We start from the raw sequence: 43,871 nt of genomic DNA on the forward strand, positions 1-43,871 counted from the left end.
GGCCCGGCAGCGGCTTGCCGTCGTCGATGTAGTGCGTGGCGCCCAGCAGCGCCGCGCGGCCCAGGTTGAGCACGCCGCCCAGGGCGTGATGCCAGGGCAGCCAGTCGAGGAACACGGGCGGCTCGTCGCCCTCGGCCAGTCGCCCGAACATGCTCTGGAGGTTGGCCGCGCAGGCTTGCAGGTTGCTGTAGCTGACGGGCACGCCCTTGGGAACGCCCGTCGAGCCGGATGTGAAGAGGATCCTGGCCACGTCTTCGGGCCGGATCGCCGCATGGGCCGCGGCGACCTGGTCGCGCCGTTGCGCTGTGAGATCGGCGTCCGCCAGCGTCTTCCATGCATGCTGATTTCCTGAGGCGCCGTTTACTGCGATCAAGGGCACGCCGGCGCAACCTAGCGCGGCGATGGCGGGCTGGAAGGTCGCGGCGTCCTGCACGAACAAGGCTGCGGGCGGCACCAGTTCGCAAACGCCCTTGAGGCGCGCGAAGTCCTTGCTCAGCAGGGAATAGGCCGGTGACACCGGCGCCACCGGCACGCCGACATACTCCGCCGCCATCAGCAGCACGAGCAGTTCGAGCGAGTTGGGCGACAGCACCACCAGCGGCTTGCCCTGGCCGAGCCCCATGTCGAGCAGGGCCGCGCCCACCGTCTGCACCTGCTGCCACAGCCGACGCCAGGTCAGGCGCTTCCATTCGCCGCTTTGCGCGTCGCGCTCGCAGAAGGCGGGCGCATCACCGCGACGGCTCGCCCAGTGCGGGATGAAGCCGGCGAAGCCGGTGCGGCCTGTCGGCGTCGGCGTGAGCGGCGAACGCAGGATCAGCGAGCCATCCGCGCGCCGTTCGCAGACGGCCTTGCGGATCTCGTACGGCACCGGCCTGTAGCGCACGGGGGCGGGTGCTAGGGCTTCGGGGGCGAGGGCTTCGGTGGCGAAGGTAGTCATGTGTCTTGTCTCCGGAATCTTCTTGATCGACTGGGGCAGCGAGGTCAATCCATGCCCCCGCTGCCATCCCCATCGCGGGACACGCTGGACAAGTCGCGGCGGCAAGCGCGTGCTCGCCGGACTCGCCCAGATTTCGCTGGCGCAGTTACTGCGGCGAGCCGGCCACCGCCACGACCTGGCCGGTGATGTAGTTCGACTCGGGCGTGCAGAACAGGTACACCGCGCCGGCCGCTTCCTCCGGTGTGCCGCCACGGCCCAGCGGGTTGCGCGCCGCATGCGACTTCAGCAACTCGGGGTTCAGGCCCACGCGGATTTCCTTGCCTTCGATATTTACCGTGGCGCCGGCCTTGGCGTCGGCGTTGGTCATGCGGGTGTGGATCAGGCCGAAGGCCACCGCGTTGACGTTGACCCGGAAGCGGCCCCATTCGCGGCTCAGCGCGCGCGTCATGCCGATCACGCCGGCCTTGGCCGACGAGTAGTTCATCTGGCCGGCGTTGCCGTTGAGTGCCGAGGTCGACGAGATGTTGACCACCTTGCGGTAGTTCTCGACGCCCTTTTCCTGGTCGGCCATGGCCTGCGCCTTGATCACCGGGTAGGCCGCGCGCAGGATGCGAAAGGGCGCGGTCAGGTGGCAGTCGAGGATGCCGTACCACTGTTCGTCCGTCATGCGCTGGACCACGTCGTCCCAGGTGAAGCCGGCGTTGTTGACGATGATGTCGATGCCCTTGTAGTTGTCGACCGCGGTCTTGATGAAGCGCTCTGAGAAGTCCGGTGCGCTGACGTTGCCGACGCAGGCCACGGCGTCGGTGCCGTTCTTGCGCAGCAGTTCGACCGTTTCGTTCGCCGGATCGGCGTCGAGGTCATTGATGACGAGGCGCGCGCCCTGGCTGGCGAGCTTCAGTGCGATGGCCTGGCCGATGCCGCGGCCCGAACCGGTGACGAGGGCTACCTTGCCGTCGAGTGTTCCCATGTTGTGTATCTCCGAGTGAAAAATGATTGAGGGGGTTTAGAGCGCGATCACGGCATCGCCAACGATCCTGGTGTCGCCATACTGGTTGCGCGTTTCGATCTCGAGCTTCACGCGCTGCTCGCCTTCGGCTTCGAACTTTTCGACCACGCGGCCGCTGCAGGTGATCTTGTGGCCCAGGTGCGTGATGCCGGTGAAGCGCACGCCGAAGCTGCGGATCTGGCGCTGGTCGACCCACTGCGTCAGCAGCCTGCCGAGGTACGCCATCGACAACATGCCGTGCGCGAACACGTCGACCATGCCGGCCTTGCGGGCGTAGTCGGTGTCGATGTGGATCTGGTTGTGGTCGCCCGAGGCGCCGGCGAACAGGGCCAGCGTGGTGCGGGTGATGGGCGGCAGTTCCAGCACTGGCAGGGTGTCGCCGACGTTGATGGCGTTCGGCGTGTCGAAGGGGGCTTGTCTCTGGTTCATGGCGTATGTGCTCCCGTCGTTCATGCGTTCTTGTGGACCAGCACGCTGCGCAGGTCCGCGACGTGTTCGCCATGCTGGTTGCTGACTTTCGACTCGCGCACCACGAAGCTCAGGGCGCCGCCCTTCTTGTCGTAGATGTCTGCGATGCGCGTATCGAACTGCAGCGTGTCGCCGGCGTAGGCCATGCGGTGGTACTTGAAGGTTTCCTCGCCGTGCAGGATGCGCGAGGTGACGATGCCCAGCTCGTCACGCCAAGCGTTCGAGGGGATCTGGAACTCCAGCGAGAACAGGAAGGTCGGCGGCAACGGGAGGCCGGGATGGCCCGCGTCGCGCGCTGCCGATTCGTCGATGTAGATCGGGTCCGTCTCGCCGATGGACTTGGCGAAGAAGCGAAGCTGGCCCGTCTCGGCCTTGGCCGTGTAGACCGGCAGCTTCATGCCGATGTGCTTCTTGTCGATCATGCTCAGGCCCTCTTGTAGATGGTCACGACGCCCGCGCCGCCGAGGCCGAGGTTGTGTTGCAGGGCGACCTTCGCGTTCGCGACCTGGCGTTGATCGGCCGTGCCGCGCAACTGGTGCGTCAGCTCGTAGCACTGCGCCAGACCCGTGGCGCCGAGCGGGTGGCCCTTGGAGAGCAGGCCGCCCGAGGGGTTGGTGACCCAGCGGCCGCCATAGGTGTTGTCGCCGTCGTTCACCAGCTTCTCGCCTTCGCCTTCACCGCACAGGCCCAGACCTTCGTAGGTGATGAGTTCGTTCTGCGCGAAGCAGTCGTGCAGCTCGATCACGTCGATGTCCTTGGGCCCGACGCCCGCTTGCTCGTAGGCCTGCCTGGCGGCCAGTGCCGTCATGTCGAAGCCGACGACGCGGATCATGTCCTTGGCGTCGTAGGTGCTGGGCAGGTCGGTGGCGAGTGCCTGGCCGGCGATCAGCACGTCGGTGCGCAGGCCGCGCTTGCGCGCGAATGCTTCGGAGACCACGATGGCCGCGGCGCCGCCGCAGGTGGGCGGGCAGGCCATGAGGCGGGTGATGACGCCGTCCCACAGCATCGGCGAGTTCATCACGTCTTCCGTGGTCACGACGTTGCGGAACACGGCCAACGGGTTGTTGGCGGCATGGCGGCTGGCCTTGGCGCGGACCTTGGCGAAGGTCTCCAGCTTGGTGCCGTATTTCTGCATGTGGGCGCGGCCCGCGCCAGCGAACTGGCGGATGGCGGACGGAATCTCGGGATGGCCGACCAGTTCGTCGACAACTTTTGCGGCGCGTTCGAGCGCCGGTGCGCGGTCGTCCCAGCGCGACTTCAGCGCGCCCGGGTTCATCTGCTCGAAGCCGAAGGCGAGGGCGCAATCGACCGCGCCGCTCTGCACCGCCTGACGTGCGAGGTACAGCGCCGACGAGCCCGTGGCGCAGTTGTTGTTGACGTTGAGCACCGGGATGCCCGTCATGCCCACGCGGTACACCGCTTTCTGGCCGCAGGTGGAGTCGCCGTACACATAGCCGGCATAGGCCTGCTGCACGTCGCTGAACTCAAGGCCGGCATCGGCCAGCGCCGCGCGGATGGCTTGCTCGCCCATCACGTCGTAAGGCTCGCTCATGCCGGGCTTCTTGAACTGGATCATGCCGACGCCGGCAACGAAAACCTTGTTTGTCATGTTGTTCCTTGAGTTGGGGTTTAGAGTTTTCTGGAGATCAGCTCGCGCATGACCTCGCTGGTGCCGCCGTAGATTCGCGTGACGCGCGAGTCCACGAAGTCGCGGGCGATCGGGTACTCCAGCATGTAGCCGTAGCCGCCGTGCAGCTGCACCATCTCGTCGAGCGCCTTGCCCAGCGTCTCGGTGGCAAACAGCTTGGCGATGGCCGCCTCTTCCAGCGTGAGGCGGCGGCGCGTGTGCTCGCCGATGTAGTGGTCGATCAGCGTGCGTACGGCCACGGCCTGCGCCTTGATGTCGGCCAGCTTGAACTTGGTGTTCTGAAAGTCCCACACGGTCTGGTCGAAGGCCTTGCGTTCCTTGACGTAGGCGATCGTGTTCTCCAGCGCGCGCTCCAGCCGCGCGGCCGCCGAGACGGCGATCGAGAAGCGTTCCTGCGGCAGCTCGCCCATCAGGTAGGCGAAGCCCTTGCCTTCCTCGCCGAGGCGGTTGGCCACCGGCACGCGCACGTTGTCGAAGAAGAGCTCGGCCGTGTCCTGCGCGTACTGGCCCACCTTGTCCAGCTTGCGGCCACGGCGGAAGCCTTCGCGCGTGGCCTCGACCGCGATCAGGCTGATGCCCTTGGCGCCGGCCTTCGGGTCGGTCTTGCAGACCACGATGACCAGGTCGGCGGTCAGGCCGTTGCTGATGAAGGTCTTGCTGCCGTTGATGACGTAGTCGTCGCCGTCGCGCATGGCGGTGGTCTTCACGGCCTTGAGGTCGCTGCCGGTGCCGGGCTCGGTCATCGCGATGGCCAGGATGATCTCGCCCGAGGCGGCCTTGGGCAGCCACTTCTGCTTCTGTTCCTCGGTGCCGGCGCGCAGGATGTAGGGCGCGATGATGTCCGAGTGCATGCCGAAGGAGGGGCCGCTGACGCCGGAGCGCGCAACCTCTTCGGCGAACACGGCGCAGTGGCCGAAGTCGCCGCCGCCACCGCCGTATTCCTCTGGCAGCGAGGCGCACAGCAGGCCTTCCTTGCCGGCCTTCAGCCAGGTCTCGCGGTCGACCTGGCCCGCCTGGTCCCAGGCGTGCTGGCGCGGCAGGCATTCGCGTTCCAGGAAGCGGCGCACAGTCTCGCGGTACATCTCATGGTCGTCTCGGAAGACGTTGCGGGTCACGTTCACTGGGAGTCTCCTTTTTGGGAACTTGTCTCTGGGGTCTAAGTTATTCGCTGGCAGGGTGGAGGGGACTACCCTGGATGGGGGGCGGGCGTCATTCCCGAGTGCGGTCCCAGTCGTAGGCTGCGGGCTCGCCGCGCAGGAAGCCGGCCACGGCGGCTTCGTGGTAGGGCGTGGTGGAGGCGACGGCCTGGGCGTTGGCCTCCAGCTCGGCCAGCGTCGCGTAGGGTGTCTCGAAGCTCTTGTTGAGCAACGCCTTGGTCAGCCCCATCGCTTCGCGCGGGCCGGCGATGAAGCGGCGGGCAAAGCGCAGCGCCTCGGCCTGCAGCGCGTCGGGCTCGTGCAGCGTGTGGACGAAGCCGAGTTGCTTGCCCTCCGCGGCGCTCACGCGGCGCGCGGTCAGCGCCAGTTCCCTGGCCATCGGCAGGCCGACGGCGCGCGGCAGGAAGTGAAAGGCGCCCAGGTCCGGAATCAGGCCGACCCTGGCGAAGGACATGCAGAAGAAGGCGCGTGTCGAGGCAAGGATGAAGTCCGCCGCCAGCGCAATCGAGAAGCCGGCGCCGGCGGCAGGGCCGTCCACCGCGGCGATCACCGGCATCTCCAGCGAGTGCAGCCGCTCGATCCAGCCGTGGCCGGCCTGGATGCGGCGGCGCATTGCGTCGGCCGTGCGGAATTCGGGGTCGGTGCTGGCCTGCCGCGCCTTCAGGTCGCCGCCGGCGCAGAAGCTGCCGCCGGAGCCGGTGAGCACCAGCGCGCGCACGCTGCGGTCGGCCTCGACATGCCCGAGCATGTCGCCGTAGTCCATCCGCAGCTCGATCGACAGCGCGTTGCGCGCGGCAGGCCGCAGGTGCGTGAACACGGCGATGCCGTCGTCGATCGAGAGCTGCGATTCGCGCAGCGCAATGTTGAGTTCGCTCGGCATGGGATCCTCGTTCCGTGGAGCGGACGATGATCCGGCGCGGCACGGCGGGATGCCCTACCCGGAGTGGGTGGCGTCAGGGCTTACCCCGCTCTCGTGGCCTCCCGTGGCGCTTCAGCTCCGTGACTGTTCCGCATCCCAGCCGAAGTCCCGCACCCGCGCCACCGCTTCATCCCGCCCCGACACGCGCAACTTGCCGTAGATGCGGCTCAGGTACCACTTGACCGTCTCGGGCGAGAGGCCCAGGGCTCGCGCGATCTTCTTGTTGGGCATGGCCTGGGCGAGCAGGCGCAGCACGTCGATCTCGCGCTCGTTGAAGGCGTCCAGCGTGGCCGGCATGGCACCGCGTTCGCTCGCCCTGGCGGCGCCAGGCGGCTGTTCCGGCGGCTTGCGCGTGGCCTGCAGGCGCTCGACATAGAAGGCCAGCACCGAGTCCGGTTGCCAGGTGTGCGCAAGGTCGTCCATCAACTCGAACGCGATCGGGTCCGCATCGACCAGGCTGCGCAGCAGGCCGAGCCTGTGGCCGCGGCGCAAGGCATCGAGCAGCTTCTGCCGCGCCGACTCGTAGCGCCCGAGGCGTGCCTCCACCACTGCGCTCTTGACCAGCAGGTGCGCCACGATGCGCTCCCGTCCGCTCACCTCGCATTGCGCGACCAGGCGTGCGAGCTGCGCTGCCGCGCCTTCCAGGTCGCCGTGCGTCACCGCCATGCGGATGTGCGCGCGCTGCGCCAGTTCGCTGATCTCGCGCGGCGCCCGCGATGTCGATGCCGAATGGCGCGCGTCGACGACATCGAGTTGCGCCAGCGCCGCGTCGGCAGCGGTCGTCTCGCCGAGCAACAGCCGGTAGTGAACCTGTTCCGACAGGCTGTGCGCCAGCAGGCGGTCGATCTTGTGCTTGACGGCGTAATCCTCCAGCCGCTCGAGATGCGCGAAGGTTTCCTGCCGGTTGCCGTCCTGCCAATTGGCTGCGGCCAGCAGCCGGAAGGTGCGCAGCACGGCATCGGGGATGGCGATGCGCTCGATCACGTCGACCTTGCTTTCCAGCAGCGCGCGGGCCTGCCGCGCGTCGTTGAGTTCGTAGAGCACGTCGGCGAGCAGGCCGACCGCGAGGTGATACGCATCGACGCAGCCCCTGCCGCCTTGCGCGGCCTCGGCCAGTACGGCGCGGTAGATGCGCTCGGCCTGCGTCATGCGGCCTTCCAGCGCGTAGCTCATGCCGACCAGGCAGCGCCCGTGAAGGCTGCCGGCGGCAGTGCTGACCAGCGGCGCGCCATCGACCATCTGCGGCGGCGTGTCGAGTTGCACGCTGCGCGCCTTTTCGTACTCGCCCTGCTGGGTGTAGAGCCACGAGAGGATGTTGTTGCGTCCGCCGATCGCGAGGGGATCGGCATCGGGTGGTATGTCCAGCAACTGCGGCAGCATCGCCAGGGCCGCTTCGAGGTCGTCGCGCTGTACGGCCACGGCGGCGCGCAGGGTCGTCACATAGAAGCGCAACGCGCCTTCGGTCTCCGGCAGGTCCTGCGCCAGTTCGTCGAGCGTCTTTCGGCAGGCCTCCATCTCGCGCTGGAACATCTGCGAGCGTGCCATCCACATGCGCATCCGGAAGCTCTGGCGCACCTGCTCCGGCGGCAACTGGCGCAGCAGCGCGATGAACTCGTTGCTTTCTCCGCGCACGATGAGCGATGGGGCGCAGCGGTCGATGAGTTCGGCGGCCTGCGCCGGATCACCGGCCTGAGCGGCATGCCGCACCGCGTCTTCCAGCAAGCCGCGTTCACGGAACCAGGCGAAGGCGCGCGCGTGCACCGCCTGCTGCGTGGCCGCGTCGAGCCTGTTGAAGCGGGCCCGCAGCGTTTCGCGCAGCAGCGGATGCAGGCGGTACCAGGGCTCCGGCTCCCGGCTTTCGACGGGCACCACGAACAGGTCGTCGCTCTCCAGCCGGCCGAGCAGGGCCGAGGCTTGCGCGACGGCACTGGGCGCGCCAAGCAAGGCCGCGCACAGCGATGCGCAGAAGCGGCTGCAGGCTGCGGCGCGCACCAGCGTGTCGAGCTCGTCGGGTGCGAGCTGCGAGAGGACTTCCTGCTCGAAATATTGCGCAAAAGCCTGCGCATCGCGCACCGGCACGCGCGCAAAGGGTTCGCCCGGGGCGGAGCGTCCGGATTCGAGCTGCTTCTTCTTCCAGTCGACAGTGAACAGCCGCAAGCCGGCCACCCAGCCGTCGCTCAGTTCGTGCAGGGTCTTGATGGTCCGCGCATCGATTTCGCCGAGTTGCGCCTTGAGGAACTGGCCGGTCTCGGCGAGGCTGAAGCGCAGGTCGCGCAGGTCCAGTTCCAGCGTCTGCGACTGGCTGCGCAGCCGGTCGAGCGAGAGCCGGGTCTGGCCGCGCGACACCAGCACCAGGTGCAGGTTCGGCGGTGCGTAATCGAGCAACCACTGCAGCGCCTCCTGGATCGCCGGATGGGTGAGCTGATGCAGGTCGTCGAGCACCAGCACCAGGTCGCGCGGATGCGTGGCGATGCCGCGCACCAGCGAGATCACGAGCCGCTCGACCGCATCGGGGTCGGTGCCGAGGCCGGCGTCGCCAAGCTCGGCAGCTTCCCGCACCAGCGCGGGCTCCACCACCGCCACGCTGGCCTGCAGCTCGCCCAGGAAGCGCGAAGGGGTGTTGCAGTCGCCCGTGGCGCTGAGCCATGCGACGTCGAAGCCCAGCGGAACCAGCGCCTTGCGCCACGCGGCGATGAGGGTGGACTTGCCCGAGCCGGTGGGGCCGGTGACCACGATGCAGCGCAGCCTCCGTGCATCGACCAGCCGCGCGAGCAGCTTCTCACGCCCGACGACGCCCACGCCCGAGCGTTGCACGGCTGGCGCGGTGGGGGGCTGCGGCGTGCCCGGAGTGGGGGTCTTGGGCGGCATGAAGTTTGTGGTGCGCCGGGGCGGCCGGGCATTTTGCAGCAGCGGCGGCCACTTTGGGCTGCGCTGTCTTACTACCCGATGGGGGTGAGGACGCCAGCGGACTGGCCTCGACCCCGGGAGACATGCATTTACCCGAACGGGACATGCGCCGAGGAGGGCGCGCCGCGAGCTTCAGCATCGCCAGGTGTCGACGAGGTGGTGCCGGGAGACGCCTTCAGGCATCGCGGGACGCAAGCCGGTCCTCGCGCGGAAGCCCGATTGGAAAGCAGCGTTCCGGCGGTGCTGCGGCACCATCGTCCGCATTGATGGCGCTGCCGATCGGCCAGCACGACACGCGCCCCCGGCCCCAAAAAACTCGTCGCATCGATGGCGAACGTGCCGGGGCCACGCTGTGCGTGTCCATGGCCGATGCGAAGGATGGCGACCTCGATCCAACCGCGCGGGGCGCATGTCCCGCGCCTCGACATCGCGATCAGGCGATGCTGCGCGCCTGCCCTTCCCAGTACGGCTTGCGCAGTTCATTCTTGAGGATCTTGCCCGCCGCCGACAGCGGCAGCGGGTCCTTGCGGAAGTTGAACGAACGGGGCCGCTTGTAGCTCGCGATGAGTTCGGCGCAATGGTTGCCCAGCGTTTCCTCGTCCACCTCGAAGCCATCGCGCAGGCGCAGTTCCGCGTGCACCGCCTCGCCCCACTTCTCGTGCGGAATCCCGATCACCGCGCATTCCAGCACCGCGGGGTGGCGCGAGAGGGCGTTCTCCACCTCGGCCGAGAACACGTTCTCGCCACCCGAGACGATCATGTCCTTCAGGCGGTCGACGATGAAGACGAAGCCTTCCTCGTCCATGTAGCCGGCGTCGCCGCTGCGCAGCCAGCCGTCGACGACGGCCGCGCGGGTCTGCTCTGGCTTGTTCCAGTAGCCCAGCATCACGGTCGCGCCGCGTGCCGCGATCTCGCCGACGGTGCCGCGCGGCACTTCGTTCAACTCGTCGTCGACGATGCGGATCTCCGCTGCCATGCTGGCGCGGCCGGCGGCACGCAGCAGGCGCGCATTGGGGCCCTCGACGGCATGGAACTCGGGGCGCAGCACCACCACGCCGCCGGACATCTCGGTCTGGCCGTAGCCCTGGTAGAGCTGGACATTCGGCAGGCTCTTCATCACGCGGCGCAGCAGCGCTTCGGAGATGGGCGCGGCGCCGTAGATCATCTTGCGCAGCGAGCTCACGTCGGTGGGCACGGCCTGCAGGTAGCGGTCGATGAAGTCGATCATCGTCGGCACCATCAGCGTCATGTTGACCTTTTCCGACGCGATCATGTTGCAGATGAGCGCGGGGTCGAAGCGCGGTGCGACAACGTGCGTGGCACCGGCCGAGGTGTAGCTGAACATCGAGCTCAATGCGGCCAGGTGGAACATGGGCGCCACGTGCAGGAAGACCGTGTCCTGTTCATACGGGCATTCCAGCGCGAAGGCGATGGTCGCCAGCACCAGGTTGTCATGCGACAGCATCACGCCCTTGGGGAATCCCGTGGTGCCGCCGGTATAGATGATGGCGGCCATCGCCTCGCCCTGGCTGGCGCGCTCGGGCAACGGCGCGTGGTCGGCAATCAGCGATTCGAAGGACACGAGGCCAGCTTGCGCATCGTCGCCCATGTAGATGGTGCGGCGCGGATCGAAGCCGGGCAGCTTGCGGGCCAGGTCGACGAAGTCCTGGTCGACCAGGAAGAGGGTGGGCGTGCTGTCCTGCAAGGCGTAGGCGTGCTCGCCGGGCGCCCAGCGCGTGTTGGCCGGCACGACGACGCAGCCGGCCCAGATCACGGCATACACGGTCTCGATGTAGCGGTCGCTGTTCGAGGCCAGCACCATCACGCGCTCGCCGGGCTGCACGCCCATGGCGGCGATGCCGCCGGCCAGGCGCGCGACGCGGTTGGACGTCTCCGACCAGGTGCGGCGGCGCTCGCCATACACGGTGGAAGTGCGGCGCGGGAAGAGTTGCGCCGAGCGGCGCAGGGATTGAGTGATTTGCATGATTTGTCTCCGTTGTAGAAATAAGAAGGGTCAGGTGCCCAGCGCGTCCGCTACGCCGTAGACCTCGAAGCGGGCCTGCACTTCGGCGATGTTGTGGCTGAGGACAGCGAGGTCGTAGGTAGTGCCGTCGCGGTCTTTCACGTGGTCGCGCAGCACCGCTTCGGCGCGGAAGCCGAGTTCCTCGAACACGGCGATGGCCGAGCGCTGGTCGACCGTCATCTGCACGTACAGCTTCTCCAGGCCGAGGCCCAGCGCCAGCGCAAAGCACTCCTGGATCAGCAGGCGCCCGAGGCCGCGGCCGCGCCAGTCGGGCGAGATCATCACGCGCAGCTCGCCCACGTGACGCGACCAGGAACGCGGGTCGGTGACGATGGCGGTGCAGCCGATGAGCTCGCCGTTCGAGCGCGCGGCCAGGCTGGTGATGGTTCCTTCGGCGATCGAGGCGAGCCAGGCGGTGACCACCTTGGGGTGGGTCACGTCGCGCCGCACGAACAGGATGTCGTGCGTCGGCAGCTTCTGGATGAAGCCTGCGACCGCCGCGCCGTCTTCCGGCTTGAGCAGATCGACCTCGACGGTCGTGTTGGCGAGTCGTTGCGTGCGCGGATAGGCGCGGGTGGAGGTGGTGGTGTCGTTCATCATTCGGATCTCTTTCCAAGCCATTGATCGAGTGCCGGCCACATGCGCTTGACCGCATTGGGGCCGGCCACCAGGCTGACGTGGCCGCCCGGCAGGGTGATTTGTTCCTTGTCCTGCGAGCCGGCCTGCGCCACCAGCGGGGCGGCGCATTCGGGCGGCACGAGGTGGTCGTACTGCGCGGTCACGTGCAGCAGCGGCACGGTGATGTTGTGGATGTCGACGGTGCGGCCGCCAACGCGCAGGGTGTTGTCGTAGAGGCTGTTCTTCCAGACCAGTTGCTTGACGGTCTGGCGCAGGTATTCGCCCGCGAGCGGCAAGGTCTCGGCGCCGAAGCGGTCCATCATGCGGTAGCCCTTGACGTACTGGTCGTTCCACATGTTGTCCCACAGGCGCACTTGTGCGGCGACGCGGCTGGTCGGGCGTTGCGCTTCGAATGCGCTCATCACCACCTGCGAGGGCACGTTGCCCAGCGTGTCGACCAGGCGATCCACGTCGAAGTGGCGCTTGTCGGCCATCGACTGGAACAGGGTCATCTTCGACCAGTCGATCGGCGTGGTGAAGCACACGAGGTTCTTCACAGGACCGGCGGGATGCAGTGCCGTATAGATGGTCGCAAGCACGCCGCCCATGCAGTAGCCCACCAGCGTCACGTCCTGTTCGCCCGAGCGTTCCTGCACGCGGCGGATGCAGTCGGGGATGAAGTCGAGCGTGTAGTCCTCGAACTTGAGGCGCTTCTCGTCGAGGGTGGGCGCGTCCCAGTCCATCACGTAGACGTCGTAGCCGCGCTTGAGCAGGAACTCGATCAGGCTCTGGCCCGGGGCCAGGTCGAAGATGTAGCTCTTGTTGGTGGTGGCCATCACCAGCAGCAGCGGCACGCGGTAGACCTCGGCGCTTTGCGGGTGGTAGTGGTAGAGGCCCAGCGTGCCGCGGCGATGCATCAGGGTCCGCGGCGTGGTGCCGACGGCCGGGGCCGGCGAGCCGAGGTATTCGAGACCCTTGAAGCTGCGCTGGATGGCGCGGTCGACCTCGGTGCGCAGGCGCTGGGTGATCGACGGCGCCTCGGGCTTTTCGGCCTTGGCGGTCTTTTCGGTCTTGACGGGTGCGTTCATGCCTTGCCCCTTGCGCTGCGGCGAGCGGGCACGGCGGGCGGCTGCTTCGAGGCAGTCGCCTTCGCACGAACGGGGGTCGAAACGGTCTTAGCCTCCGGGGACGCAACCGGCGCGGCCAACGCGGCGGCAGCCGCCGGCGCCCGCTTGGTGCGGGCGGGACGATGCGCCGGCGCCGGTGGCGGCAGCAGCATGTCCAGCTTGTCTTCGATGCGGCGCATCGTGGCGGCGACAGCCTCCAGTTCGCTGCGGCTCGGCAGGCCCAGTCGCTCGTACAAGCGGGCCAGGTTCTTGTCGAACAGGTGGTGCGTGCCCAACCCGGCGCGCAGGACGATGGCCAGCGCCTGGGAGAAGCGCTCGGACTCCATGTTGCGCGTGGCGTAGCTGTTGAGGCCGCCCTCGAGGCGGTCGATGGCCTCGCGCCGCAGCGCCAGGGGGTCGAGGAGTTGCTTGGGGCTCATGTGGATCTTTCCTTGGGGGGCCGCTCGCGTGCGTCGCGTTGCGGCGAGGATTCATGGGGCTTGCGGGCCTGCATGCAGTGCAGGCTGGCGGTGTGCGGCCAGGTCTGGCGCGCTTCGAGCTCGTTGCCGTGCGCAACGGCGGTCTGGCGCAGGAAGGCGCCCGGCACGAAGCGCGAATCGAGCAGCCTGCGCGCCGCGTGGTCCGTTCTTGCCGAGAGGCGGCCGAGCAGCGTCAGCCAGACGCGCTCCGCCGTGGCCCAGCCGATCAGCGAGGTCATGACCAGTTCGGTCACGGGCCTGAACGCGGCGAACGCGCTGCCGGGGCCGTCGGCGACCTCGATCGTGCGATCCCGCGCGCAGTCGCCGGCGAAGGCATGGTTCAGGGCGATGGCGATGCGATCGAGCGCGTCGCGCCCGGCGTTGATCACCGAATCGAAATTGAGGAAGCCATGGATCTGGCCCGCGTAGTGCAGCAGTTCCACCGGCACGCCGGCGGCGCGCAGGCGTGCCGCGTAGTCCAGGCCGTCATCGCGGATCGGGTCGAAGCCGGCGCTGATGACCAGCGCCGGCGGCAGGCCCCGCAGGTCGGGCTGGCGGCGCGGCGAGAGCCAGGGGTCCTGCGCATCGGTGATGTCCCCGACGTGCGCCATGACGCCGCGCAGCAAGCGCTCGGTGATCAGGTAGCCGCTCGCGTTTTCCACCAGCGAAGGGAATTCCTCCACCAGGTCGGTGGCCGGATAGGCCAGCACCTGCAGCGCCAGCCGGGGGCCGTCGTTGCGCGCGGTGTGCTGCGCCACGGCGGCGCTGATGTTGCCGCCGGCCGAATCCCCGCCGATGGCCAGGCGCGTCGTGTCGATGCCGAGCGTGCCGCCGAACTGCGCGACCCATTCGAGTGCTTCGAGGAAATCTTCGCGGCATGCCGTCAGCGGATGCTCGGGCGCGAGGCGGTAGCCGACCGCGATGACGATGCAATCCGTGGCGAGCGCGATGCTGCGGCAGATCGAATCGGCGGAGTCCAGTCCCCCGACGATGAAGCCGCCGCCGTGGCACCACAGGAAGGCGGGTCGGCGCTCTTTCGACGGCCCCGCGGAGAAGATCCGCAGCTCGATCGGGCCGCCGGGGCCGGGGATGGTCCGCTGGCTCACCGATGCCACCCTCGGCCGCCGGCCCATCGCCAGCGCCATGAGGCGCCAGAGCTTGCGCTGCGTGCCCACCGAGCGATCGGTGATCTGCCCCGGCGCCAGGTTGAACCAGCGCAGGAAGGCGCGGACTTCACGGTCCGGCCGGCCTGCCCGCAGGTTCAGCGGCATGCCGCGCGTGGCGGGGCGATTCGACGATTCGTTGTTCATGGACGAGGATGGCTGTTGGGGAAATGAGGTCTTCATGGCCCGCAGGATGCGCAGGCTTGCGACCACCCGCGCCACCCATGACGGGGGGCGGGCAAATCCGGCTTTACAGGCTCAGGCCCTCACGCCTTCAGGGCTCGATGCGCTTCATCTTCGATGTGTCCATGCGCACCACGCCGAAGGCCATGCCGTAGAGCAGGTTGCCCTGCGAGTCGACTTTCACCGGCGCGTACATGCCGTTGAACATCGGGTTGCTGCCGGTGCGGATGCTCATCACCGTCTTGCCCGTGTCCAGGTCCATGCCGATGTGGTGGCGGTCGCCCCAGCGGCCGGCGAAGTAGCCATCGATGATGGCCATGTGGCTGCCGCCGCTGATCATCGGCACGACCGAGACCGACGACACATCGTCGCGCTTCCATTGCTGGCTCCACGCGTGCTTGCGGTTGTCCCACTTGAAGCCAGCCGCGCCGACGGCAGCGGGACGGGTCGCGCCATTGACCAGGTTGACGTAGTAGCTGTCCTGGCTCAGCAGGGGCTGGTCTTCCCGGGTCACGATGTTGTTGACCACGAAGGCCTGGTCGCCGTAGACACCCACCGACTGCTCCGACTGCACGACGTCCTGGCCCGGGCCCATGTCGACCTCGATCTGGTCGGCGATGCGCGGCGACAGCGTGCCGGGCTTCTGCTTCCAGCCGGCCGGGATGCCGTCGCGCCAGAACGACACCAGGCGCATCTTCTTCGCGCCATCGGTGATGACCACCAGCTTGTCGTCGTCCTTGCCGAAGCCCATGAGCGTGGGCGTCGAACCGGTCCCGTCGCCGATCTTCGGGGCCGGCATCTGCACGCCGCGGTCGTAGTGTGCGGCCCAGGCGCCGCTGGCCTCGTCGTCGTGGATCTTGCCGTTGGCGTCGACCACCAGGCGGTACATGGTGGTGTTCGACGCCACGTACACCGCGCCGCCATTGGCCTCGGGGCCGGTGGCGAAGCTGTTCATGAACTGCTCGTCGGCGCCGGCGGTGGTGTAGATGTCGATGATCTCCAGCGTCTCGCGGTTGAGCGTGACGACCTTGCCGCCCAGCGTGTTGATGACCACGAAGCCGTTGAAGCTCATGCCCAGGCCGAAGGACATGTCGACGGGGATGCGGCTCTTCGCCTTGGCACGGGCGTTGTCGAACAGCGAGGCGGGCAGGGTGATGGCGCGTGCCGGCTTCATGCCCGAGGCCGGGTTCTTCGGGTCTTCCTGCTCGATGCGGAACACCTGGCGGCCGTTGCAGCCGATGAAGGCGTCGTCACGCGTCAGCACGGCGTAGACGGCGCCGTTGGCGACCTGGTCGGTCGATGCGGAGGCCATGCGGTTGGGCTGCGCCTTCATGTAGTCGAGCAGGCCCTTCTCGTCCTTCGCCTCGATGAACTTCTGGACCGCTGCGGCCTGTGCACGGCGCTCTTCGGCGCTCACCGGGGCATAGTTCGGCAGCTTCATCGGGATGTCGCTGCGCGCGATCTCGACCAGCTTGCCGTTCTCGGTCTTCATCTTGCGCAGGCCGAAGCCCGACCACCAGAACTGGAGCTCCTGGCCGGCGACCGTGTCGGTCATCGAGGGCAGGCCGACCGATTCGTTGGGGATCAGTTGCACCGACTCCGGCGTGACCTCGAAGAAGCCGCGCGGCACGGCGATGTCCGTGCTGTCGGAGGCGGCGTCGTCCCAGTGCGTCTGGTTGTTGTACGACTGCGCGAGGTAGGGGTTGTGCTGCTGGGCAAGGGGCTTGGCGGCATGGGCCGACACGGCGGCGAGGGCGGCGACGGCGATGGCCGAGGCAAGGCGGAAACGTGACGTCACGAGAAATCCTTTGAGCGTTGGACAGGTTGCGATATGGGCGCAACCACGTCTCGTGCCGTTGTCTCCAGCCGGGCGAGATTGCGTGGGGGTATGGTCGGGCGGAGGGCCAAAAGAGGGACCACCCCAAGCGGGTGGAGGGGGCGTGCGTTCGATCGGGGAAAACGACTGAACCAAACGATCCTTCACTCAAGAGGTCGCATGGCCGACACGTTGTTGGCGGTGTAATTTGCCGCGTAGGCGAATCTGCCCGTCGGGTCCGATGGCCACTGAGCAGGGCGCGGACTTTGGGTTGAGTCTTGGCCGTGACCGCGTGGCCCGCGCCACTGAAGATCGCGGACATCGCCGCGACCGTACCGGTCACCAGGATTGGGCTCGAAAAGCGTCCTGGTTATTGTCTCGACATGGCATCCTGCCGATAGTCGCTCGGAGTGAGCCCGGTGAGGCGGCGGAACGCGCGGCTGAAATTGCCGGTGTCTGCAAAACCGAGCCGCTGCGCCACCTCACTGACGGTGGCCTTGCTGCCGATGAGCAGTTGGCACGCGACCTCGATGCGGATCTTCTGGGCCAAGTCCCGGAACTGCAGGTTCTCGCGCTTCAGGCCCCGGTCGATGGTGCGCGGCGAGACGTTCATCCGGCGCGCGAGCGCGTCCAGCGTGAGGTGCTGGCCCTGGGACTCGCGCAGCATCATCATGACAAATTCGCCCCATTGCTCGCCAGGACCTGGCGGGCGAAGCCGGGGGCCGCAACGCTCTTCGACCTGCTGCACCACCAGGGGCGCCCACATGGGCAGCGGCTTGTCCAGCATGGCGCTGCTCATCAGCGCGATGACACCAGGCACCGCCGACTCGTCGAACGCAAAGCGCGAAGGCGCCAGCCTGAAGTAGCGCTGGTGGTGCGGCGGCACCGGCATCGACAGCCGGTAGTCGCCGCCACCGGTCTCCGGTCCCACCAGCAACTGCACCTGGTTCTCCAGCGATACCGAAAGCAGCTCCAGGAAGAAGCGCATCGTCTCGAGCGGCAGCGCGGTGACGGGACTGAACACCACTTCGCCGACCTGCCCGCGGCGTTTGTAGCTCATGGTGAACAGCTCGTTCATCAGGTGGTAGTAGCGGCAGGCCAACTGGATCGCATGCTCGAGGTTGCGGCAACTGATCAGGCCATAGCCCAGGATGTCGTGCGAGTTGAGCTTGACCAGGCGGCCTATCTCGAAGCCCAGGTCCGTGCGGCCGGTGAGGCGGCGCATCGACACCAGCAGATCGTTGACCTGCGCCGGCAGCAAGCGCGTGTCCGGCCGCTCGAAGTTCGTGCGGTCGATGTGCGCGCAGCGCAGCACCTCGTCGATGTCCACGCCTGTTTCCGCCAGCGAATTGCACAGCTGCACGAAGTAGCGGGCAGGCACCGTCACCCCGTTGGCCGGGGGAGCTCGGCGATGCATCGCGGGGTCGGGGTTATCACTCATGTGTCGGAAAGTGACAAACAGATGTCAGCGTTTGATAGCGCGCGAATTCGGCGACTTTCCGATCATTGGTGCCAGCCAACGCGGCAAAGCCTGCTTGCAAATGCTACGCCACCTTCCACGAACTTCAATGCCGGACCAACCCATGCTGCACGAGCAGATCCTCACCAGCGTCATCGACGACGAATCGGTGCCGTGGATTCCCTTCGCACCGTATGCGGACAACGTCCTGCTGAAGTACTTCAGGCTGGACCCGGTCCGCGGCGAAATGATCGTGATGATGAAGATGCCCGCCGGCATCCGCATGCCCAGGCACCACCACTCGGGCACCGTGATCGCCTACACGCTCGAGGGCCGCTGGAAGTACCTGGAGCACGACTGGATCGCGGGCCCCGGCAGCGTCGTCTACGAGACCGCCGCTTCCAGCCACACGCCGCAGGCCCAGCCGGGTCATGGCGACGTCGTCCTGCTGACGATCGTGACCGGCGACCTGGTCTTCCTCGACGAGAACGACAAGGTGATCGCGATGGAGAACTGGAAGACCAGCCTGGGGCGCTACCTGACCTTTTGCAGGAACGCATCCATCACCCCCAGGGACCTCACGGCCTTCGGCTGAGGCCGCCGCACAAGAGCACCGGACCTTTCTTTCACAAGCCCTGCAACCACCACGGGACTCGCGTCCCGCTTCCAACAACAAGACCCGAGGAGTATTTTCATGCCCCACCCAGATACACGCCAGTTCGAGGCAACCCGTCGGCTCTCAGCCGTGGCGAGCGCGGCGCTTTCCTTCCTTCTGTTCGCGTCGGCTTCCCATGCAGCGGAGATCGATGTCGGAAATCCGGACCTCAGCATTCGCTGGGACAACACGCTGCGCTACAACGTGGGGGTGCGCACGCAGGCGCAGGATCCGGCGATCCTGGGCAACCCGAACCTGGACGACGGCGACCGCAACTTCAAGAAGGGTTCGCTGATCGCCAACCGGATCGACCTGCTGAGCGAGTTCGACGTGGTGTACCAGAAGAAGTACGGCTTCCGCGTGAGCGGCGCGGCCTGGTACGACGATGCCTACAGCCACCTGGACAACCGCAACAACGCCACCGCCAACACGCTGCGCTACGGCGTGCCCACCGCGGGCGCGCTGTCCGACTACACCTCGCGCTATGCCAAGGGCCCCTCGGGCGAACTGCTCGATGCCTTCGTGTTCGGCAATGCCACCTTCGGCGAGACCGACGTGAACCTGCGTCTGGGCAAGACCACGGTGTACTGGGGCGAGAGCCTGTTGGGCGGCGGCGCGATCCACGGCATCAGCTACGGCCAGTACTCGCTCGACCTTTGGAAGGCCTATGCCACGCCGGGCATCGAGGCCAAGGAGATCTATCGCCCGCGCAACTCGATGACCCTGCAGGTGCAACCAACGCCCACGCTGTCGCTGTCGGCCCAGACCTTCTTCGATTGGGAAAGCGTTCGCTACCCGGAGTCGGGCAGCTACCTGACGGTGAACGACGCGCTGCTTCACGGCGGCGACTCTCTCATCGCCGGTCCCGGCCAGCGCGCGCTGCAGACCGAGGGCGGCGACCCGAAGAAGACCGGTGACTTCGGCTTCGCGGCACGCTGGAGCCCCGAGTGGCTGGACGGCACCGCCGGCGCCTACGCGCGACGCACCGCGGACATCCAGCCGCAACTGGCCCTGGTGCCTGCCGTCGCTGGCGGCGTGCCCGCGGCAGCATGCGCCAAGGCCGGCCTGCGCGCCATAGGCCCGACGACCTGCTACGTCAACCCTGCCGCAGCCACGCTGCCCATGATCCAGGCCGGCTATGTCGGCCAGTACCAGGCCTTCTACGGCCGCGACATCGACATTTTCGGCCTGAGCCTGGCAAAGAACGTCGCCGGCATCAGCGTGGGCGCCGAGCTCAGCTACCGCCACAACATGCCGTTGCAGAGCGTGCCGGTGACGGTGCTGCCGGCGGCGCTGGTGAATCCCGCGTCAGGCGCGGTCTCGCTGGCACAACTGGCCCAGTTCGGCGGCGACGCGCCGGGTGCGCGCGGCAATACCGTGCATGGCGTCTTCAACCTGCTGGGGGTCGTCTCCAAGACCGCGCTGTTCGACTCTGCCTCCTGGAATGCCGAACTGGTGTGGAACCGCTGGACCAGCGTGAGCCAGAACCCCGGCGCCTTCAAGGGCAGTGCGGCCTATGCAGCGAACCCCGCCAATGTCGACGCGGTGACCCGCGACTTCTTCGGCCTGGGCCTGAACTTCACGCCGACCTGGTATCAGGTGTTCCCGAGCGTCGATATTTCCATGCCGCTGAGCTGGGCTGCCGGCCTGTCGGGCAATTCGGCCGTCACCTCGGGCGGCAACAAGGGCGCCGGTTCCTTCGGCATCGGCATCACCGCCGACGTGCGCTCCAAGTACAGCTTCAGCCTGCGCTATGTGGGCTTCTACGGCAACTACAGCACCACGCCGACGGGTGCCCTCAACGTCGCGCAAGGCACCAGCGCGTCGCTCGCCGACCGCGGCCACGTGCTTTTCACCTTCAAGACGACCTTCTGAGTCGGTTCCTTCTACTTCCACGGAGACACACATCATGAAAACCCGCACCCTCTTTGCCGGCGCGCTGCTCGCGCTGGCCGCCCAGGCCACCCTGGCCGCCGTCAGCGCCGACGAGGCCAAGAAGCTCGGCAGCACGCTCACGCCCACTGGCGCCGAGCGTGCCGGCAGCGCCGACAAGTCCATCCCCGAATACACCGGTGGGCTGACCACGCCGCCCGCCGGCTACCAGAAGGGCTCGGGCATCCGCCCCGACCCCTATGAAGCCGAGAAGCCCCTGTTCTCCATCACCGGCCAGAACATGGGCCAGTACGAGGCAAAGCTCACCGCCGGCACCAGGGAACTGCTGAAGAAGTACCCCAGCATGCGTGTGGACGTGTACCCCTCGCACCGCTCGGTCGCCTTCCCGAAGTACGTGGTCGACAACACGGTGAAGAACGCCACCTCGGTCAAGACCACCGATGATGGCGTGGGCCTGGAAGGCACCTTCGCCGGCATCCCGTTCCCGATCCCCAAGACCGGCAACGAGGTGATGTGGAACCACCTGCTGCGCTACACCGGCCAGAGCTACTACACGCAGTACGACTCGATCAACGTGGATTCGTCGGGCAAGGCCGTGCTGGCCACCACCGGGCAGATCTACATGGACTACCCGTACTACGACCCCAAGCGCAGCGGCCCGTCGGCGGAGAACGACATCTACTTCCGCACCAAGATCGCCTACACCGCACCGGCGCGCCGTGCCGGCGAGGCCCTGCTGGTCCAGGACTACATCAACCCGATGAAGAACGGCCGCCGCGCCTGGCAGTACCTGCCCGGCCAGCGTCGCGTGAAGCTGGCACCGGACATCGCCTACGACACGCCAAACCCCGGCGCGGCCGGTGCCTCCACCTACGACGACGCCTGGGTCTTCAACGGCGCGATGGACCGCTATGACTTCAAGCTGGTGGGCAAGAAGGAGATGCTGGTCCCCTACAACGCCTTCAAGCTGGTCTATGCCAAGGACCCGTATGCGGTGACCACGCCCAACCATATCAACCCCGACTTCGTGCGCTGGGAAGCGCACCGGGTGTGGGTGGTGGAGGCCACGCTGAAGGCCGACAAGCGCCACATCTACGCCAAGCGCACCTTCTACGTCGACGAGGACAGCTGGGTCGCCGTGGCCGCGGACATGTACGACGCCCGTGGCCAGCTCTACCGCGCCGGCTTCGTCTACACCAACCCTGCCTACGAGCTGCCGGCACCTGCCGCGATGGGCCAGTCCTTCCACGACTTCACCAGCGGCAGCTACAACATGATCGGCCTGCTGGGCGCCTACGACGTCGGCGTGAAGTTCATGGATCCGCTGTCGGCCAACGCCTGGTCCGCCGATGCGCTGGCCGGCGCCGGCGTGCGCTGAGGCGGGAGCGATCATGCAACGCAGAAGCGTGCTGCTGGCCGCGCTGGCCGCCGCCAGTAGCACCGCAGTCCGGGCGGTCGAGGTGTCCGAGCGGCCGGCGCGCCTGAGCGCACTGGCGTCCCGGCGGCTCGTCACCGGGATTGCGCGCGCCGACGGCCTGCTGGTCGCCGTCGGCCAGCGCGGCCACATCGTGGTCTCCTCCGATGGCGGCCAGACCTGGGCCCAGGCGACGGTGCCGGTGAGCAGCGACTTGACCGCAGTGCGCTTCGTCGATGCCAAGGTGGGCTACGTCACGGGCCATGACGGGCTGGTGCTGGGCACGCGCGATGGCGCCCGCAGCTGGATCCGCCTGCTTGATGGCCGGAGGGCCAACACGCTGGTGCTTGAGCAGATGAAAACGCGGGCCGCTGCCGCGGACGCTTCCGAGCAGGACCGCAAGCTGCTCGGCGAAGCGCAACGCAACCAGGAGGCCGGGCCCGACAAGCCCTTCCTCGACCTGCATTTCTCCAATGCCGACGAGGGCTTCGTGGTGGGCGCCTACGGCCTGGTCATGCACACCGCCGATGGCGGTCGCAACTGGACCTCCTGGTATGACCGCGTCGACAACCCGCAACTGCTCAACCTCTATGCGGTCTGCGCCTTCCAGGGCAGCCACTACATCGCGGGCGAGGGCGGGCTGCTGCTCAAGCTCGATCGCGACGGCAAGCGCTTCCGTGCGCTCGCCTCGCCCTACAAGGGCAGCTTCTTCGGCATCGTGGCCACCAGCGCGGGCGTGCTGGCCTACGGCATGCGCGGCAACGCCTTCCTGAGCGAGGACGAAGGCGCGAGCTGGAAGCCGGTGCGCAGCGGCCTCGCCGCCAGCATCGTCGCCAGCGCCGTCCATGGTGTCGACGCCGACGGCACGCTGGCACTGGTCGATCAGGGCGGCGGCATCGTCGTCAGCGGCGACGGTGGCCGCAACTTCGCGAGCGCGCCAATCCGCTCGCCCATGGCGCTGGCCGCAGTGGCCTTCAGCGCCAAGACCCAACTCGTCGTGGGCGGTCCCGCCGGCCTGCGCACCATCGAGCTGACACCCAAGGACAAGCCATGACCCCCTCCACCACCCAAGAGCAGATGCCGGTGGTGCGCGAGCTCGCCGACTTCCCGCGCAACTCGGGCAACTGGCTCGAGCGCGCCGTCTTCAACCATCGCCTGCTCGTCACACTGGCCTGCCTCGTCGCCACGCTGGTGCTGGGCTTCCTGGCCACGCGCGTGTCGCTCAACGCCAGCTTCGACAAGATGATCCCGGTGGGTCATCCCTACATCCAGAACTACCTGCAGAACCGCAGCGAGCTGCGCGGCATGGGCAACACGCTGCGAGTGGTGGTGGAAAGCGAGAAGGGCGACATCTTCGATGCGCGCTACCTCGATGCGCTCAAGCACATCAACGACGACTTGTTCCTCATGCAGGGCGTGGACCGCGCCTGGGTCAAGTCGCTGTGGACCCCGGCCACGCGCTGGACCGAGGTGACCGAAGAAGGCTTCCAGGGCGGCCCGGTGATGCCCGACAACTTCGACGGCAAGGCCACCAGCGTCGACAAGCTCAAGCTCAATGTGGCGCGCGCCGGCCTGGTCGGCAGCCTGGTGGCCAACGACTTCAAGTCCAGCGCCATCGTGGCGCCATTGCTGGACGGCGGCAAGGACGGCCGGCTCGACTACTGGCGCCTGTCGCACGACATCGAGACGCAGATCCGCGACAAGTACGAGAAGGGCACGGCCGCCGATGGCCAGCCCTGGGGCGTGAAGGTGCACGTGATCGGCTTTGCCAAGATCATCGGCGACCTGCTCGATGGTCTGGTGCAGGTGATGGCTTATTTCGGCATCGCCACGCTGATCGCCGGCCTGCTGCTGTACGGCTACACGCGCTGCCTGCGCAGCACCGCCATGGTGTTGGCCTGCTCGCTGATCGCGGTGCTGTGGCAGGTGGGGCTGGTGCAGCTGGTGGGGCTGGAGCTGGACCCGTACTCCATGCTGGTGCCCTTCCTGGTGTTCGCCATCGGCGTGAGCCATGGCGCGCAGAAGATGAACGGCATCATGCAGGACATCGGCCGCGGCACGCACCGGCTGGTGGCCGCGCGCTACACCTTCCGGCGCCTGTTCCTGGCCGGCGTCACGGCATTGCTGGCGGACGCGGTGGGCTTCGGCGTGCTGATGCTGATCCCGATCCCGGTGATCCGCGAACTCGCGCTCACGGCCAGCATCGGTGTCGCGGTGCTGATCTTCACCAACCTGCTGCTGCTGCCGGTGCTGCTGTCATACGTGGGCGTGAGCCCGAAGGCGGCCGCGCGCAGCCTGCAGGTGGAGCAGGCCCAAGCGGCGGGGCAGGGCGGACGCCTGTGGGCCGTGCTGGACAACTTCGCGGCCAGGCGCAGTTGGGCGCTGGCCGCGGTGCTGGGCTCGCTCGCGCTTGGCGTCGTGGGCTTCGCCATCAGCCTCAAGCTGCAGGTGGGCGACCTCGACCCGGGCGCACCGGAGCTGCGCCCCGACTCGCGCTACAACCGCGACAACGCCTACGTGGCGAAGAACTATTCACTCTCGAGCGACCTGTTCGCCGTGATCGTCAAGACGCCCAAGGAAGGCTGCCTGAAGTACGCCACGCTGGAGCACGTGGACCGCCTGGCCTGGGAGCTGCAGCAGCTGCCCGAGGTGCGAACGACGGTTTCGCTCACGGACGTGGTGCGCCAGATCACCGCCGGTTCCTTCGAGGGCAACCCCAAGTGGCAGACCATCTCGCGCAACCAGGACATCCTGAACTACGGCGCGCAGCAGGCCACGGTGAACAACCCCGAGATGTTCAACGTCGAGTGCTCGGTGATGCCACTGGTGGCCTACCTGAGCGACCACAAGGCGGCCACCCTGCAGAAGGTGCTGCGCGTGGTGGAGGACTTCGTGAAGGCCAACCCGACCGACCCGGCGCTGGTGCAGGTGCTGCCCGCGGCGGGCTCCGCGGGCATCGAGGCGGCCACCAACATCGTGGTGCACGAGGCCAACCGCACCATGCTGTTCTACGTGTACGCGGCGGTCATCGCGCTGTGCTTCCTGACCTTCCGCTCCTGGCGCGCGGTGCTGGTGGCGGTGATCCCGCTGGTCCTCACCTCGATCCTTTGCGAGGCGCTGATGGTATGGCTGGGCATCGGCGTGAAGGTGGCCACATTGCCGGTGATCGCGCTGGGCGTGGGCATCGGGGTGGACTATGCGCTGTACCTGCTGAGCGTGCAGCTCGCCGGGCAGCGTCGCGGCCTCACCTTGGCCAAGGCGTATGCCGAAGCGGTGACCTTCACCGGTCGCGTGGTGGCGCTGGTCGGCGTGACCCTGGCCGCGGGCGTCATCACCTGGGCTTTCTCGCCCATCAAGTTCCAGGCCGACATGGGCATCCTGCTGACCTTCATGTTCGTCTGGAACATGGTCGGCGCGCTGGTGCTGATCCCGGCCCTGTCGCACTTCCTCTTGAATGACCGGCATTTCAAGCCGGTTCCCTCTGCAACCACCGCCGGCGCCGATCTCGCGGCGACGCCGGCCTGACAAGAACCCATCAAGGAACGACGATGAACGGACTCATGATGCAGCAGCCGCTGCTGATCTCCTCACTTCTGATCCATGCCGAGCGGCACCACGGCGAGCAGGAAATCGTCTCGCGCCGCGTCGAAGGCGACATCCACCGCTACACCTTTGCCGACTTGGCCGCGCGCTCGCGGCGCATGGCCAATGCGCTGGTGTCGCTGGGCGTGAAGCCCTCCGATCGCGTCGGCACGCTGGCCTGGAACGGCCACCGGCACATGGAGCTGTACTACGCGGTGTCCGGCTCCGGCGCGGTGCTGCACACGCTCAATCCCCGCCTGCACGCGGACCAGGTGGTGTGGATCGCCGACCATGCCGAGGACCAGGTGCTGTTCTTCGACCTGAGCTTCCTGCCGCTGGTGGAGGCCATTGCACCGCGCGTCAAGACCATCCGCCATTTCGTGGCGATGACAGACCGCGCGCACATGCCGGCGCAAAGCAGCATCCCCGCACTGCTGTGCTATGAGGACCTGATCGCTGACGCCAGCGACACGTTCGCCTGGCCCGAGTTCGACGAGAACACCGCCTCGTCGCTTTGCTACACCTCGGGCACCACGGGCAATCCCAAGGGCGTGCTCTACAGCCACCGTTCGACTCTCCTGCACACCTTCGCCGCGGCGCTTCCCGATGCCCTGAACTGTGCGGCGAGCGATGTGATCCTGCCGGTGGTGCCGATGTTCCATGTCAACGCCTGGGGGTTGCCGTACGTCGCCTGCATGGTGGGCGCCAAGCTGGTGTACCCGGGCCCGGCACTGGATGGCAAATCGCTGCACGAGCTCTTCGAGAGCGAGGGCGTCACCCTGTCGGCGGGCGTGCCCACGGTCTGGCAGGGCTTGCTCGCGCATGTGGAATCGAACGACTTGAAGTTCAGCACCATGCGCCGCACCATCATCGGCGGCTCGGCCTGCCCGCCCGCCATGATGCGAACCTTCCAGGAGCGCCACGGTGTGGCCGTTCTGCACGCCTGGGGCATGACCGAGCTCAGCCCCATCGGCACCGTGTGCAGCTTCAAGCCTGCGCAACGCGCGCTGTCCGAGCACGGGCGCTACGCGGTGCAGGCCAAGCAGGGCCGGGCCGTCTTCGGCATCGACATGAAGATCGTCGGCGAGGACGGCCATGAATTGCCCTGGGACGGCCAGTCCAGTGGCGACCTGTACGTGCGCGGGCCCTGGGTGGTGGGGCACTACTTCCGCATGGCGGACAAGTCGCCGCTGGTCGTGACGGGCAACAAGGGCTGGTTCCCCACCGGCGACGTCGCGACCATCGACCCCCTCGGCACCATGCAGATCACCGACCGCAGCAAGGACGTGATCAAGTCCGGCGGCGAATGGATCGGCTCGATCGACCTGGAGAACGTCGCCATGGCGCACCCGCAGGTGGCGATGGCGGCCTGCATCGCGGTGGCCCACCCGAAGTGGGACGAGCGGCCGCTGCTGGTCGTGGTGAAGAAGCCGGACCAGACCCTGACGCGCGAGGAACTGCTGGCCTTCTACGACGGCAAGATCGCCAGGTGGTGGACGCCCGACGACGTGGTCTTCGTCGATGCCATCCCGCTGGGTGCCACCGGCAAGATGCTCAAGAACAAGCTGCGCGAGCAGTTCAAGGAGCACAGGCTGCCGACCGCCTGAGCGCTGACGCCCTCAGGCGACAGCGTCTTCGTCGATCACCAGCCCCATCATCCGCGCCCGGTCGACGGCATGCCGCCGCGAGCCGGCCGACAGCTTGGCGAAGAGATTTTTCAGGTGCCACTTGACGGTCTCGTCGCCGACGTCCATGGCCTTGGCGATGTGCTTGTTGGAGTGGCCGGCCGCGACCAGGCGCAGCACCTCGGCTTCCTTGGGTGTGAGCAAGCCGCCCGGGCTCGCCGCGGGCTTGCGGGGCGGCGTGTGCGCGGGCGGTAGCGCGGTTGACGCGGCGGCCGGCGCCTGGCGCGCATCGGCGGCCTCGAGTCTCCGGCGCAGCGCGAGGACCGCCGGATGGGCTTCTTCCACGAGCCGCAGGCAGCCACGCATCGCGCCGATGCTCAGCGCTTCCGCAAGCAGGGGCAGCGCCCGCTCCGATCCCGCCAGCTCGGCCGCGACCGCGCGCAAGGCCTGGACCGTGACCGCCTCGCGCGCGAAGTTGGCGGCGCGCGCCAGCTCGGCCGCGTCCGAAAGTTCAGCCTGCGCGCTGGCGCCGTCGAATCGCGCGATGGCCAGCAGCGCGCGTGCGAGCGCGCAGCGCAGCTTGTACTCGCGCAGGAAGGGCAGGTACTCGGGCCCCTCGAAGGTGGGCGCCAGCGCCTCGAGGGTCGGCATCAGCGCCGTCGCCGATTCGACGTGTCCCTTGCATGCGTGCAGGTGGATGCGCATCGCCAGACCCGCAAGCACCAGCCGCGGCATGGACCGGGCACGCCCGTCGGCCTCCATGCTGCCCAGCACCCCCAGCGCGCGGCGTTCGTCGCCCTGCGCGGCCGCGAGCCTTACCCGCGTTTCATAGGCGAGCAGGATCGCGTCGGGAAACACGAAGCGCTCCATCACGTCCACCCGATGGGCGAGCAGGGCCTCGGCGCGCGCGACCTCGTCGCGTTCCAGCAGCGCCGCCGCCATGCCAACGGCGTGCAGGCACGCGACGGTGCTGCGCCGGCCCTGGGTCCGCTCCGCATGCGCGAGCGGGCCCTGCAGCAGTTCCTCCACGCGGATCGGGTCGCCCTCGCGCAGCAGGGCCACCGCCAGGTAGAGCCGGGAGATCGAGAACACCAGCGCCAGCGTGCGGTTGTCGGCGGCCTCGGGGGCGGGGCTGGTGTCCATGGCATGCACCTGCGCGAGCTCGCCACTGGCCACCGCTACCACTGCGCAGGTGTTGAAGTAGGACTGCCGGTGAACCGGGTCGACCACGTAGTCCGGCAGCGTCGGCCAGCGCGCCATGATGGCCGGGATCAGCCCGATCCGGTCCGCGCAGGCCTCGGCGCAGGATGCGACCAGCGCGGCCATGAAAGTCATGGCGGGTTCGGTCGATGGATCGCGCAGGACCTCGTCCGCCGTCCGGCGCGCTTCGTCGGGACGATTGCCGAGTGCCATGACCCAGGCTCCGATCAGCCGGAGCTGGACGTTGTCGGCCAGCGTTTCCGGCGCCAAGTGGGGGATCCATTGCAGCGCTTCCGCGAGGTCGCCGCTGGTGGCCACCGACCACAGGCCTTGGCTCGCGCAAGCCTGGGCGAGCGGCTCGTCCTTTGCCGCGAGCGCGTGCCGCGCTGCGTCCGGAAAGAACCGGCGCTGCGCCAGCCACTGGGCGGCGCGCAGGTGCAGTTGCGTTCTTTCCGCCTCGGGAAGCTGCTCGAAGCGGCCCAGCAGGAAGTCGCGCGCGAGCGCGTGCAGCCGCATCCACCCTTGCGCCTCGGTCACGGTGAAGATCGGCGTGTCCGCCATCATCTGCTCCAGCCATGGCGCCGCCATCGGGCTGCCCGTGGTCGCTTCGCACAGTTCGCGCGACAGGGGGTCGAGGATCGCGATGCGCGTCAGGAAGGCTGCGACGGCTTCGGGAAGGTGGTCGAGCAGCGATTCGATGAAGTAGCGCTCGAGGTCGCCGCTGCGGGCCGACAGCGCCAGCACGGCGGTGTGGTAGTGCGGCGAGCGCTCGATCGCCGCGGCCGCCAGCTGAAGTCCGATCGGCCAACCCTCGGTCATCTCGTGCAGCCTGACGCAGTCGTCGAGCTCGAGGCGCTTGCCGAAGCGCTTGCGCAGCAGGGCGACGGCATCGTCGAGGTCCAGGCGCAGGTCGTCGACGGTGACGCGGGCGCATTCGCCGCGGGCGGTGAGCTCGACGGTGGGCAGCACCAGCGGCACGCGCGTGCCGAGAACCACAGTCAGGTTGGCCGGCGCGTTCATGAGCAGGTAGGCCAGCGCGTCACGCGCCGTCTCCCGCGGCAGGTTCTCGCCGTCGTCAAGGACGATCACGGTGGGCGCGGCCAGGCTGGCAATCTCCGATAGCACCGCGGTCAGCGCATCGAGCGCGCGCTCGGGGTCGTCCCCGTATTCGAGCGCGATGCGGTCGAAGCTGGCGCGGCCGCTGGCGCTGCGCATCGCCTGGGCCAGCACCCGGGCAAAGCGGATCGGGCCGTCCTGCGCATCGAGCGTCGCCCAGGTCACGAGCGCACCGCGCTCGAGCCAGAGCAAGCGCCACTGAACGAGCAGCGTGGACTTGCCGAATCCGCCCGGCGCGCACACCTCGATGAACGCGCGTTCGCGCACCTCGTCCCACAGCTGGGCCAGCCGAGGACGCGCGATCACCATGCGATGGGCGCGTGGCGGCGTTGTCTTCAGGACGATGCGGTCTTGGTCCATCGTTGCCGGGGCGGCTGCGCTGCCGAGGCCTCCTGCGGATGCTGTAAGGGCGCCGAGCGTACCGCGAAATCGCCAGCTCAGCGCAGTCTTCGGGGCCGCCCGGCCCCCCCCGTGCTTGGGGGGGCGAGCGCCGCGGGGCGCGGATACCTTCGGGGCTTCCCATGGAGGACTGGCTCCCCCGAAAGGCAAGCATGAATTTTGAACGCGTGGACACCAGCCTCATGGACGACGACGCGTACCCGTGGATGCCGTTCGCACCGTACAGCGACCGCGTCGAGGTCAAGTACTTCCGGGCCGACCCCATCCGCGGCGAGACCATCGCCCTGCTCAAGGTGCCGCCCGGCATTTCGCTGCCGACGCACCACAACACCGGCACCGTCATCGTCTACACGGTGCAGGGCAGGTGGCGCCACCTGGAAACCGAGTGGGTCGCCGGCCCCGGCAGCGTGGTGTTCGAGCCGGCGTCGTCGCGCCACACCCCGCAGGCCATTGCCGGCCAGCAGGGGGATGTGATCGTCCTGAACGTGATCGTCGGGGAGACGCACTACCTCGACGCCCTGGGCAACACCGTCGCCATCGAGAACTGGAAGACCGCGGTGAATCGCTACATCGCCCATTGCAAGGCGCAGGGCCTCCCGCCCAAGGACCTCACCAGCTTCGCCGGCTGATGCACCCTCCCCCCCGGGCTGGGGGGGGTCGAAAAATCCCCAAAACCTAAAGTTCACCCAACCGCTCAATGTCGAGCGCAACAACCCCAGGAGACCCCACATGAGTTCCATCGGCTTCGATCCCAAGTACCTGCAAGGCGGAGACACGCCCTGGCTGCCCTTCACCCCCTACAACGCCGACGTCGGCATCAAGCTGCTGCACGTCGACCAGTCGCGCGGCGAGATGGCCCTGCTGATGCGCGTGCCCGCCGGCACCTTCCTCGGCGCGCACAACCACCGCGGCCGCGTGGTGCTCTACACGATCCAGGGCGGCTGGCGCTACATGGAGCACGACTGGGTCGCGCGTGCCGGCGACTTCGTGTATGAGACTGCCGGCTCGCGCCACAGCTTCCAGGGCGAGGCGGGCGACGACGCACTGCTGTTCGTGCTGCTCGACGGTTCGCTGGAGTTTCTCGACGAGGCCGGCAACGTCGCCGCGATCGAGGACTGGCGCTCGATGCTGGAACGCCTGAACGCGCACTGCGAGGAGACGAACATGCCGGTGCCCGAGCTCTCGGAGTTTCCCCAGGCGACGCACGCCTGATCCCGTCCAACGCCGGAGACACGAAATGAACACACAGGCAATGAGCGGTCGCCGCATCGCCGGCTGGGCTGGCCTTCTGGCGGCGCCGCTGGGACTCTTCAACATCGCCACCTTCCTGTCGGTGACCAACGGGAACACGGAGGCGCTTCTCGATCCGGCCTATGCGCTGGCCCTGCCGGCCTCGGCGCAGGCGGTCTTCACGGCCAGCATGGTCGCCGACACGCTCGGCTTCTATCTGTTGCCGGCGATGCTGGGCGGCTACCTGGCGACCTGCCTGCCCGCCGCGCACCGTGCTCGCGCAGCGCTCGCCTCGCCGTGCCTGCTGGTCTTCGCGGTCCTCGGCATCCTGGGCGCGCTGCTGCAGATGGCGGCCCTGCCGGCCCTCGCCGCGGCCCACGCTGCGGGCATGCCAGGCGCGGAGGCTGCCTGGGTCGTCATCGTCAGCACGGCGCAGAACGGCTTGTGGTGGTTCGAGATGCTGCCCTTCGGGATCTACGCGCTGCTGTGCGGCTCCTCGCTGCGGGCGGCGAAGTTCGGCTTCGGCAGCCTGCTGATCGCCGGCGGCGTCCTCGGGCTGCTCTATTGGGTGCTGACGATTCCAGGCGTGGCCAGCGTGGTGCCAGGCGCCGCCATGGGCGCGGAGACGGCGGGGCTTTTGGCACTGCTCACCATCCTGGCATGGGCCTTCCTGACGGGATGGACGATGCTGCGCAAGGACGCCGGTGCGCTGGACGCGGCTGCACTTGCGAAACCGCTGCCGCAGGCCAACCGCTGAAACACGGCCACGCCTCGCCTCGAAGGAGTCATCCATGAAGCATCTTCGATCCTTCTGGCCCGAGATCGCTGTCGCAGCCTTCGTGCTGATCGTGGCCGCTTCATCGGTCATGGTTCCCCCACCGGAGCGCGACGTCTCGCCGGCTGCCGGGATGCGCAGTGCGCCCAGCTACCCGGAAGCGCCCCTTCGCGCAGGGGCCCTGCTGCCATGAAGAGGTTCCGGATCCAACCAGGAGAAATGAAATGAACATTCAAAGCAACACCCACGCCGAGGGTCCGATCGGCTTTCGCGACACCTCGAAGTCCCACGGCATGGCGATGAACATCATCTACCACCTGTCCTATGTCGTCGGACTCTTCTTCATCATCGGAGAGACGGTCAAGCGCGGGCCGGGCTACTTCGCGATCAACGCGACCACGATGTTCGAAGACTACTTCGGTGGGGCCGTGCTGATTGCGGCGGCCCTGTTCTGGCGTCGCCGGCACAGCCTGGCGCCGAAGCTGATGTCGGCGGCCTGGGCCTATTCCCTGGGCGGGCTGTTCGTGCCCTTCTTTGCCCATCTCGAAGCGGCGTTGCGCGGCTACACCATGCGTCCGGACCAGCCGTACCAGGACACCGCCTCGATCGTGATCAAAGGGGTTCTGTGGCTCATCTGCCTGGTCTGCGCCTACGTGAGCCTGCGCAGCGGCAACGTTTCCACGGCGGGAGCACGTCGATGAAAAACCTTCGCCGCAACCTGCTGGGCGCGATTGGCCTGCTCGCGCTGTCGGCCAGCATGGGCGAATCGTGGGCGCAGCCTGCAACGCCCGCGGCCCAAGCCACCAGCGCGCAACCCGCGCCACGCTCTGCCGTCGAACGCCCGCCGAACCTCAAGCTGGTCAACGGCCAGTGGTTCAACGGCACCGGATTCGTGGCCGCCACGATGTACACCGAGGGCGGCGTCTTCCGCGACAAGGAGCCGGCCAGCGTCGACCGGACCATCGACCTGGGCGGCCAGTTCGTCGTCCCGCCGTTCGGCGACGCCCACCTGCACTGGCTCGCGGGCCCAGGAACCCCGGCGTACTTGTCCGAGGTGGTCGCCGCCTCGTTGCGCTACGGCCAGTTCTACGCCCTCGACCTGGGCGGCATTCCCGAGTTCTCCCCGCGCCTGGACCCGCTGGTCAACAAGCCCGACAGCGTCGACTTCGCCAGCGCCCAGCAACGCTGGACGGCCCAGGGCGGCCACGCGCCGGTGCTCTACACCACGCTCGCCAAGCGCGGGGGCATCGGCATGCATGCCGACCACTTGGAGAACGCGGCCTACTTCCTGGTCCAGAGCGTGGCGGACATCGAGCGCGACTGGCCGCTCTTCATGGCCAGCAAGCCCGCCATCGTGAAGCTCGATTTCGTCTCCAGCGAGGAATACGACAAGCGCGCCGACGACCCCGCCTACTACGGCATGCGCGGGATCAATCCGAAGCTGGCGGCCGAGATCGTGCGGCGCGCGCATGCGGCCGGCCTGCGCACCACGGCCCACATCCAGAACGGGCCCGATTTCCACAACGCGCTCGCGGCCGGGGTGGATGCGATCGCCCACATGACGGTCGGCGAATTCACCTTCGCCACCGATCCCAAGACCGGGCAGCCGATGCGCAAGTTCGCGACCAACCAGAACCGTCTCTACGCGATCGCCGAGGAAGACGTCCGCTTCGCCGGCGAGCGCCGCATCCCGGTCACCACCACGCTCGCCCGCCTGGGCAACCTGCGCGCCACCAACCCGGCAGAAGTCGCGCTGGTGGAAAAGGAAGTGGTCCTGCCCAACCTGCAACTGATGCGCAAGTACAACGTGCCGGTGCTGATCGGCACCGACGACGTGCCCGTGCTGGACGGCCCGAACAAGGGCAGGGCGCTGTTCGACGAGGCGCTCTATGTGACCAGCCTCGGCGTCTACAGCCCGCCCGAAGTCCTGCGGATGCTGACCGAAACGACGCCCCAGTACATCTTCCCGGGCCGCAAGATCGGCATGCTGCGCGATGGCTACGAGGCGAGCTTCCTGGTGTATGCCGGCAATCCGCTGGACTACCTCAAGGGTGCGGCGCCCGGCTTCCTGGCGCCCGGTGCACTCACCATGCGCTTCAAGCAGGGGCATGCCATCAACGTGGCGGCCGAGAAGGCGCCGTAGCCGGCCGCGCTGCCCATCTAATCGAGAACGACCATGAAGATGCGAATGTCCATGGGCTGGCTGTTGGCCGCCCTGCTGTGCACGGCGCCCCCCGCGCAGGCCGCGACCGGCCAACCCAATATCGTGCTGGTGCTGATGGACAACCTGGGCTATGGCGAGCCCGGCGTCTACGGCGGCGGCATCACGCGTGGCGCGGCCACGCCGCGCATCGACGCATTGGCGCAGCAGGGCACGCGCCTCACCAATTTCAATGTCGAGGCGCAATGCACGCCGAGTCGCGCGGCGCTCATGACCGGCCGCTACGCGGTGCGCACCGGCAATGGCTCGGTGCCGCTCGACACGCCGCTGTATGGCTTGACGCAATGGGAAGTCACCATCGCCGAAGCCCTGTCGGCGAAGGGCTATGCCACCGCGGCCTACGGCAAATGGCACCTCGGCCACACCGAAGGGCGCTTCCCGACCGACCAGGGCTTCGACGAGTGGTACGGCATCCCGAACTCGTCCGACGAGAGCTACTGGAGCGGCAACCCCTTGGTCGACGGCAAGGCGGTGCATCCCTATGCCAGGCCTGAGTACCTGATGGAAGGCAGGAAGGGCGCCGACCCGAAGCAGGTCAAGGTCTACGACCTGGAACAGCGCGCGCTCATTGACGGCGAGCTGACCCGGCGCGGCATCGATTTCATGCGCCGCCAGAGCCAGGCCGGCAAGCCCTTCTTCCTTTACCTGCCGCTGACGCAGCCGCACTACCCGACGCTGCCCGGCCCCGAGTTCAAGGGCAAGACCGGCAACGGTGACTTTGCCGACGTGCTGGCGCAGACCGATGCCTATGTCGGGCGCCTGATCGATGCGGTCGACCAGATCGGGCAGCGCGACAACACCATCTTCATCTTCACCTCGGACAACGGCCCGGAGATGTTCCTGCCCAACATCGGCTCGAGCGGCCCGTGGCGCGGCACCTACTTCACCGGGCTGGAAGGGTCGCTGCGCGTGCCCTTCATCCTGCGCTGGCCCGGCAAGGTGCCCGCCGGCACGGTCAGCAACGAGATCGTGCACGAGATGGACGTGTTCCCGACGCTGGCCCGCTGGACCGGCGCCGAGGTGCCGAAGGACCGCGTCATCGACGGCGTCGACCAGGGCGACTTCCTGCTCGGCAAGGCGCAGAAGTCCGGGCGCGAGGGCTTCGTGGTCTACGTGGGCAACGAGATCTACGGCATCAAGTGGCGCAACTGGAAGATGATGAGCAAGGAAGTCGGCACCGGCTACGGCGAGCCCGTGCGCAGCTACGGCGTGCCGCTCTTCTACAACCTGCTGACCGACCCGAAGGAGGAGCACGCCGCCGACCCGCGCGTGCTGGAGAACTTCTGGGTGCGCTTTCCGGCGGTGCAGGTCCTGACCGAGCACATGAAGTCGCTGAAGCAGGAGCCGCCCGTGCGTCCCGGCACGCCGGATCCGTACCGGCCTGCGCAGTAGCGTCATCGCCTCGCGCAGAAAGGGCTGTGCCCCGGAGTAGGAATGCCGCCAGTGCGAGCCACTGCTTCATGGGGCTGCGCGAGCCCTTCCGGGGTGAGGGGCGCGATTCGTGCCGATCCCATTCTTCCGACCATAAGCCCAGCGGCGCCGTTCCGCTGTTCATGAGCAACTTCGAGCAGGTGGTGAACATGGAAAACAAGAGAACACAAGAGGCAAGCGAGAAGCCCTCCGACAAGCGGGCACTGACGCGGCGCCGTTTCTTCGGCAAGGCGGCTGGCGGCGTCGCGATGGTGGGCGCCCTGCCTGGCGTGGCCTCCGCGCTGGACAAGGACAACGGCGATGTGCTCGACGTGGTGATCATCGGCGGAGGGCTGGCCGGCCTCACCGCGGCACGCGACCTGCGCCGCGCCGGCTGTGAGTCCTTCCTCGTGCTCGAGGCGCGCGATCGCGTGGGCGGCCGAACCTACAACCACGACCTCGGCAACGGCTACGTGTCGGAGGCCGGCGGCCAGTGGATCGGCCCGGGCCAGACCGCCGTGGCCGACCTGGCCCGTGAACTGGGCGTCGGCACCTTCACCACCTACTACGACGGCGAGACCGTCCTGCTGGCAGGCGACGGGCGGGTCGCCATCGACCTGCACGGCACCTTCGGCACCGATCCGAAGATCGCTGCCCAGCTCGACGAACTGGCGCGCGAGGTTCCCTCGGGCGCACCCTGGAAATCCAAACGCGTCGCCGAACTCGACAAGATGACGCTGGGCGACTTCCTGGCCAGGCAGAAGCTCAAGCCGGAAGACCAGATCGGCTGGGACATGACCTCCCTGCTGTCCGGCGGCACGCTGCCGGCCAAGATGGGCCTGCTGCATTTCCTGTCGATGATCAACTCGGCCAACAGCCGCTACGAGCAACTGGATTCGATCAAGGACAGCGCGCAGGAGACTCGCTTCATCGGCGGCTCGCAGCTGCTGAGCGACAAGATGGCGCAGGCCCTGGGCGACAAGCTCAGGCTCAAGTCGCCGGTGCGCCAGATCCGCGACTGGAACCAGGCCGTGGTCAGCCTGCAGACCGACACCGGCACCGTGCGCGCGCGGTGCGTGATCGCGGCCCTGTCGCCCCCGCTGTGCAACCAGATCAAGTTCGATCCGCCGCTGCCGGCGCCGCGCGCCGAGCTGCAGCGGCGCTGGCCGGCTCACGCGCCGGGGCGCAAGACGGCGCACGTCTATGCCAAGCCGTTCTGGCGCGAGAAGGGCTTGAGCGGTGGCATCCTGCAGGTCAACGGCCCGCTGATCTGGGCCTACGACAACTCGCCGCCGGACGCGTCCATGGGCGTCATCAACGCCTTCGTTGTGCAGTCGATGCTGCCGGACGATCCGAAGCTGGCCGAGCCCATCCTCTCGGGGATCTTTGCCCAGGCGCTGGGCAAGGAGGCGCTGAAGCCGCAGCAGTTCCACGACCTGGACTGGGGCCATGAGCCATGGACCATCAGTTGCGTCTCGCCGATCCCGCCCGGTTTCTGGTCGCGCCACGGCGAGGCGCTGCGTCCGCAGGCCGGCCGGCTGATCTGGTCTGGTACGGAGACGGCGGACATCTGGGCGGGCTACATGGATGGCGCTGTGCGTTCGGGTCACATCGCGGCGCTGCAGGCGCTGCAGGCCTTGCGGCAAGGCTGAGCCAGGGAGGACACGAAATGGCATCCAACAGAAGAAACTGGCGAGCACGCCGCGTGCTCAAGTGGGGCGCCCTGGTCCTTGTCGCCCTCGCGGTGCTGGCAGGCATTGTCCTGGGGCCGATGCTGCTGGACTACCACCGCTTCGATCAGGCCGTTGGAGCGGCGAGTTTGGAACGCCTGGCCGCCGGGGGCCAATGGCCGCGGCGCAGCGATGCATGCATGCCCTGCCACGGTGCGGGCGGCAACACCGCTTCGCCGGGCTATGCGCGGCTCGCCGGCCAGCCCAAGGACTACGTGGTCGCGCAGCTCAACGCCTTTGCCAGCGGCGAGCGCCCCAGCGTGGTCATGTCGCCGCTGGCACTCGAGTTGAGCGGGGAAGAGATCAGCGCGCTGGGCGACTTCTTCCAATCGCGTCCGGTGACGGGGCACGCGCCCTTCGCCGTCGATCCGGAACGGGTGAAGAAGGGGGAGCTGCTGGTCAAGTCAGGCAACTGCATCGCCTGCCACGGGGCCGTGCTGCAGGGCCAGGGCGTGAATCCGCGCCTGGCCGGGCAGGGCAACGACTACCTGGCCAAGCAGTTGCTGGCCTTCAAGAGCGGCGCACGTCGCGACCGCCAGGGCGTGATGGCGGCCATCACCGCCACGATGTCGGAAGACGACGTCGAGAGCGTGGCGCACTACCTGGCCACGTTCAAGGCGCGATGAGGGGTCTGCGCCCGCATGTGCCGCACAGAAGCGCCCCCGAGATCCAAGCGTGAAACCACGGGCTGAAGCCAGCCCATGACAGGAGATTGAAGAGATGAAGGCATTGGTGGCGGTCAAGCGCGTCGTTTGACAACAACGTCAAGGTTCGCGTGAAGTCCGATTGTTCTGACGTGGACATCGTCAACGTCAAGATGAGCATGATCCCCTTCGACGAAATCGCCGTCGGAGAGGCTGTGCGCCTGAAAGAGAAGGGCGTCGTGACGGAAGTCGTCGCCGTCTCCTGTGGTGATGCCAAGTGGTGTCAGGAAACCCTGCGCGCCGGCGAGTAGACCGGCACGATCCATTGCCGCCGCGTAGCTGGGAGAATGTAGGCGTCGTGTGCAAGCCGGCATGTGCAGTTGTGTGCAATCCGTGTGCGTTCAATCGTTGACCGGATATTGCCTCCATGTTGCCGATGCGCGCACTTCGAAATTGCACACGATCGATTTTCGAGATTTGGATGGACAAAAAAACGCTTTCAAATCAGCAGCTGGACGCCATGCGCGTCAGCGTGGCACCCATGATGGACTGGACGGACAGGCACTGCCGTTTCTTCCACCGCCTGCTGAGCCGCCGCACGCTGCTCTACACCGAGATGGTGACGACCGGCGCGCTGGTGCATGGCGACGTGCCGCGCCACCTGCGCTTCAACGCCGAGGAGCATCCGGTGGCCCTGCAACTCGGCGGCAGCGAACCCGCCGACCTGGCGCACTGCGCCAGGCTGGGCGAGGAATGGGGCTACGACGAAATCAACCTCAACTGCGGCTGCCCCAGTGAGCGCGTGCAGCGCGGCGCCTTCGGCGCCTGCCTGATGCAGGAGCCGCAACTGGTGGCCGATTGCGTGAAGGCCATGGTCGATGTCGTCGATGTGCCGGTCACCGTCAAGCACCGCATCGGCATCGACAAGACCGAGAGCTACGAGTTCGTGCGCGACTTCGTCGGCACCGTGCACGAGGCCGGCTGCAACACCTTCATCGTGCATGCCCGCAACGCCTGGCTCAAGGGCCTGTCACCCAAGCAGAATCGCGAGGTGCCGCCCTTGCGCTACGCGCTGGTGCATCGCCTCAAGCACGACTTCCCTGACCTGCGCATTTCCATCAACGGCGGCATCGCCGACAACGCCGAGGTGCATTCGCAACTGCGCCTGCTCGACGGCGTGATGATCGGCCGCGAGGCGTACCACAACCCGTGGTGGCTGGCCGAATGGGACGCCGGCTTCTTCGGCGAAGCGCCACGCGAACTCACGCGCGAAGAAGTCGAGCGGCAGATGTGCAACTACATGGTCCGCGAAGCCGCCGAGCACGGCACGCCCTGGTCCAACATCGCCCGCCACATCCTGGGCCTGCGCAACGGCCTCCCTGGCGCCCGCCGCTGGCGCCAGGTGTGGAGCGATCACAAGCTCAAGTCATCGTCGCCGCACGAGGTCATGGCGCTCGCGCACGCTGGCGAGGGTGTGCGCGAGGCGGTGAGCTGAATACGGGATCGGACAGCCGAACGCAGAAGGAAGACAAAAGAACGCAGAAGTCGCAGAAGAATTCCAATAAAAAATTTGGTATTCCTTTCGCGACCTTCGCGTAACCTTCGCGACCTTCGCGACCTTCGCGACCTTTGCGTACGGCTGTCCGCTCCCGTATTCAAGGCCTTCAGCCGCGCGCCGGCCGCCCCTCGTGGAAGCGCGCCAAAAACGCCTGCGTCGCCGCCTCCCGCGGCGCCTCGATCACCTGGCGTGCCGGACCGTATTCGACGATCACGCCGTCGCGCATGAAGGCCACGCGGTGCGCGACATCGCGCGCAAACGCCATCTCGTGCGTCACCAGCAACATCGTCATGCCTTCCTCGGCCAGCGACTGGATCACGCGCAGCACCTCGCCGACGAGCTCGGGGTCCAGCGCCGACGTGACTTCGTCGAACAGCATCACCTTCGGCTCCATCGCCAGCGCGCGGGCGATCGCCACGCGCTGCTTCTGGCCGCCGGACAGCTGCTCGGGCCAGGCGTCGGCCTTGTGTTCCATGCCCACCTTCGCGAGCAGCGCGCGCGCCTTTTCCGCCGCCTGCGCCTTGGGCTGCCGCAGCACGGTGACCGGCCCCTCCATCACGTTGCCGAGCACCGACATGTGCGGGAACAGGTTGAAGTGCTGGAACACCATGCCCGTGCGGGCGCGGAAGCCGGCGAGCAGTGCATCCTTCGGCAGCCTGGTCGCCGCGCCCGTGAAAGCGAGCGACTGTTCTCCGATGCGCACCGTACCTTCGTCCGGCACGGTCAGCAGGTTGAGGCAGCGCAGCAACGTCGACTTGCCGGAGCCGGAAGGCCCGATCAGGGCCACGGCCTGCCCCTTCTCGACAGAGAGCGACACGTCGCGCAGCACCTGGTTGCTGCCGAAGCGTTTGCCGAGGTGGCTCACCTCGATCATGGATGTGGTCGATGCGGTCATGCGTGGGCGGTGGAGGAGGAGAGCCGCGTCTCGGCGCGCTTGACCAGGATCGTGGCCGGCAGCAGCACCAGGAAATAGGCGATCGCGACGATGGTGTAGGTCTCGAGCGGGCGATACGTTTCGTGCGCGATGCTCTGGCCCTGGTAGAGCAGGTCGGGCAGCGCGAGCACCGACAGCAGCGAGGTGTTCTTCAACTGCATGATCGACTGGTTCAGCAGCGGCGGCACCATGCGCCGGAAGGCTTGCGGCAGCACCACGCGCCGCATCACCTGCGCACGTCGCATGCCGATGGCGCGTGCCGCTTCGCTCTGCCCGGGATCGATCGAGATGATGCCGCCGCGGATGATCTCGGAATAGAAGGAGCCGCCGTAGAGCGACAGTGCCAGCACTGCGGCCAGCGCCGGCGAGATCTGGATGCCGGTGAGCACCGGCAGGGCGTAGTAGAACCACACCAGTTGCACCAGCACCGGCGTGCAGCGGAACACTTCCACGTAGGCGCGCAGCGGGGCGCGCACCCACACGGGTTGGGCCAGCCGCCCCATCGCCACCACCAGCCCGATCAACAGGCCCAGCGCCGTGCAGATCACTGTGTAGCCCGCCGTGTAGACGAGGCCGGTCAGGAGCAGTTCGCGAAAGCCCCAGAGGAATTCAAAGTTCCATTGGTACACGGCGGTCTCTCGGCGTCAGAAGCTGATGGTCGGGGGAATCTGCTCCGGCTTCACGCCCGACAGCACCTGCATGTTCGACAGCACCACGTCCTTGACCTTGCCGCTGCTGCGCGTCTGGGCGATCCACTTGTTGACGTACTCCTTCCACTGGTGGTCGGTCTCCTTGCGGAAGCCGAGGTTGGTGGTGGTGGCCTGCGTCGGCGTAGGCAGCACCAGGTGGCCGATCGTCGGATTCTTGCTGATCACCGTGAGCGCCAGCACCACCGCCAGCACTTGGCAATCGGCACGGCCGGTCTGCACGGCGAGCGTGGCGTCGGCGGCTTTTTCCAGGCGGATGATCGAGGCGTTGGGGCACACCTTGGAGATCATCTGGTCGTGCGAGGAGCCGATGTCGACCGCGATCTTGACCTCGGGCTTGTTGATCTCTTCCCAGGTCTTCGGGTTGAAGTCCTTGCGCGCCAGCAGCACGAAGGCGTTGTTGAACAGCGGATCCGAGAAGTCCACCACCAGGGCGCGCGCCGGCGTCGGGTTCAGGCCGAAGAACACGTCGATCTTGTTCGACTGCAGGTCGAGCACCGAGTTGCCCCAGGTGGTTTCGTTGATCTCCAGCTTGGCCTTCAGGCTGTCGGCCAGGCCCTTGCCGAAGTCGATCATGAAGCCTTTCCACTCACCCGAGGCCAGGTCCTTGTGATAGTAGGGCGCCGCGCCCGCGACCGCGCCCATGCGGATCACCTTGGTGCGGTTGATGCGCGCCCAGGCGCTTTCCGTGGTGTCGGGCTGCTGCGCGAAAACGCTGTGGCTCCAGGCCGTGGCGGCGCTGGCCATGGCAACGGTGGTCATGAAATGGCGACGGTTTGTCATGCGGTGGTTCTCCATCGAGGTTGTTATGAAAAAGGGAAGGTCAGAGCGTCATGCCGCCATCGACATGAATCACCTGTCCGGTGATGTAGCCGGCCTCCGGGCTCAGCAGGAAAGCAATGGGCGCGGCAATGTCGTCGGGCGTGGCGAGCCGGCCCGCGGGCACGCGCTGCAGGGCTCGCTGCCACTGCGCATCGCTCAGGGCGCCGGACTTGGGCCGGTCCTTGCGCACATAGCCCGGCGCGACCGCGTTGACCGTCACGCCCAGGCCCGCGGATTCCGCCGCGGCGGCCTTGACCAGTGCTTCCACGCCCGCCTTGGCCGCGGCGGTCGCGGGGAAGGTGGATGCGCCCAGCGTGAAGCGATGGGCGACGAAGGAACTCACGGCCACGAAGCGGCCGGCGCCGCCGGCTTGCTGGAGCAGCGGCAGGCCCTTGCGCAGCAGGTGGGCGAGCGACACGACCATGGTCTGCAGCGAGCGGTTGACGATGTCGTCATCGAGTTGCGCCAGCGTGCTGCGGTCGGCAAAGCCGGCATTGGCGACCACGCCGCGCAGTCCGCCCAGGGCAATGGCCGCGTCGAGCAAGGCATCGACCGTCTGCGGCAATGCCATGTCGCCCACGACGATGCTGCTGCGCACGCCATGGCATTGCGCCGCGACGGCCTCCGCGCCAGCGCGCTGGCTTCCGGTGTGGATCACGAGGTCGATGCCCTGCGCCGCCAGGCGCCTGCAGGTCGCCGCCCCGATGCCGGAACCCGCTCCGGTCACGACCACGCTACTCATTCAGATTGCTTTCTTTTTATGCGCCACGGCATGGCGCCGCCGCAGGATCAGACGAAGCGGCTATTGTGCAAGCAAAAGTTGAGCGAGCCTTGCCATGGAGGGCGCCGGCATTCGATGACCCTGGGGGACTCTGGGCGTCTTGAGTCGATGTGGCTTCGCCATCTCGACTCATCCCCCGCAGGGGGGCGGTCCGGGCGTGGCCCGGCAATGGGGGCGCTCAGGCCGCCGCTTCGAGCCCGCTGTCGAAGTGCTCGCGCATGCGGGCCATGGCCGTCGGCGCGTCCCGCTCGACCAGCGCCGCCAGGATCGCGCGGTGCTCATTCAACGACTCGCCGATGCGGCCCGATTTCAGCAGGGAGTTGTGCCGGTTGAGCTTCATGACCTTGCGCAGGTCGGCCACCATCTGGTCGCGCCACCGGTTGTCGGCCATGGCCAGCAGGCGCATGTGAAAGCGCTCGTTGATGGCGAAGAACCTGTCGCGGTCGACATGGCCCGGCCGCGCCGCCGCTTCGAGTTCGGCATGCAGCGCCTTCAATTCCTCGACTTGCGCGTCGGTCGCGCGCTGCGCCACCACGCCGGCGGCATCGCTTTCCAGCAGGCTCAGCAGGTGATAGACGTCCGACAGGTCCTTCTCCGACACCTCCGTCACGTAGGCGCCGCGCCGCACCTTCATCGTCACCAGGCCCTCCGCGGCCAGCACCTTCAGGGCTTCCCGCAGCGGAGTGCGGCTGATACCGTATTCCTCGGCCAGCTTGAGTTCATCGATCCAGCTGCCGGGCTCCAGTTCGCGGCGGAAGATCCGCTGGCGCAGCAGTTCAGCCACCTCTTCGTAAAGGGCGCGGGGAGTGAGCGTGACGGCAGACATGAGCGAAATGTACCCCAAGAACAGACTTATAAATTAATAATTACGAAATCGAGTAGACTCCACACCCACACAGATTGACCCTAGCCAGGCGGCGCACATGAGCACACCTTCCGAACCCACCTTCAAGCCTTCCACCCTCGATGCCTGGACCAAGGCCGCCGCCAAGTCCGCCCCCGGCGGCGACCTGGCAGCGCTCAACTGGCTCACGCCGGACGGCATCACCGTCAAGCCGCTCTACACCGCGGCCGACCTGCAGGGCCTGAAGTACACCGACACGCTGCCGGGCTTCGAGCCCTACCTGCGCGGCCCGCAGGCCACCATGTACGCGGTGCGCCCGTGGACCATCCGCCAGTACGCGGGCTTCTCGACGGCAGAGGAATCCAACGCCTTCTATCGCAAGGCACTCGCCGCCGGCGGCCAAGGCGTCAGCGTGGCCTTCGACCTGGCGACGCACCGT

General features: G+C 67.5%; 38 protein-coding genes and 1 pseudogene. 18 read left to right on the forward strand and 21 right to left on the reverse strand.

Annotated features, from left to right (window positions below):
• From HB681_RS35535 to HB681_RS35605, 15 genes are all read right to left on the reverse strand, one after another.
• A partial coding sequence (locus HB681_RS35535) for an AMP-binding protein (protein ID WP_213959600.1) occupies positions 1-937 on the reverse strand: 937 nt, incomplete at its 3' end.
• A gap of 145 nt (positions 938-1,082) precedes the next feature.
• A complete protein-coding gene (locus HB681_RS35540; RefSeq protein ID WP_213959601.1) occupies positions 1,083-1,907 on the reverse strand; it encodes an SDR family oxidoreductase in 825 nt (274 codons plus the stop codon).
• Positions 1,908-1,943: 36 nt separating this feature from the next.
• Positions 1,944-2,375, reverse strand: coding sequence for a MaoC family dehydratase (locus tag HB681_RS35545; RefSeq protein WP_256735234.1), 432 nt, complete (start codon positions 2,373-2,375; stop codon positions 1,944-1,946).
• Positions 2,376-2,395: 20 nt separating this feature from the next.
• Positions 2,396-2,836: a MaoC family dehydratase N-terminal domain-containing protein gene (locus HB681_RS35550; RefSeq protein ID WP_213959605.1), complete on the reverse strand. Its 441-nt coding sequence runs from the start codon at positions 2,834-2,836 to the stop codon at positions 2,396-2,398.
• Between the two features lie 2 nt (positions 2,837-2,838).
• A complete protein-coding gene (locus HB681_RS35555; RefSeq protein WP_213959606.1) occupies positions 2,839-4,023 on the reverse strand; it encodes a lipid-transfer protein in 1,185 nt (394 codons plus the stop codon).
• A 20-nt stretch (positions 4,024-4,043) separates the two neighbouring features.
• Entirely contained in the window at positions 4,044-5,183 is a 1,140-nt protein-coding gene (locus HB681_RS35560) for an acyl-CoA dehydrogenase family protein (protein ID WP_213959607.1), read from the reverse strand.
• Between the two features lie 88 nt (positions 5,184-5,271).
• Positions 5,272-6,099: an enoyl-CoA hydratase/isomerase family protein gene (locus HB681_RS35565; protein ID WP_213959609.1), complete on the reverse strand. Its 828-nt coding sequence runs from the start codon at positions 6,097-6,099 to the stop codon at positions 5,272-5,274.
• 111 nt (positions 6,100-6,210) lie between these two features.
• On the reverse strand, positions 6,211-9,006 hold the full coding sequence (locus tag HB681_RS35570) for a LuxR C-terminal-related transcriptional regulator (protein WP_213959611.1): 2,796 nt from the start codon (positions 9,004-9,006) through the stop codon (positions 6,211-6,213).
• Positions 9,007-9,478: 472 nt separating this feature from the next.
• Entirely contained in the window at positions 9,479-11,029 is a 1,551-nt protein-coding gene (locus tag HB681_RS35575) for a long-chain-fatty-acid--CoA ligase (protein WP_213959612.1), read from the reverse strand.
• 30 nt (positions 11,030-11,059) lie between these two features.
• Entirely contained in the window at positions 11,060-11,668 is a 609-nt protein-coding gene (locus HB681_RS35580) for a GNAT family N-acetyltransferase (RefSeq protein ID WP_256354676.1), read from the reverse strand.
• On the reverse strand, positions 11,665-12,774 hold the full coding sequence (locus tag HB681_RS35585; RefSeq protein WP_213959613.1) for an alpha/beta fold hydrolase: 1,110 nt from the start codon (positions 12,772-12,774) through the stop codon (positions 11,665-11,667). Before HB681_RS35585 ends, HB681_RS35580 begins: the two co-directional genes overlap by 4 nt.
• Positions 12,771-13,232, reverse strand: a complete 462-nt coding sequence (locus HB681_RS35590; RefSeq protein WP_213959614.1) for a hypothetical protein — start codon at positions 13,230-13,232, stop codon at positions 12,771-12,773. Before HB681_RS35590 ends, HB681_RS35585 begins: the two co-directional genes overlap by 4 nt.
• On the reverse strand, positions 13,229-14,581 hold the full coding sequence (locus tag HB681_RS35595; RefSeq protein WP_213959615.1) for an alpha/beta hydrolase: 1,353 nt from the start codon (positions 14,579-14,581) through the stop codon (positions 13,229-13,231). Before HB681_RS35595 ends, HB681_RS35590 begins: the two co-directional genes overlap by 4 nt.
• A gap of 127 nt (positions 14,582-14,708) precedes the next feature.
• Positions 14,709-16,415 carry a hypothetical protein gene (locus HB681_RS35600; protein WP_256354678.1) on the reverse strand — a complete coding sequence of 569 codons (1,707 nt, stop codon included), beginning with the start codon at positions 16,413-16,415 and terminating at the stop codon, positions 14,709-14,711.
• A 388-nt stretch (positions 16,416-16,803) separates the two neighbouring features.
• On the reverse strand, positions 16,804-17,874 hold the full coding sequence (locus HB681_RS35605) for an AraC family transcriptional regulator (RefSeq protein WP_213959616.1): 1,071 nt from the start codon (positions 17,872-17,874) through the stop codon (positions 16,804-16,806).
• A gap of 142 nt (positions 17,875-18,016) precedes the next feature.
• On the opposite strand from HB681_RS35605, the gene HB681_RS35610 reads away from it, so the two are divergent.
• The 6 genes from HB681_RS35610 to HB681_RS35635 all read left to right on the forward strand — a co-directional run bounded on the left by HB681_RS35610 (position 18,017) and on the right by HB681_RS35635 (position 27,043).
• Positions 18,017-18,487 (forward strand): 2,4'-dihydroxyacetophenone dioxygenase family protein, encoded by a 471-nt coding sequence (locus HB681_RS35610; RefSeq protein WP_213959638.1) that lies wholly within the window; start codon positions 18,017-18,019, stop codon positions 18,485-18,487.
• A 99-nt stretch (positions 18,488-18,586) separates the two neighbouring features.
• Positions 18,587-20,422 carry a DUF1302 domain-containing protein gene (locus HB681_RS35615; RefSeq protein ID WP_213959617.1) on the forward strand — a complete coding sequence of 612 codons (1,836 nt, stop codon included), beginning with the start codon at positions 18,587-18,589 and terminating at the stop codon, positions 20,420-20,422.
• Positions 20,423-20,456: 34 nt separating this feature from the next.
• A complete protein-coding gene (locus HB681_RS35620; protein ID WP_213959618.1) occupies positions 20,457-21,818 on the forward strand; it encodes a DUF1329 domain-containing protein in 1,362 nt (453 codons plus the stop codon).
• 13 nt (positions 21,819-21,831) lie between these two features.
• A complete protein-coding gene (locus tag HB681_RS35625; protein WP_213959619.1) occupies positions 21,832-22,908 on the forward strand; it encodes a YCF48-related protein in 1,077 nt (358 codons plus the stop codon).
• Entirely contained in the window at positions 22,905-25,379 is a 2,475-nt protein-coding gene (locus HB681_RS35630) for an MMPL family transporter (protein WP_213959620.1), read from the forward strand. Before HB681_RS35625 ends, HB681_RS35630 begins: the two co-directional genes overlap by 4 nt.
• Positions 25,380-25,402: 23 nt before the next feature.
• Positions 25,403-27,043 (forward strand): 3-(methylthio)propionyl-CoA ligase, encoded by a 1,641-nt coding sequence (locus tag HB681_RS35635; protein ID WP_213959621.1) that lies wholly within the window; start codon positions 25,403-25,405, stop codon positions 27,041-27,043.
• A gap of 12 nt (positions 27,044-27,055) precedes the next feature.
• Here HB681_RS35635 and HB681_RS35640 read toward each other — a convergent pair whose 3' ends face one another.
• Entirely contained in the window at positions 27,056-29,737 is a 2,682-nt protein-coding gene (locus HB681_RS35640) for a LuxR C-terminal-related transcriptional regulator (protein ID WP_213959622.1), read from the reverse strand.
• A 191-nt stretch (positions 29,738-29,928) separates the two neighbouring features.
• Here HB681_RS35640 and HB681_RS35645 point away from each other — a divergent pair, with 191 nt between their 5' ends.
• The 11 genes and pseudogenes from HB681_RS35645 (at position 29,929) to dusA (ending at position 39,281) form a co-directional block, all read left to right on the forward strand.
• On the forward strand, positions 29,929-30,405 hold the full coding sequence (locus HB681_RS35645) for a 2,4'-dihydroxyacetophenone dioxygenase family protein (RefSeq protein ID WP_213959623.1): 477 nt from the start codon (positions 29,929-29,931) through the stop codon (positions 30,403-30,405).
• A gap of 100 nt (positions 30,406-30,505) precedes the next feature.
• A complete protein-coding gene (locus HB681_RS35650) occupies positions 30,506-30,988 on the forward strand; it encodes a 2,4'-dihydroxyacetophenone dioxygenase family protein (RefSeq protein ID WP_213959624.1) in 483 nt (160 codons plus the stop codon).
• Positions 30,989-31,013: 25 nt separating this feature from the next.
• Complete coding sequence (locus tag HB681_RS35655) at positions 31,014-31,763, forward strand: hypothetical protein (RefSeq protein WP_213959625.1); 750 nt, start codon at positions 31,014-31,016, stop codon at positions 31,761-31,763.
• Between the two features lie 34 nt (positions 31,764-31,797).
• Entirely contained in the window at positions 31,798-31,974 is a 177-nt protein-coding gene (locus HB681_RS35660) for a hypothetical protein (RefSeq protein WP_213959626.1), read from the forward strand.
• A 31-nt stretch (positions 31,975-32,005) separates the two neighbouring features.
• A complete protein-coding gene (locus HB681_RS35665) occupies positions 32,006-32,482 on the forward strand; it encodes a hypothetical protein (protein ID WP_213959627.1) in 477 nt (158 codons plus the stop codon).
• Positions 32,479-33,924, forward strand: coding sequence for an amidohydrolase family protein (locus HB681_RS35670; protein ID WP_213959628.1), 1,446 nt, complete (start codon positions 32,479-32,481; stop codon positions 33,922-33,924). The genes HB681_RS35665 and HB681_RS35670 overlap by 4 nt, the downstream gene beginning before the upstream one ends.
• A 33-nt stretch (positions 33,925-33,957) precedes the next feature.
• Entirely contained in the window at positions 33,958-35,394 is a 1,437-nt protein-coding gene (locus HB681_RS35675) for an arylsulfatase (RefSeq protein WP_256354679.1), read from the forward strand.
• A gap of 287 nt (positions 35,395-35,681) precedes the next feature.
• Complete coding sequence (locus tag HB681_RS35680) at positions 35,682-37,064, forward strand: FAD-dependent oxidoreductase (RefSeq protein WP_256354682.1); 1,383 nt, start codon at positions 35,682-35,684, stop codon at positions 37,062-37,064.
• A 17-nt stretch (positions 37,065-37,081) separates the two neighbouring features.
• Positions 37,082-37,768, forward strand: coding sequence for a c-type cytochrome (locus HB681_RS35685; RefSeq protein WP_213959630.1), 687 nt, complete (start codon positions 37,082-37,084; stop codon positions 37,766-37,768).
• Between the two features lie 94 nt (positions 37,769-37,862).
• Positions 37,863-38,085, forward strand: a pseudogene (locus tag HB681_RS38560) (electron transfer flavoprotein subunit beta/FixA family protein); the annotation flags it as partial.
• Between the two features lie 182 nt (positions 38,086-38,267).
• Complete coding sequence (dusA, locus tag HB681_RS35695) at positions 38,268-39,281, forward strand: tRNA dihydrouridine(20/20a) synthase DusA (protein WP_213959631.1); 1,014 nt, start codon at positions 38,268-38,270, stop codon at positions 39,279-39,281.
• Between the two features lie 169 nt (positions 39,282-39,450).
• Here dusA and HB681_RS35700 read toward each other — a convergent pair whose 3' ends face one another.
• From HB681_RS35700 to HB681_RS35720, 5 genes are all read right to left on the reverse strand, one after another.
• Complete coding sequence (locus tag HB681_RS35700) at positions 39,451-40,239, reverse strand: amino acid ABC transporter ATP-binding protein (protein WP_275946427.1); 789 nt, start codon at positions 40,237-40,239, stop codon at positions 39,451-39,453.
• The gene (locus HB681_RS35705; protein ID WP_213959632.1) at positions 40,236-40,907 is read right to left on the reverse strand and encodes an amino acid ABC transporter permease; all 672 of its coding nucleotides are present in this window, start codon (positions 40,905-40,907) and stop codon (positions 40,236-40,238) included. Before HB681_RS35705 ends, HB681_RS35700 begins: the two co-directional genes overlap by 4 nt.
• Before the next feature lie 15 nt (positions 40,908-40,922).
• Positions 40,923-41,747 carry a transporter substrate-binding domain-containing protein gene (locus HB681_RS35710; protein ID WP_256354680.1) on the reverse strand — a complete coding sequence of 275 codons (825 nt, stop codon included), beginning with the start codon at positions 41,745-41,747 and terminating at the stop codon, positions 40,923-40,925.
• A 61-nt stretch (positions 41,748-41,808) separates the two neighbouring features.
• The gene (locus HB681_RS35715) at positions 41,809-42,549 is read right to left on the reverse strand and encodes an SDR family NAD(P)-dependent oxidoreductase (protein WP_213959634.1); all 741 of its coding nucleotides are present in this window, start codon (positions 42,547-42,549) and stop codon (positions 41,809-41,811) included.
• Positions 42,550-42,766: 217 nt separating this feature from the next.
• Complete coding sequence (locus HB681_RS35720) at positions 42,767-43,414, reverse strand: GntR family transcriptional regulator (protein ID WP_213959635.1); 648 nt, start codon at positions 43,412-43,414, stop codon at positions 42,767-42,769.
• A gap of 97 nt (positions 43,415-43,511) precedes the next feature.
• On the opposite strand from HB681_RS35720, the gene HB681_RS35725 reads away from it, so the two are divergent.
• Positions 43,512-43,871: methylmalonyl-CoA mutase family protein (locus HB681_RS35725; RefSeq protein ID WP_256735235.1), on the forward strand; the 360-nt coding region annotated here is incomplete at its 3' end.

The organism is Variovorax sp. dw_954, assembly GCF_018449755.1.
In the GTDB taxonomy this organism is placed as follows: Bacteria; Pseudomonadota; Gammaproteobacteria; order Burkholderiales; family Burkholderiaceae_C; genus Variovorax.

Bases quoted from the DNA above. Each gene is read 5' to 3' on its own strand.
- HB681_RS35545 (WP_256735234.1), bottom strand. From the start codon at position 2,375: ATGAACCAGAGACAAGCCCCCTTCGACACGCCGAACGCCATCAACGTC.
- HB681_RS35655 (WP_213959625.1), top strand. From the start codon at position 31,014: ATGAACACACAGGCAATGAGCGGTCGCCGCATCGCCGGCTGGGCTGGC.
- HB681_RS35555 (WP_213959606.1), bottom strand. From the start codon at position 4,023: ATGACAAACAAGGTTTTCGTTGCCGGCGTCGGCATGATCCAGTTCAAG.
- HB681_RS35615 (WP_213959617.1), top strand. From the start codon at position 18,587: ATGCCCCACCCAGATACACGCCAGTTCGAGGCAACCCGTCGGCTCTCA.
- HB681_RS35625 (WP_213959619.1), top strand. From the start codon at position 21,832: ATGCAACGCAGAAGCGTGCTGCTGGCCGCGCTGGCCGCCGCCAGTAGC.
- HB681_RS35620 (WP_213959618.1), top strand. From the start codon at position 20,457: ATGAAAACCCGCACCCTCTTTGCCGGCGCGCTGCTCGCGCTGGCCGCC.
- HB681_RS35685 (WP_213959630.1), top strand. From the start codon at position 37,082: ATGGCATCCAACAGAAGAAACTGGCGAGCACGCCGCGTGCTCAAGTGG.
- HB681_RS35680 (WP_256354682.1), top strand. From the start codon at position 35,682: ATGGTGGGCGCCCTGCCTGGCGTGGCCTCCGCGCTGGACAAGGACAAC.
- HB681_RS35540 (WP_213959601.1), bottom strand. From the start codon at position 1,907: ATGGGAACACTCGACGGCAAGGTAGCCCTCGTCACCGGTTCGGGCCGC.
- HB681_RS35585 (WP_213959613.1), bottom strand. From the start codon at position 12,774: ATGAACGCACCCGTCAAGACCGAAAAGACCGCCAAGGCCGAAAAGCCC.
- HB681_RS35660 (WP_213959626.1), top strand. From the start codon at position 31,798: ATGAAGCATCTTCGATCCTTCTGGCCCGAGATCGCTGTCGCAGCCTTC.
- HB681_RS35720 (WP_213959635.1), bottom strand. From the start codon at position 43,414: ATGTCTGCCGTCACGCTCACTCCCCGCGCCCTTTACGAAGAGGTGGCT.
- HB681_RS35670 (WP_213959628.1), top strand. From the start codon at position 32,479: ATGAAAAACCTTCGCCGCAACCTGCTGGGCGCGATTGGCCTGCTCGCG.
- HB681_RS35630 (WP_213959620.1), top strand. From the start codon at position 22,905: ATGACCCCCTCCACCACCCAAGAGCAGATGCCGGTGGTGCGCGAGCTC.
- HB681_RS35650 (WP_213959624.1), top strand. From the start codon at position 30,506: ATGAGTTCCATCGGCTTCGATCCCAAGTACCTGCAAGGCGGAGACACG.
- HB681_RS35595 (WP_213959615.1), bottom strand. From the start codon at position 14,581: ATGAACAACGAATCGTCGAATCGCCCCGCCACGCGCGGCATGCCGCTG.
- HB681_RS35550 (WP_213959605.1), bottom strand. From the start codon at position 2,836: ATGATCGACAAGAAGCACATCGGCATGAAGCTGCCGGTCTACACGGCC.
- HB681_RS35590 (WP_213959614.1), bottom strand. From the start codon at position 13,232: ATGAGCCCCAAGCAACTCCTCGACCCCCTGGCGCTGCGGCGCGAGGCC.
- HB681_RS35645 (WP_213959623.1), top strand. From the start codon at position 29,929: ATGAATTTTGAACGCGTGGACACCAGCCTCATGGACGACGACGCGTAC.
- HB681_RS35605 (WP_213959616.1), bottom strand. From the start codon at position 17,874: ATGAGTGATAACCCCGACCCCGCGATGCATCGCCGAGCTCCCCCGGCC.
- HB681_RS35700 (WP_275946427.1), bottom strand. From the start codon at position 40,239: ATGACCGCATCGACCACATCCATGATCGAGGTGAGCCACCTCGGCAAA.
- dusA (WP_213959631.1), top strand. From the start codon at position 38,268: ATGGACAAAAAAACGCTTTCAAATCAGCAGCTGGACGCCATGCGCGTC.
- HB681_RS35565 (WP_213959609.1), bottom strand. From the start codon at position 6,099: ATGCCGAGCGAACTCAACATTGCGCTGCGCGAATCGCAGCTCTCGATC.
- HB681_RS35610 (WP_213959638.1), top strand. From the start codon at position 18,017: ATGCTGCACGAGCAGATCCTCACCAGCGTCATCGACGACGAATCGGTG.
- HB681_RS35715 (WP_213959634.1), bottom strand. From the start codon at position 42,549: ATGAGTAGCGTGGTCGTGACCGGAGCGGGTTCCGGCATCGGGGCGGCG.
- HB681_RS35580 (WP_256354676.1), bottom strand. From the start codon at position 11,668: ATGATGAACGACACCACCACCTCCACCCGCGCCTATCCGCGCACGCAA.
- HB681_RS35570 (WP_213959611.1), bottom strand. From the start codon at position 9,006: ATGCCGCCCAAGACCCCCACTCCGGGCACGCCGCAGCCCCCCACCGCG.
- HB681_RS35575 (WP_213959612.1), bottom strand. From the start codon at position 11,029: ATGCAAATCACTCAATCCCTGCGCCGCTCGGCGCAACTCTTCCCGCGC.
- HB681_RS35665 (WP_213959627.1), top strand. From the start codon at position 32,006: ATGAACATTCAAAGCAACACCCACGCCGAGGGTCCGATCGGCTTTCGC.
- HB681_RS35640 (WP_213959622.1), bottom strand. From the start codon at position 29,737: ATGGACCAAGACCGCATCGTCCTGAAGACAACGCCGCCACGCGCCCAT.
- HB681_RS35635 (WP_213959621.1), top strand. From the start codon at position 25,403: ATGAACGGACTCATGATGCAGCAGCCGCTGCTGATCTCCTCACTTCTG.
- HB681_RS35710 (WP_256354680.1), bottom strand. From the start codon at position 41,747: ATGACCACCGTTGCCATGGCCAGCGCCGCCACGGCCTGGAGCCACAGC.
- HB681_RS35675 (WP_256354679.1), top strand. From the start codon at position 33,958: ATGAAGATGCGAATGTCCATGGGCTGGCTGTTGGCCGCCCTGCTGTGC.